This window comes from Streptomyces sp. 4F14 (genome assembly GCF_048159485.1).
Lineage (GTDB): Bacteria > Actinomycetota > Actinomycetes > Streptomycetales > Streptomycetaceae > Streptomyces.
Window position 1 is genome coordinate 56910 of sequence record NZ_JBLRVY010000018.1, and the last position, 56245, is coordinate 113154.

Genomic DNA, 56245 nt, shown 5'->3' on the forward strand with positions numbered 1-56245 from the left:
CCTCGGCGGCTTCGGCCTCCTGCTCCTCCTCGGCTACGCCTTCACCTGGATCGGCGCGCTCATCGGCCTCTCGGTGCGCACCCCCGAGGCGGCCACCTCCGGCGGCCTCATCTGGCTCTTCCCCGTCACCTTCATCTCCAACGCCTTCGTCGACTCCGGCCAGATGACCCCCTGGCTGCGGCACATCGCCGAATGGAACCCCTTCAGCGCGACCGTCCAAGCCTGCCGCCAGCTCTTCGGCGACCCCGGCCTCTCCCGCTCCGACGCCTGGCCCATGCAGCACCCCGTCTGGGCCTCGGTCCTCTACTCCCTGCTGATCATCGTCGTCTTCCGCACCCTCGCGGTCCGCAAGTACCGCTCGGCGACGGCATGATCTGATCCAGCTGGCTGCGCCTGACCGCCCCCGGAGCCCTGCCGCTGCCGCCGACGGCCCCGCACACGACGAAACCCCCGCCACCGGACGGGGCGGGGGTCTGCCGAGGGCGCGTGGCGGCTCAGCCGTTGTACGGGGCCGCCTTCAGGATGCGGACCATCGCCTTCCTGCCGTTGGGCAGCTCGTACTCCGCGTCCTCGCCGACCTTGTGGCCGATGACGCCGGAGCCCAGGGGCGACTGCGGCGAGTACGTCTCGATCTCCGTGCTCGCGTATTCACGGGAGGCCAGCAGGAACGTGAGGGTGTCGTCCTCGTCCCCGTCGAAGGCGATGGTGACGACCATGCCGGGGGCGACCGCGCCGTCCGCGGACTGCGGGGCCTCGCCGACCTTGGCGCTCTCCAGCAACTGCGTGAGCTGGCGCACGCGAAGCTCCTGCTTGCCCTGCTCCTCCTTGGCCGCGTGGTACCCGCCGTTCTCGCGCAGGTCACCTTCCTCGCGCGCCGCCGCGATCTTCGCGGTGATCTCCGAGCGCGCGGGACCAGTAAGGTGCGCAAGCTCGTCCTTGAGCTTGTTGTACGCCTCCTGGGTCAGCCAGGTGACGTTCTCGCTGGTCTGGGTCACAGGTGCTCCTCGTCGGTACTGGGAATACAAAGCATCGCCCTACCCCAAAGCATGTTCCTTCAGGGATGGGCGAAACCACGAGCCTAACAATTCGACGGCGGAAGGGGGAGGACATAAGACACCGGAAAACCGTCACCGCAGGTCAGAGCTACTCCGCAGGCGGGAAGGATCGAACGCGTGACCGTGGAAGGCCCCGCGCTCAGCTCGGGTGGCACCCCAGCAGCTCGGCCGTCGTCCCCCGGGACGTCGTACGGAGCGTGACGACCTTGTCGATGCGGGTCTGCGACCCGGTGAAGCGGAAGTCGGCGCGGCCCACCTCGGCGCCGTTCTCGGCCTGCGAGCGCACCGTGCAGTAGCCGCTGGTCCCGGAGTCCTTGCGCACTTCGAGGTGGACCTCGACGGAGGAGTCGGAGACCTGGAAGGCGATCAGCTCACCGCTGATCTCGTTCTGGCCGACGTAGTGCCAGCCGAACCAGCCGATGAGCCCGAGGAACAGCACGCCCAGGACCCCGCCGAGGATCTTCAGCCGGTGATCGGCCCGCGCGTCGGACGTACGGCCGTAGCGCCCCTCGGGCGCACCCGCACTTGCCGTACTCATGATGGTCCTCCGGGCCCCGGAACAATTCGCCCCCCGATTCGGTCACTATAGAAGCCCCCCGCGCGCGGGCGACCACCGCCCCTCGGCGACCTCTTCATGGGGCGGACCGACGTGATTGCACACCGGACGACCGGGTGCCGACTGACTGAGGATGAGTCTTGACTGACCAGCTGCGACTGATGGCCGTCCACGCCCACCCCGACGACGAGTCGAGCAAGGGCGCGGCCACCATGGCGAAGTATGTGGCCGAGGGGGTGGACGTCCTGGTGGTCACCTGCACCGGCGGGGAGCGCGGCTCCATCCTGAACCCGAAGCTCCAGGGTGACCGGTACATCGAGGAGCACATCCACGAGGTGCGCAAGAAGGAGATGGACGAGGCCCGCGAGATCCTCGGCATCAAGCAGGAGTGGCTCGGCTTCGTCGACTCCGGCCTGCCCGAGGGCGACCCGCTGCCCCCGCTCCCCGAGGGCTGCTTCGCCCTTGAGGACGAGGACAAGGCGGCCGGGGAACTCGTACGCAAGATCCGTTCGTTCCGTCCACAGGTGATCACCACCTACGACGAGAACGGCGGCTACCCCCACCCCGACCACATCATGACCCACACGATCTCGATGATCGCCTTCGAGGCGGCGGCGGACACCGAGAAGTACCCCGAGTCCGAGTACGGCCCGGCGTACCAGCCGAGCAAGCTCTACTACAACCAGGGCTTCAACCGGCAGCGCACCCAGGCCCTGCACGACGCGATGATCGCCCGCGGCATGGAGTCCCCCTACGAGGAGTGGCTCAAGCGCTGGGACGAGTTCGAGCGCGTCGAACGCGTCCTGACCACGCATGTCCCGTGCGCCGACTACTACGAGATCCGCGACAAGGCGCTCATCGCGCACGCCACCCAGATCGACCCCGACGGCGGCTGGTTCCGCGTCCCGATGGAGCTCCAGAAGGAGGTCTGGCCGACCGAGGAGTACGAGCTCGCGAAGTCCCTCGTCGATACGTCCATCCCCGAGGACGACCTCTTTGCGGGCATCCGCGACAATGCCTGACATGAGCGCAAGCGTGAGCCCGGCAATGACGCACTTCGTCCTTCTCGCCAAGGAGGTCGACGAGAACAAGGTCACCCCCGGCGTCCTCGGCTTCATCGTCTTCGCCGCCATGGCCTTGGCGGTGTGGGGGCTGATGAAGTCGATGAGCAAGCACATGAACCGGGTCGACTTCAAGGAACCGGGGGGTTCCGGCGCCGGGGAGGCAGCGGCGTCGGCGCCTTCGGCCTCTGCGGGATCTTCGGCTCCTTCGGCGTCCTCGGCTCCTTCGGCGCCTTCGGGTCCTGAGAAGCCCGCCAAGGGCTGATCGGGCCGCAGGGGGCCTTCTCGACATCGCCCGGTGTCCGGCGCGTATGCCGGAGGCCGGTGGCTCGGTCGTACTACGGGTACTACCCCCACGGGGTGACACCTGCGTGGTGACGACCGGGCCGCACCGTGTCAGGTCCCCGACGGGATCCGCTCCAGCCGCCGGTCCATCCCGCAGTGCAGCGCGTACGCGAACCCCAGCGGGCTGCGGAACGTGTCCGCGAAGTGCCGGGCCAGCGTGTGCGCGATCTCGCCGGCCGTGTCGGCGGCGCCCAGGTAGCGGGTGACGAACGCGTACGCGTACTCCGCCGCGAACACCTGCGGCATCTCGATCTGCGGGCCCAGCACACCGCCCGCGCCCGCCGCGATCAGCGCCCCGCCCAGATACGTGAGGTCCGCCCCGCCCGGCAGGCCCGCGTAGCACGCGTTGAACAGCACCAGCGGCCGGTGCGGCAGCAGGCCCTCCGTGTGCCGCGCCAACACCGTGTGCGCGTCGATGTCCTGACTGTCCGTCAGGCGCACGAGGAGCAGCGGCGCACCCGCGTCCTGCGCCGCCTCGAACCTGCCGTGGCACCAGAAGTACATCAACTGGTCGTCCATCCGGCCCGACTTGAGCGCCGCGAGCAGCTCGTCGCGGCGGGAGCGCTCCAGGAACACGGTGCCCTCCGCGAGGGCCGTCGCCACGTCCGCCGCCCTCGTGCGGCCGTACGGGTCGATGTTCTTGTCGTGGTTCAGGCTCACCACCGGGAGGGGCGGCGGGAGTTGGGACTCCGCCTCGTCCGCGAAGTCCGCGTATCTGCCGCCCGTCTGCTCCATCTGGTGCCGGTATCCCAGGAAGCGGTGCAGCGGGCTTTCCTCGACGCCCTTCGGCAGGGCCAGCATCGGCCACGGCAGGAACAGCGCCGAGTCCACCCTGATCCGCAGTGGCTTCTCCCCGTCCAGTGCGTCCCGTACGACGCCCCGCAGCCGGTCCGCGCCCCGGCCGCCCGCGCCCAGCAGCTCCCGCCACAGCAGGTACGCGCCCTGTTCCGCCAACTCGTCCAGGATGTCGTCGAGTTCGGGGGCGTCCGTGAGGTCCAGGCGGGTCGCGTACGGCTCGCCCGCCGGCATTCCGGTCATCGGGTCCACGGGCTCGTACGCCACCAACTCCCGCTTCCACAGGGCCCGTAGACGCGCCGCGCTCGTTCGGATCGTCGCCGGGGAGACGTCCAGGCGGGCCGTGTACTCGTGCGGGGACGGGGGGAGCGCCGTGCCGTACGCGCGGGCCCTGATGTGGTCGTCCGCGTACGTGTCCAGGGTCAGCACCAGGTCCGGGTGGCGGATCGTCGAGGCGGGGTGCCGGGTGAAGCCGTGGCTGGGGTCCTGGGTGATGCGCAGGGGGAGTTCCTTGGGCACCGGTCAGGTCCTTCTGAGGGAGGTGGGGGTGGTGCCGGTGAGGGGGCTCTCGGCCGGGCCTGTCACGTCGACATCGGCCTCCACCTCTTGCAGGACGGTGCCGGTGAGGTGGTCCTCCACGGTGAAGCGGATGCGGTGGCGTCCTGGACGGCGGGGTGTGAAGCGGAACTCCGCGCCGGCGTCCGTGTTGCCCACAGGGCCGGGGCGGACGGGGACCGCGTGCTCGGGGACGAGGTCGGCGGGGGTGAGGGGGATGGCCCGGACGGAGAGCCAGGGGAGAGCGGGGGCCTCGGCCCAGGGGTGGTGGGAGCCGGGGACCACCTGGAGGGTGAGGCGGGTGGGGTGACCTGGGGTAGGGGGGTCGTCGTCCTGGAGGGTGAGGCGGACCCGGGACTCGGTGGCGGGGAGACGGAAGACGGTCTCCCGGTAGCGGGGTTCGGGGATGAGGAGGCGGGCGGCGAAGGGGATGCGGAGACGGCCGTGCTTCCAGGGCCATTCGGTGCGGGCGAGAAGGGCGGGCGGGTAACGGCGGGAGAGTTCACGGAGGGCTTCTACGGGCGGGTCCTTGCGGCGGGCGAAGGCTTCGGCGACTTCTGTCCAGGCGAGCCCCGCCTCGTCGCCGATGGAGGCGAAGAGGCGCCGGGCGTGGGCGAAGGAGCGGTCTTCGGCGCCAATGCCGTGTTCGAGATGGGCCCAGGCTTCGCCGTGGGCGCAGCCGAGCCGGGCGAACGTGATGACGTTCTGCTCCAGGCTCTGAGGACGGGAGTAGTAGTACGACGGTCCGTCCTCGTGCCGGACGGCCCTGTGGTGTTCCGTCCAGGCCGACACCAACGGGTCCGTCCAGGTCCAGAAGCCGAGTTCCGGCCAGAGCCGTTCGTTCGCCAGGGCGGTCGCGGGAGAACTGCCGGTATGCGCGTCCTGGCCGGGCGGCAACTGCTCGGGCAGCGTGGTGAGGAGGCCAGAAGCGGCCAAGAGTGTTGTCAGCCGGGCCTGTTCCGTCTCCGCCCGGCGGACGCCCTCGGCCTCGTGAAGATCCAGGAACGCCACCCGCGCGGCGTCGAGCACCTTCTCCGCTTCGTCGAAGTCCCCGCTCAGCAGCCGCCACCGTCCGTAGTGCAACATCGCCCACACCTCGCCCGTACGGTCCCCGGCGACCTGGTGGGCTTCGATCGCCCGCCGCAGCAGCGGTCCCACGCCGCGTAGATCGCCCCGGTCGCAGGCGACGGCGGCGCGGGTGTGCAGAAGCCGGCCGTCGGCGTGACGGTGGTCGGGGAGCGTGGAGAGCAGCCGCGTGGCTGTGCGGAGGTCACAGGCTTCCCAGCTCTCCGAGGCGTGGGTGAGACGGGTGTCCGGTGGGGCGGTGGCGAAGGGGAGCGGACCTCCACAGCGCCACAGGGCGGCCAATTCGATTACCAGGCCCCGTCGTTCGAGCGTTCCGGCGAGGGAGCGGACGAGGCTCTCGGTCTCCCGGCTCCGCGAGAGCGAGAGGAGCCGGGTGGCCGCCAGGACGAACGTCCACGTGTGCCTTTCCACCAGCGCGGGCTTGTCGAGATGGTCCCGGAGCAGTGTCGTCAGCACGTCGACGGCCTGGTCCCGACGTCGGTCGGGAGACCATCGCCGGGTGACCTCGGCGGCCACCGCGCCGCGCAGCCGTATCCCGGGCCCGGTCGACTCGACCAGCTCATGGTGCCCCAACCGGTGCCGGGCGGGTCGGCCCTCCGCGGGTTCGTGGTAGCGGCCCAACAGGGAGTCGGGCACCAGGAGGGTGCCGGTGGAGGAGGTCAGTGCGGCCAGGTCTTCGCACAACCTGGCGGCTCGGGGGCTCAGTTGCCGCTTCGCCCGTCTGACGGACTTGCGCAGGTCGCTCGCGGAGACCGACTCGACGGTGTACGCGATGGGCGGCACCTCTTCGCGGGCGGCCACGGCCAGCACCAGGACCGGGGCATGGGCCGCTACCCGAACCAGGGAGTCGAGCAACGGACGCCGGGCGCCGTCGACGGCCACGATCACCCGTTGGCCGAACCTGTTCAACGCCCGGATGCAGAGTTCGACGGCCTGGTCGAGGAACTCCGGTGCAGCGCCCAGGAGTTCGGCCTCGTCGATGCGTTCCCGCGTGATGCTGTGCGACATTAGCCGCAGCAGCGTCACCTCCGCGGGTTCGGCCATGCCGATGTCCCCGACCCGGATCGCCGCCGGACCCCCGGCCGCGCCGAGGCGGTCGACGGCCCGCCGCATCAGCCACGTCCGCCCGCTGCCCGGCTCCCCGGTCACCACAACCAGCCGGTGAGGCCGAGCGAGGCTGAGCAACTCCTGGATCTGCCTCTCGCGCCTCTCGTCCGTCATCCCGTCCCCTCCTGCCTAAGCCGCCCCCGCCGACACCACCACCCCCATCACTTCCCGCGCATGCCTCCCCGGCACCATCCGCAGCCGCCAAGCCTGCCATCCCGCCTCAAGGTTCACCCCCCGTTCCAGGACCAGGCCGTACGCGTCGACGAAGTCGCCGAGCTTCTCGTCACGCAGATCGTGCGGCTCGCGGCCGAGTTGGAGCAGCTCCTCCTGGGCGACGGCGGTGCCGATCTCGACGCCGCCGGGGGAGGCGTAGGGGAGCAGGGTGCAGCGCAGGAAGCGGGCCCAGTCCTCGCCCCGGCGGTCGCCGTAGGAGGCGAAGAGGGAGATCGCCTCGTCACAGAGAGAAAGGGCTTGGGCCGTACGGGCGTTGCCCGCGTCGACCACGGCCAGTTCGAGGCAGGTCCATGCCTCGCCGTGGGCGACCCCGATCCGCTGGAAGTCGGCGCGCGCGTCCATGAGCAGCTGACGGGCGAACCCGGAGTTGCGCAAGGAACCCGTCTGCGCGGCCCGCTGGTCGCGGGTGACGCGGGCGGACTGATGGCGGGCGCAGGCGAGCCCGTAGACGTCGCGCATACGGGAGAACATGGTCCGGGAGCGCTCCAACTCGCGCACGGAGCGGTCCAGTTGGCCCGTCTCCTCCAGGGCGAGGCCCAGGTAGTAGACGGTCCACGCCTCCCCGCGGGCGTCCTCGTTCTCCCGGTGCCGGGCGGCCGCGGCCCGCAGCTCCTCCGCCGCGAGCGCCGCGTCCCCGGCGATGAGCCGGGCCCGCGCGAGCTGGGTGAACGCCCACGCCTCGCCCCGGGAGTCACGGGTACGCCCGTACAGTTCGAGCGCCCGGTTCAACTCCCCGACCGCCGCGTCGAGTTCACCGCGCCGCAGATTCAGCTGCCCCAACTGGTAGTGCGCCCACGCCTCCCCGTGCACGGACCCGCCCCGCCGGTGCAGGACCAGCGACTCGGTGAGCAGCGCCAGCGCCTCCGGCAACCGCGCCCGGTCCCGCTCGACGGCGGCCAGCGCGTGCATCGTCCACGCCCGGTCGGTCGCCAGCTCCGGTGCCTGCTGGATGTCGAGAGCCTCCCGCAGTTTTGTCGCCGCCTCCCCCAGGTTGCCCTGATGGTGCAGGGTGATCCCGAGCGAGCACAGCGCCCGCGCGGCCCCGGCGTCGTGATGCGACTGGAGGTACAGGTCGACGACGGACGTCAGGGTCGTCCGCGCCTTGTCCAGCTCACCGAGCTGCCGCGCGGCGATCCCGGTACGCCACTGCACGGACCGCACGAGCAGCCCCCGGTCGATGGACTGCGCCAACTCGCTGATCTCACCGAGCCGGTAGAGGTCGCCGCGCAGCAGGCAGTAGTCGCACAGCGCGCCCAGCAGACTCAGTACGGCGGCCTGGTCGACGCCCTCGGCGTGCCGCAGCGTCGCGGTGATGAAGCTGGACTCGTCGTCGAGCCAGCGCAACGCCTCGTCGAGGGAGGTGAATCCGTGCGGGCTGAACCGGTCGGACCGGGTGGACATGTTGCCGTCGACCAACCGGAGCACGGAGTCGGCGAGTTCGGAGTAGCTGACGATCAACCGCTCCTGCGCGGCGACGAGTTCACCGGCCTCCTCCTCGTCGTGCAGCCGGGCGGCGGCGAACGCGCGCACGGTGTCGTGCAGCCGGAACCGGTCCCCGCGCACCCGGTCGATCAGCCCGGCCCGCGCCAACTCGCCCAGCAGACGGGCCGCTTCGGACCGGTCCGTGGCGAGCAGCGCGGCAGCGGCGGCGGCCCCCAGCGAGGCCCGCCCGGCGAGCGCGAGCCGGCGCAGCAGCCGCCGGGTCTGCTCGGGCTGGTCGGTGTACCGCAGCCACAGGGCCCGGTCGGTGGGCTCCACGGGGCCGTACGCGCCGAGTTCCGTGGCGAGCCCGCGCGGCGAACGCGGGCCCAGCGCCGAACCGGCGATCCGCAGCGCCAGCGGGAGCCCGCCGCACAGGTCCAGGACCCGGTCGGTGGACTCCGCGTCGTACGGGCCCGTGCTGTCCTGTGCGACCGCCGCGAGGAGTTCCTCGGCGCCGGCCGCCTCCAGCGGGCGTACCGGCAACTCGTGGACCCACGCGCCGAGTTCGGCGGGCAGCGGGAGCGGGGTGCGGGACGTCACCAGGATCAGGCTGTCCGAGCGCTCCGGGATCAGGGTGCGGACCTGCGCGACGTCGGAGGCGTCGTCCAGGACGACCGTCACCGGCAGTTTCGTCAGGTGCTGGTAGTACAGCTCGCTCAGCCGCTTCACCTGCTGGTCCGCCGACGACCGCTCCCGGAACAGGAGTTGCTCGCGCGGCGCCCCCAGCCGGTTCAGCAGGTGCAGCAGCGCGTCCCGCGTCGGCAGCGGGCCCTCGTCCGAACCGCCGCGCAGGTCCACGACACACGCGCCCCGGAACTGGTCGCGCAGATCGTGCGCCGCGCGCACGGCGAGTGCCGTACGCCCGCTGCCCGGTTCACCGTGCAGGACCACCACCGTCGGCCGGGTCCGCGTGGACGCCCGGCCCGCCTGCACCCACTGCCGGATCCGCGCCAGCTCCTGCCGCCGCCCCGCGAACACCCCGGACGACTCCGGGAGTTGCGCGTACGACTGCTCCAGCAGCGTACGGCCGCGTGCCGCCGCGCTCTTGTCGGCGCCCTTCAGCTGGGGGCCCGTCGCCTTCGGGCCCGTCGACGCGCTCAGCACCCGCTGCTGGTCCAGGAACGGCCTGATGCCCCGCACCTCCAGCGCCGTCAGCCACTGGAGTCTCAACTGCTCGGCCCCGCCCGGCTGTCCGGCCGCGCCGGCCCGGCGGTGCGCGGCCGGCAGATGGGTGCCGGCCACCTTCACGACCGTCGCCGCCGCCCCCACGACGCCGACCGCGAGGCCCGCGCCGAACGCCGTGCCCGTGCCGGTGCCGAGCACCAGATCGGCCACCGTCGTCGTCACCGCGGCAACTCCCGCGATCAGCAGGGGAGTCCGGCCGCCCTCCTCGGCGTACCGCTTCCCGAAGCTCACATTCGCCGCCTCGGTCTCGCTCAACGCCCGTGTGTACGCCTCGTACTCGGCGCCGGCGGTCTGCGCCATGGCGTCCAGCGCCCCGCGCGCCCTGCCGAGCAGCACCTTCCCGTCCGTACGGCCCCCCGAGCGCCGTACCTCCTCCTCGACGGCCCGGACCACCAACCGCTCGGCCTCGACCCGATGACTGTCCCGCATGTCCCGTCCCCCTCCGGCGGCAACAGCTGTCCTTGGTCAAGTGTGCGGCGGGGGGCGCCCGGATGCGAAGGGGCGAACTGGCACCGTCCTGTCACAACTCGTTGCCGGGGGTCGGCAAGGAGGGGGCGCGGAGCGCGAGCGCGGCGACGAGGGCGTACTTGTGTCCGTCTTGTCTCCATGCCGGGGTCGAGAGAGGGGCCCGAACGGTTCGGCTCCTGGCGGACCGTCCGCGGATGATTCGCCCGCTGGGCCACCGACGGCACCTTCACGGATTCAGGGCACCGGCCCCCGGGCACCAGATGGGCGTGCGGTGGGCGGGTGGACGCCGGGCCCGGATCGGGGCCCGTGTCGCGTACTCCATCGGCACCGGGTCGGTGGACCTGCGCCGCACCGGCTTCGCCCCCGTCGGCCGGGACATCTACTGCACGGTGACCACCGACGCCCCGCCATCGGGGTGATGGGCATGAAACGGGGGTGGCTCCCCACGCGGCTCGTCCCCGGCGGGAACGTGCAGGTCGGCACTTGGGGCATGCCTTAGCCCACAGGCCGTCGGAGGCGCGGAGGGCGCGGACGATTCCTCGTTGCTCACAGGATCCCGAGGTCGACCGTGACAGGGAAGGGTGCGGTGGCCTTCACGGTGCCGGTGAACACCTCGCCGTTCCGGTAGGCCCCGTTGGCTGGGTCGAGGACGTAGGTGTAGACGATCGGAACGCCGGTGGCGGCCTGTTCGATCCGCCAGTAGAAGGGGATGCCGGCCTTGGCGTACTGGTCCACCTTCACGATCCGGTCGGTGGTCTCCGAGCCAGGGGAGACGACCTCGACGACCAGGAGGACGTGTTCCGGGCGGGTGGGCGTGAGGTCGATGGTCTCCGCCCGGTAGACGATGACGTCGGGACGGCGGTTGGTGAGTGGGACGTCCTGGAGCCGGACGTCGAAGCCAGTGTCGGCGTTCCAGTCCGGGCCCGCGGCGGCGTCCAGGGCATTGGCCAGGAGCCGGGCCGGCCGGTTGTGCCGCGTGGACGCGCTCGGGCTCACGACGACCATTCCGTCCACGATCTCGATGCCGGCGCACTGCTCCTCGGTCCAGGAGTCGTACTGTTCCGCGCTGATCTGGGTGTGCATCCACGCGGGCGCCACCATTTCGGCGGTCGTGGTGTGCCTCCTCCGAGGAGCTTCGGCAGTTCCGGTGCTTGGCTCAGCCTACTGGCCGGTGGTACGAGGCCGCCCGATTCGGCCGAGGCACTCTCTGGTTCGCCAGGCAGGCCGGAGCCCTGTGAGAGGCTGGACCGCATGAACCGGCTAGCGGGTGTGACCTCGCCGTATCTGCTCCAGCACGCTGACAACCCGGTCGACTGGTGGCCCTGGACACCGGAGGCTTTCGAGGAAGCGCGGCGGAGGGACGTACCCGTTCTGCTGTCCGTCGGCTACTCCGCGTGCCACTGGTGTCATGTGATGGCCCACGAATCCTTCGAGGACCAGCAGACAGCCGACTACCTCAACGAGCACTTCGTCAGCGTCAAGGTGGACCGCGAGGAGCGGCCCGACGTCGACGCCGTCTATATGGAAGCCGTGCAGGCCGCGACCGGGCAGGGCGGCTGGCCGATGACTGTCTTCCTCACCCCCGACGCCGAGCCCTTCTACTTCGGTACGTATTTCCCGCCCGAGCCGAGGCACGGTTCGCCCTCGTTCCGGCAGGTGCTGGAGGGGGTGCGGCAGGCGTGGAGCGGGCGTCGGGACGAGGTGGCCGAGGTCGCGGGGAAGATCGTACGGGACCTGGGCGAGCGGGAGTTGTCGTTCGGGGACGCTCAGCCGCCCGGCGAGGAGGAGCTGGCGGCGGCGCTGCTGGGGCTGACCCGGGAGTACGACCCGCAGCGCGGCGGGTTCGGGGGCGCCCCGAAGTTCCCGCCGTCGATGGTGGTGGAGTTCCTGCTGCGGCACCACGCGCGGACGGGCGCCGAGGGCGCCTTGCAGATGGCGGCGGACACCTGCGAGCGGATGGCGCGGGGCGGGATCTACGACCAGTTGGGCGGCGGCTTCGCCCGCTACTCGGTCGACCGCGACTGGATCGTGCCGCATTTCGAGAAGATGCTGTACGACAACGCCCTGTTGTGCCGCGTCTACGCCCACCTGTGGCGCTCGACCGGCTCCGAACTGGCCCGCCGGGTCGCCCTGGAGACGGCCGACTTCATGGTGCGGGAGCTGCGAACTCCTGAAGGCGGCTTCGCCTCCGCGCTGGACGCCGACAGCGACGACGGCACCGGGAAGCACGTGGAGGGCGCGTACTACGTCTGGACCATGGACGAACTCCGCGACACCCTCGGCGCGGACGCCGAACTCGCCGCCCACTACTTCGGCGTGACGCAGGACGGCACCTTCGAGGAGGGCGCCTCCGTCCTCCAACTCCCGCAGACGGAGGGCGTCTTCGACGCGGACAAGGTCGCCTCGATCCGCGCCCGCCTGCTCGCCCGGCGTGCCGAGCGCCCCGCTCCCGGCCGGGACGACAAGGTCGTGGCCGCCTGGAACGGCCTGGCGGTCGCGGCGCTCGCGGAGACGGGCGCGTACTTCGGCCGCCCGGACCTGACCGAGGCCGCGCTCGGCGCCGCCGACCTCCTGGTCCGCGTCCACCTCGACGACCACGCCCACCTCTCCCGCACCAGCAAGGACGGCCAGGCCGGCGCGAACGCGGGCGTGTTGGAGGACTACGGCGATGTCGCGGAGGGCTTCCTCGCGCTGGCCGCCGTGACCGGCGAGGGCGTCTGGCTGGACTTCGCGGGCCTGCTCCTGGACCACGTCCTGACGCGTTTCACTGACCCGGAGTCGGGCGCCCTGTACGACACGGCCTCGGACGCCGAGCAGTTGATCCGCCGCCCCCAGGACCCGACCGACAACGCGACGCCCTCCGGCTGGACGGCGGCGGCGTCGGCGCTGCTGTCGTACGCGGCCCACACCGGCTCCGCACCTCACCGCAGCGCCGCCGAAAAGGCACTCGGCGTCGTGAAGGCGCTCGGTCCCCGGGTGCCCCGGTTCATCGGCTGGGGGCTGGCCGCGGCGGAGGCCCTCCTCGACGGACCGCGTGAAGTCGCCGTCGTGGCAAGGGAGTTGGACGATCCGGCCGGAAAGAAACTACACCGACAGGCACTTCTGGCCACCGCCCCCGGGGCAGTTGTGGCCTACGGTGTGACCGACAGTGACGAGTTCCCCTTGATCGCCGATCGGCCGCTTTCGGGAAGTGAACCCACGGCCTATGTCTGCCGTAACTTCACCTGTGATCTTCCGACGACCGACCCCGATCGCCTGCGCACCGCACTGACCGGTGGAAACGTTCAGGCGGGTTGATCAATAGCGGTCAGAAGAGTGACCACGTGTCCGGATATGGGCAGCTAAGAGCAAGTCGGCTCTGAAACAAGCTATTTATCGGAAGACCTCCCCCCGTTCACAGTTTCCACTTAGCCTCAGCACATGACGCGACGCATGTGACGCGCCGTCGCGACAGGGGGCTCTGAGATCTGGGGGGATCTTTTCTTGTTCACGTCCATCTTCATATCCGCCGTCTCGCTGGCCCTTTTCGGGATGGCGGCCTTCACCCTCTGGTGGCAGATGCACGCCTGGCGCACGCCGGACGTCCTCGCCTCGACCAGTTTCGGCCAGCCCGACGGCGGTCAACACACCTCGTTCTCCCTGCTGTTGCCCGCCCGGCACGAGCAGGCCGTCCTCGACCACACCATCCGCCGGCTCCTGGAGTCGACCCACACCGACTTCGAGATCATCGTGATCGTCGGCCACGACGACCCCGAGACCACCGAGGTCGCCGAACGCGCCGCCGCCCGCGACCCACGCGTCCGCGTCGTCGTCGACACCCACGAGAAGAAGAACAAGCCGAAGGCGATGAACACGGCGCTCCCGCACTGCCGCGGCGACGTCGTCGGGGTCTTCGACGCCGAGGACCAGGTCCACCCCGAACTCCTCGCCCACGTCGACCACGCCTTCCGCACCACCGGCGCCGACGTCGTCCAGGGCGGCGTCCAGCTCATCAACTTCCACTCCAGCTGGTACAGCCTGCGCAACTGCCTGGAGTACTTCTTCTGGTTCCGCTCCCGGCTCCACCTGCACGCGCAGAAGGGGTTCATCCCGCTCGGCGGCAACACCGTCTTCGTCCGCACCCACGTGCTCAGGGAAGCCGGCGGCTGGGACTCCAACTGCCTCGCAGAGGACTGCGACCTGGGCGTACGGCTGTCGTCCGTCGGGAAGAAGGTCGTCGTCGCCTACGACTCCGACATGGTCACCCGCGAGGAGACCCCGGGCTCGCTGATGTCCCTGCTCAAACAGCGAACTCGCTGGAACCAGGGGTTCCTTCAGGTCTTCCGGAAGAAGGACTGGAAGCAACTCCCGGGCTTCGGGCAGCGGTTGCTGGCCCGCTACACCCTCATGACCCCGTTCCTCCAGGCGTACTCCGGCGTCGTCATCCCGCTGAACGTGGCGATCGCGCTCTTTCTCGACGTCCCCGTCGGCGTCGCCTTCATCACCTTCCTGCCGGCCGTCACCGCGCTCGTGACCTTCGTCTTCGAACTCGTCGGACTGCACGACTTCGGCAAGCAGTACGGCCTGCGCGTGCGCTTCGTCCACTACGTCAAGCTCGTCGTCGGCGGCCCCTTCTACCAGGTCCTCCTCGCGGGCGCCGCGATCCGTGCCGTCTGGCGCGAGCAACGCGGGCGCAACGAATGGGAGTTGACCGAGCACACCGGTGCGCACCTGACCACCCGAGAGGACGTTCACGCGTGACCTCCACGCTCCCCGAGGTGACCACCCCGAAGATCCCCGTACAGCGCACCGTCCCGCCGATACCCAGGCCCGCGCGACCTTCGAGGAAACCCGATCTCCTGCTGTGCGGCGCCCTGTTGACGGCGATCCTCGTCGTCCAGGGCTGGAACATCGCCGCCTACCCCACCTTCAGCGACGACGAGGGCACCTACCTTGCCCAGGCCTGGGCCGTCCAGGAGGGCAAGGGCCTCGCCCACTACACCTACTGGTACGACCATCCCCCGCTCGGCTGGCTCCAGTTGGCGCTGCTGACCTGGATCCCCAAGGCCCTCGACCCCGCCGCGATGACCGTCGGCTCGATGCGCGCGGCGATGCTCGTGGTCACCGCCGCGAGCACCGTCCTGCTGTACGTCCTCGGCCGCCGCCTCTCCCTGCCGCGCTGGGCCGCCGGGCTCGGCATGGCCCTCTTCGGGCTCTCCCCGCTGTCCGTCGTCCTCCAGCGGGAGATCTTCCTCGACAACCTCGCGGTCATGTGGACGCTCGCCGCGTTCGCGCTGGCCGCCTCCCCGAGCCGGCACCTGTGGCACCACTTCGGCGCCGGGATCGCCGCCGCGACCGCCGTCCTGACGAAGGAGACGATGCTCTTCGTCCTGCCCGCCGTGCTGCTCACGATGTGGCGCCACAGCCACCGCGACACCCGCAAGTTCGCGCTCACCGGCGCGATCACCGCATGCGTCCTGATCGGCGTCTCGTACCCCCTCTTCGCCCTGCTCAAGGGCGAGTTGTTCCCGGGCGGCGGGCACGTCTCGCTGTGGGACGGCATCAAGTACCAGATGACCAGGCCGGGTTCGGGCTTCATCCTCGACAACGGCTCCGGCGCGCACGGGGTGTTGCAGTCCTGGCTGTACTACGACAGCGTCCTGATCGTCGGCGGCCTCGGGGGCGCGCTGCTGCTCCTGCTCACCTGGCGCTGGTCGGTCACCGCCCGCGCCCTCGCCGGGCCCTCCCTCGCGGTCGCGATCCTCGCGGCCGTCGCGCTGCGCCCCGGCGGCTACCTGCCCGCGATGTACGTCATCCAGGCGCTGCCGTTCCTCTCTCTGGTCCTCGCCGGGGCCGTCGCCTCGCTCGCGCACACGATCCTGCACAAGCGGCGCGGCAGCGCCGAGCACCACTGGATCGGGTACGGGCGGTACGCGGTCGCGGCGGGCCTCGCGACCGCCGCCGCGCTGTACGTCGTACCCCGCTGGTACGACGGCGACCGCACCGCCGTCACCGCCGACGCGAACGGGCCCTACCGGTCGGCCGCGCAGTGGCTGGACCACGAGGTCGCCGACCCCTCGCGCACCCGCGTCCTCGTCGACGACGCGCTCTGGCTCGACCTCGTGCACGCCGGATACGAACCCGGGCTCGGCGCGATCTGGTTCTACAAGGCCGACCTCGACCCGGCGGTCAGCAAGACCCTCCCGAACGGGTGGAAGGACGTCGACTACGTGGTGGCATCGCCGACGGTACGGCGCGACGCGCGCGACCTGCCGACCGTGAAGGACGCGCTGGTGAACTCAACGCCCGTCGCCGTGTTCGGTGTCGGCGAGGACCGCATCGAGATCCGCAAGGTCGGGAGTGCGCTGTGACCCATGAGTACACCGCGCCGGTCCCCGACGTCCGGGAAGACGACCTCCCCGAACCCGGCGCCGTCACCATCGTCGTACCGACCTTCAACGAGTCCGCGAACGTCCGCCGACTCCTGCGCCAGATCCGGGAGTCCGTCCCCCGCAGCCTGCCCTGCGAGGTCGTCTTCGTGGACGACTCCACCGACGACACTCCCGAGGTGATCCGGGACGCGGCGAAGGACTGCCCGTTCCCGGTGACCGTGCTGCACCGCGAGGAGCCGGTGGGCGGGCTCGGCGGGGCGGTCGTCGAGGGGATCCGCGCGGCCGGCTCCGACTGGGTCGTCGTGATGGACGGCGACTGCCAGCATCCGCCGTCCCTGGTACCGGAGTTGGTGGCGACCGGCGAGCGCTCCGGGGCCGAACTCGTCGTCGCCTCCCGGTACATCGAGGGCGGCAGCCGCGCCGGGCTCGCCGGGGGCTACCGGGTCGCCGTGTCGAAGGGCGCGACCTGGCTCACCAAGTCCCTCTTCCCGCGCGGGCTGCGCGGGATCAGCGACCCGATGAGCGGGTTCTTCGCGATCCGGCGCAGCATGGTCAGCGCCGACGGCCTCAAGCCCCTCGGCTACAAGATCCTCCTCGAACTCGCCGTGCGCGGCAGGCCGCAGCGGGTCGCCGAGGTGCCGTTCGTGTTCCAGGAGCGGTACGCCGGGGAGTCCAAGTCCACGGCGAAGGAGGGCGTCCGCTTCCTGCGCCACCTCCTCGGCCTGCGCACCGCCTCGCCGCTCGCCCGCATGATCGGCTTCGGTCTGATCGGCCTGAGCGGCTTTCTGCCCAACCTGGTCGCCCTGTGGGTGTTCACCCGCACCGGCCTGCACTACCTCCCCGCCGAGATCCTCGCCAACCAGTTCGGCGTGGCCTGGAACTTCGTCCTCATCGAGCACCTGCTCTTCCGCGACCGGCGTGAACACCGCCGCTGGTGGGACCGGGTCAGCAGGTTCGCGCTCCTCGCCAACGCGGACCTTGTCCTGCGCATCCCGCTGATCGCCCTGTTCGTGCACCGGTTCGGCATGGGCGCGCTGTCCGCGACGGCGCTCGCGCTGGTGACGACGTTCGTGCTGCGGTTCGCGGGGACCGAAGCGCTGGTGTACCTGCCGAAGAAGAGGAAGAAGCGCGTCACCGCGTAAGCAGAAACAGCCGACGCCGGTCAAGAGCCGCCCGGCGTACGGCAGTTGCACATCCCCGAAGGGAGCCGCATGAAACTGCCCCTCAAGTACCGCAGAAAGACAGCCCTGTTGGCCGTCACCGGCCTCACCGGTGGCCTGCTCCTCACCTCCCCGCAGCCCGCCTCCGCCGCCAACCTCGTCCTCAACCCCGGCTTCGAGACGGCCGGTTCGGGTGACATGCCGTACTGCTGGGAGAAGTCGGGGTGGGGTGACAACGACTTCACGTTCACCGCGACCTCAGACGCGCACTCCGGGTCGAAGGCGATGAAGGTCGAGCTGACCCGCCGTGTGGACGGTGACCGCAAGGCCCTGATCACGGAGTCCGCGGCCTGCGCGCCGACGGTGACGCCGGGCAAGCAGTACGACCTGTCCCTCTGGTACAAGTCGACGACGCCCGACACCTCCGTCACCCTCTTCCGGCACGACGCGACCGCCGGCTGGCAGTACTGGACCGACCTCAAGACCCTGGACCTGGCGGCGACCTGGACGCAGGCGAGCGTCCGCACCCCGGAGATCCCGGCGGGCACCGACCGGATCACCTGGGGTGTCTCGGTGTACGGCACGGGCTCGGCGACGACCGACGACTACACGATGGAGCAGGTCCCGGACGTCACCCCGCCGCCGACCTGCACGGGCACGAACGCCCAGTGCGCGGACGGCAGTTGGAGCGTCCTGCCGACGCAGAACCCGGTCCGCTCGATGCACTCGGTCGTCCTCAACAACGGCAAGGTCCTGATGATCGCCGGGTCGGGGAACAGCGAGGAGCAGTTCCAGGCCGGCACGTTCACCTCCGCCGTGTACGACCCGGCGAACGGCACGTACAAGGTCATCCCCACGCCGAAGGACATGTTCTGCTCCGGGCACGTCCAGCTCCAGGACGGGCGCGTGCTGGTGATGAGCGGCAACAAGGCGTACCCGGTCGTCGGCGGCCACGGCTACGAGGGGTACAAGGACTCGTACGTCTTCGACCCGGTCACCGAGACGTACAGCAAGACCAACGACATGAACGACGGACACTGGTACCCGTCCGCGACCGTCCTCGGCGACGGCGACGTCCTCTCCTTCGGCGGGCTGCGCGAGGACTCCTCCGGCTCGGTGACCGCCGAGCGCTGGTCGGACGCGCAGCAGCAGTGGCTGCCGCTGTGGCAGGTCAACCAGACCTGGTCCTACTGGGGCCTGTACCCGGCGATGGTCCTCATGCAGGACGGCCGGCTCTTCTACACGGGCAGCCATGTCTTCGGGAACAACATCCCGGGGACAGGTTCGGCCGTCTACGACTACGACGCGAACACCGTCACCCAGATCCCCGGCCTCCAGAACAAGGACGAGCGCGACCAGTCGGCGAGCGTGCTGCTGCCCCCGGCGCAGGACCAGAAGGTCCTCACCCTCGGCGGCGGCAACATCGACTCCAACCCCGAGGGCAACCGCCTCACCGACGTCATCGACCTGAAGCAGCCCAACCCGTCGTACGTCGCCGGCCCGCCGATCCCGCAGGGCACCGTCGACCTCGGCGCCGGCCCGGTCCAACAGACCGGAAACCAGGGCAAGATGTACGTCTCCGCGGTCCTCCTGCCCGACGGCAAGGTCCTGGAGACGGGCGGCGCCCTGCACAACCGCGCGAACCCCGTGTACGAGTCGTCCCTGTACGACCCGGTGACGAACACGTTCGACCAGGTCGCCGCCGACCCGGAAGCACGGGGCTACCACTCCTCGGCCGTACTCCTCCCGGACGGGCGGGTGTTGACGACCGGCGACAACCCGGGCAACGGCACCTGGAACCACGACGTGTCCGTTTACTCGCCGCCCTATCTCTTCAAGGGCCCGCGCCCGGCGATCACTTCACTCATCGACAACGAGTGGCAGTACGGCGACACGCAGCGCATCACCGTCGACCGGCCCATCGCCAAGGCCGAGTTGATCCGCCCGGCGGCGGTCACGCACTCCTCCGACCCGAACCAGCGCTTCGTGGACCTGCCGCTGTCGGTGGACGGCAACAACGTCGACCTGAACGTCACGAGCAACCCGAACCTGGCGCCGCCCGGCTGGTACATGCTCTTCGCGGTCGACGCCAACGGCGTTCCCTCGGTGGCGAAGTGGGTGCACCTGACCGGCCCGCAGGCCCTCAGCAAGACCGAGGCCGCACCCCATGCCCATGTCCACGCCTTCGCCGACAAGTTGACCGGCAAGGTCACCGGGCCCGGCGCCAAGAGGCCGTCGCAGAAGGTCAGTCCGACGATCTCCGGCTGCGACCGGCACTACGGCTCGATCAACGTCTGCGTACCGACGGCCTTCCCGGCGAACGTGAAGAAGACGACGGCCGCGCGCTGCGAGTGGCTCGCGAAGAACGAGTACGGGCGCCTGACCGTCAACGGCGGTGACGATCCGCTGGGGCTGGACCCGAACCGCAACAAGGTGGCGTGCGACGCGAAGGACATCAAGCGCGGCTGACCACGCCGACGGCGACTGGAGCCCCGTACCCGGCACTTGACCGGGCACGGGGCTCCGCTCACTCCGCCTCGCTCGTCTCCGGATCCGGCTCTGACTCCGCCTTGCGCAGCGGGCAACTGACGGGCAGGACCCGCTCGGTGAGCTGCCCGGCGAGGTGCGTGTCGGTCAGCTCGGCGTCGGTCAGCCAGTCCGCCGCCGTCAACTGCTCGACCAGGTCCTTCAGTTCGGCGGTGTCGACCGGGACCCAGGCGGTCAGCCCGTCCAGGGCGATGCCGCCCCCGCCGGGGCCGAGGCGGCCCGACGCGTCGGTCTGCGCGGCCAGGGCGAGGGCGAGCAGCCGGGTGGTGGCGGGGGCCTTCTTCTTGCGGAGCTTCTTGTCCGAGACGACCTTCTGGGCCCAGCCGGACAGCTTGGGCCGCATCTTCTTGCCGAACGTGAACGGGCCCGTGCCGTCCTCGCCGGGCATCAGCGAGGGGACGGTGATCGGGGTGGGGTTCTCCGGCCGGGAGGCGAGCAGCTCCTCGACGGTGCCGGGGATACCCAGCCAGCCGCTGCCGGTCAGCGCCTCGACGAGGCCCTCCGCGTCGGTGAGGCCCAGGCCGGCGAGGTCCTGGCCGACGAGGTTGCCGGTGCCCGTGTGCGCCGTACGCAGGGTCAGCATGATGACCGCGAGCCGTGCCTCCGGTCCCGGCAGCGGGGCGTGTTCGGCGACGTGCGCGAGGACGGAGCGGGCGTGCTCCCACTGCGTCAGCCCGGTCAGCACCCGGGCCACGGCCGGTCCCACGCCGTCGATGGCGCCGTCGACCTTGCCGCCCAGGATGGCGCCGGTGCCGGCGCCCGTGCGCTGGAGGTGCTGGAGGCGGATGGTGGCGGCGGCCTGCGCGGCGCGCTGCGCCTCGTACCGCAGGACGCCCTCGGAGGTGGCGTCGGCCCACGCGGTGAAGGCGCTCGCCTTGCGTTCCTGGAGGTCGGCGAGGATCGACAGGTCGGGCTGTTCGCGCTTCTGGTAGGCGCGGAACTGCTCGCCGAGCTCGATGAGTTCGTCCCGCAGGGACTCGGGGCGCAGGTCGTGCGGGATGATGCGGCGGGAGATCGTCGCCGGCGGGGGGCGGCGGCGGGCGGCGGGCGGGCGGGGGGCCTGACGGGGGGCCGGGTCGGAAGTTTGGCGGGGGCCTTGGCCGGGTAGCGCGCCGACCGCCCGGCCGGAAGCCGGGAACGCGCCCGCGACGGGCTGCTGGTCGGAGAACTGCGGCACGCCCGCGCCGGGAACCGCTGCCGTGGGGGCGGGCCGTCCGGCCGTCCGCGACCCGGCGGCCTCGGCCGCCTGCGAGGCGCCCGCCTGCGGGGCGGCCCCCTGGGAAGTGGCCACCGTCCTGGCCCCCGGCGTCGCGGCCGCGCACCGCGAGCAGCACTCCATGGCCTGCCACCAGCGCCCCTCCCGGTCGGTGAGCACGGCCAGCACGACCGGGCCGCCGCACCGCCACGGTTCGGAACGCGTGTTCCGGCCGGTGCTGGGCTGATGCGTACCGCACCCGTCGGCCCGGCACGCGCAGTACGCGTCCGCCTTCAGCGGCGGCGCCGCCCGCAGATGGGCCTTGAGATGGGCGACGGCCGCCGCACGGCCCTCGGCGGCGGACGCGAGGCGCTGCTCGGCGCAGGCGGGCCGGCTGCACGAGACGCGCACCGCCCCGCTGCCCCGGCCGACGGGGTCCAGCCGCACCGTCCAACGGCGCCCCGGCACCCGTTCGTCCACCTCACCCACCGCGCCCTGCGTCATCCTGGTCTTCCTCCCGTGCCGTGCCTGCTCCGCGACCACCGTATGGGGGCTCGGTGGCCGTGGAATACATGGTGTCGTACGCGGGGACCTGTCCGTGACCGTGTTATGCCACTGGCTTCCGGATGCCTACGGGGTTGCTCGCCCCGCCCCGAACCCCAACGCCTCCGTCACGATCGCCTCCAACTGCTCGTGATGCGCCCCTTTCCAGTACGCCTTCCCGCACTCCCCGCACTGCGCGAACACGTCGTACGAGGCATGGGTGCCCTCGCGGAGCCGGTCCGCGACCTCCGCTTTCGTCGCCGGGCGGAGGAGGCCGTTGCAGGAGGTGCAGCGGGTCCAGGGGGAGAGGGTGGGGGCGAAGCGGGTGAGGGTCTCGCGGAGCTGGGTGTCGGGGGAGGTGTCGTAGACGTACGCGCCCGCCCAGAGTTCGCGGCGGCGCAGGAGGCCCCGGTCGCGGCTGAGGAGGACGCGTTTCTCCGCCGCCGAGCGCGCGGCGAGCGCGGGATCGCCGATGTCCGTGGACTCGTACGCGGTGTCGACGCCCAGCAGGCGCAGGCGGCGGGCGAGGGTGCCGAGGTGGACGTCCAGGAGGAAACGCAGGGGGGCGCCGGGCACCCGCTGGGGGTGGACGTGCGCGCGCACCTCCAGCGATTCGCCGGCCGAGGGGACGTACGACGGCGGGACCTCGCGGCCGTCCACCAGCAGCGCGCCCACCTCCGTGAGCGGCACCCCGGCGGACTCCACGACGTGGCCCAGCGTCGAGACGCCGTCGATCCTGAGGGCCGTGGTGGCGCGGCGGACGAAGAGGGAGAGTTCGGGGGCGACTCGGAAGCGGATCTGCGGTGCGGTCGTCACCCGGCCAGCATGGAGGGGGCGCGCGGGTGGACTCAAGGGGTTTGCGTACGCGTCCCGCACGCCCCCGGCGGCCCCTGCTCCAGTACATCCAGCGCCCGGTCCAGCAGGTCCATCAAGTCGTCCCGGAAGTCGTTCTCCGCCCAGTACAGGGTGATCTCCGACAGACCCCCCATCAGCGACATCGTGTAGACCCGCGCCTCCAGCCCGTCCTTCTCCTGCCCGGTCCGGGACGCGACCGCCTCCGCGAGGAGCCGTCCCGTCACCGACATGCTCTCCATCATCCGCGAGCGCACCGCCGGGACGTTGGCGAGGAGGTGGGACCGCAGCCGGGTGCTGTGCTCCTCGTCCCCCTGGAGCGCCGCGTGGACGGCGAGCCGCATGACGTGCCGCAGCGACACCGTCAACGGCTCGTCCACCGGCCGCTTGGCCAGCTCCGCCATCATCAGCGGGTCGAACTCGTCCGTGAGGACGATGTCCTCCTTGGTCGGGAAGTACCGGAAGACCGTGGACGGCGACACCTCGGCCCGCTCGGCGATCTGCTCGATCGTGGTGGCGTCGTACCCCTGCTCCTCCACGAGCGCGTACGTCGCGGTGCGGATCGCCTGCCGGGTCCTGATCTTCTTCCGTTCACGGAGCCCGAGGGGGGAACCGGCGTCCAGGGAGAGGTGACTTGGGGGTGCCATGTACGTCATTGTCGTGCATCGGCCTGGTCAGGGGCCATGACCGGAGCCGCAGGTTCCGCAGGCTTGCCCCCGGGCAGGAACGCCGCCGCCAGCAGCGCCGCGACCAGCGCGCAGACGCCGCACACCAGCAGGGCGAGGCCCATGCCATGGACGTACGCACTGTCCGCGGAGGCCGACAGCGCCGCCGAACCGGTCCGCTCGGCCACCAGGTGCGCGGCGACGACGGACTCCCCGGCCGTGTGCCCGAGCCCGGACGGCAGGTCCGTCACGTCGAGGCGGTCGCGGAAGTCGCTCGCGATGAGGCTGCCGAGCAGGGCGATGCCGATCGCGGCGCCGACCTGGCGCAGCGTCATCAACAGGCCCGAGCCGCTGCCCGCCCGGTCACGCGGGAGCGCCCCGAGCGCGCCGTCCATCGCCGGGACCACGGAGAAGCCGAAACCGAGGCCGGTGACGGACAGCCACAGCGCGGTGAACCCGTACCCGGACTCCACCGTCGTACGACTGCCCAGGAACGCGGCGAAGGCGAGGACCACCAGGCCCGCGGTCACCACCGAGCGCGCGCCGAACCGTTCCACGACGGGCTGCGCGGCGCGCGCGGCGACGATCAGGCCGCCCATCATCGGCAGCAGCCGTACGCCCGTGCCGAGCGCGTCGTTGCCGAGGACGGCCTGGAGGTACTGGGGCAGGACGAACATCAGGCCGGACAGCACGAACATCACCAGCGTCGCGGCGAGCGTGTTGAAGAGGAAGCCGCGCTGGGCGAGCAGGGACATGTCCAGCATGGGGCGGGCCATGCCGCGTTCGCGCAGGACCAGGCCCGCGAGGAACACGGCGGACAGCGCGAACATCGCCACGATCAGCGGGTCGCCCCAGCCGCGCGCCGGCGCCTCGATGATCGCGAAGATCAGCGCGCCGAGGCCGGTCGCGGTGAGCGCCGTGGACACGGTGTCGACCTTGGGGGAGGAGGGGTCCCTCGTCTCCGGGAGCAGGAAGACGCAGGCGGCGATGCCGATCGCGGCCATCGGTACGTTCACCAGGAAGACCGAGCCCCACCAGAAGTGGTTCAGCAGCCAGCCGCCGATGATCGGGCCGAGTGGCAGGCCCAGCGAACTCGCCGCCGAGATGATGCCGACGGCCTTCGTCCGCTCGTCCGCGCCGAACAGGGACGGCAGCACGGACAGCGCGAGCGGGGTGACCAGTGCGCCGCCGATCCCCATGAACGCGCGGGCCGCGATGACCCAGTTCACGTCGCTCGCCAGCGCGCCGACCAGCGAACCGGCGAGGAAGACCACCAGCCCGACGACCAGCATCCGCCGCCGCCCGAACCGGTCGCCCAGCAGCCCTGCGGGGAGCATCAGCGCCGCGAACACCACGACGTACGCGTCCGCCATCCACTGCTGCTGTCCGGTGGACGCGCCCAGATCACCCGCCATCGTGGGCAGCGCGACGTTCAGGATCGTCATGTCGAAGCCGAGGGTGAGCATGCTCGCGACGAGCGCGGCCAGGGCCCACCAGCGGCGGGGGTCTGGAGTGACAGTGTCCATGAAATGAGAGTAACTCTCAAAAGGTGGTTACGGTCAATCGGGTTTGGCTGTCTCTTTGCTCGGGACGCGAAAAAGGCCACGACGATGAGCCGTGGCCTTGAGAGTCGTACCGCCCCGCGACCTACCCGTGCTGGTAAGCCACCAGCGAGATCCCCACGTAATGCACGACGAACGCCGCGAGCGTGAGCGAGTGGAACACCTCGTGGAAGCCGAACCAGCGCGGTGAGGGGTTCGGCTTCTTCATGCCGTAGATCACGCCGCCCGCGCTGTAGAGGAGGCCGCCGATGATCACCAGGACCATGACCGCGATGCCTCCCGCGCGCATGAAGTCCGGCAGGAAGAAGACGGCCGCCCAGCCCATCGCGATGTAGCAGGGGGTGTAGAGCCAGCGCGGGGCGCCGACCCAGAAGACCCGGAAGAGGATGCCGGCCGCCGCCGCGCCCCAGATTCCCCACAGCAGCCACTGCCCTTTGGAGCCCGGCAGCAGCAGCATCGTCAGCGGGGTGTAGGTGCCCGCGATGATCAGGAAGATGTTGGCGTGGTCGAGGCGGCGCAGGATGCCGTCCATGCGGGGGCTCCAGTTCCCCCGGTGGTACACCGCGCTCACGCCGAACAGCAGGCAGGCCGTGAGGACGTAGATCGCGCAGGCGATCCGGGCCTTCGGCGAGTCCGCGAGGGCGGTCAGGAAGAGGCCCGCGATCAGGACGGTGGGGAACATGCCCAGATGCAGCCAGCCGCGCAGCTTCGGTTTGATCGGCTCGGCGAGGTGCTGGGCCTGCTGCTTGAGCTGGTGTGGCAGGGAGGGCGCAGTCATACGCGAAATCGTACCTACGTAACCGTAAGTTACGCGTCAGTACGACGAGACGATCAGCGCCGAGTGGCCATCGTCTCACGGGTGTTGCGATCCATGTAAGCCCGCCGGACGGCCCGGGAACCCCCGCGATGTTCCGCCGTTCGCCCCGTCCGCGTCGCCCCCTGTTCCCCTCCGTGGTCAGGTGAACACGTGGCGAGCCTCACTCCGCTCATATGTGACGCCCTCTGGACAGATGCGCTGACCCAGCGGATGATCAAATGAGTGCGGTCGGCACCGGATGAGCGCCCTTCAGTGAAGCGTCCGGGTCGTGGCCCCCACGGGGCACACAACAGAAACCCTCGTCCAGTAGGAGCAAATCGTGGCGCGCGACATCGCGGCTCCCCCCACCGATCACCAGGACCTCGTCTCCTGGGTGAACGAGATCGCCGAACTGACCCAGCCGGACAACGTCGTCTGGTGTGACGGATCCGAAGCCGAGTACGACCGACTTTGTGCGGAGTTGGTCGACAAGGGCACGTTCAAGCGGCTCGACCCGATCAAGCGGCCGAACTCCTACTACGCCGCCTCCGACCCGACCGATGTCGCGCGGGTCGAGGACCGGACGTTCATCTGCTCCGAGCAGGAGGAGGACGCCGGTCCCACCAACCACTGGAAGGCCCCCGCCGAGATGCGGGCCATCTTTACCGGCGAGCAGGGCGTGTTCCGGGGTTCCATGCGCGGGCGCACCATGTACGTCGTCCCCTTCTGCATGGGCCCGCTGGGCTCCAAGCTCTCCGCGATCGGCGTCGAGATCACGGACTCGGCGTACGTCGCCGTATCCATGCGGACGATGACGCGCATGGGCCAGGCCGTCCTGGACGAGCTGGGGACCGACGGCCGTTTCGTGCGTGCGGTGCACACGCTCGGGGCGCCGCTGGAGCCGGGGCAGGCCGACGTCCCCTGGCCCTGCAACTCCACCAAGTACATCTCCCACTTCCCCGAGTCCCGTGAGATCTGGTCGTACGGCTCCGGGTACGGCGGCAACGCGCTCCTCGGCAAGAAGTGCTACGCCCTGCGCATCGCCTCCGTCATGGCCCGCGACGAGGGCTGGCTCGCCGAGCACATGCTCATCCTCAAGCTGACGCCGCCGCAGGGCGAGGCGAAGTACGTCGCCGCCGCGTTCCCGTCGGCCTGCGGGAAGACGAACCTCGCGATGCTGGAGCCCACCGTCTCCGGGTGGACCGTCGAGACCATCGGCGACGACATCGCCTGGATGCGGTTCGGGGAGGACGGGCGGCTGTACGCCATCAACCCCGAGGCCGGCTTCTTCGGCGTCGCGCCCGGCACGGGTGAGCACACCAACGCGAACGCGATGAAGACGCTGTGGGGCAACTCGGTCTTCACGAACGTCGCGCTCACCGACGACGGCGACATCTGGTGGGAGGGGATGACCGAGGAGACGCCCGGCCACCTCACCGACTGGAAGGGCAACGACTGGACGCCGTCCTCCGATGTGCCCGCCGCCCACCCCAACGCCCGGTTCACCGTCCCGGCCGCGCAGTGCCCCATCATCGCGCCCGAGTGGGAGGACCCCCGAGGCGTCCCGATCTCCGCGATCCTCTTCGGCGGGCGGCGCGCGTCCGCCGTACCGCTGGTGACCGAGTCCTTCGACTGGAACCACGGCGTCTTCCTCGGCGCGAACGTCGCCTCCGAGAAGACCGCCGCCGCCGAGGGCAAGGTCGGCGAGCTGCGCCGCGACCCCTTCGCGATGCTGCCGTTCTGCGGCTACAACATGGGCGACTACATGGCCCACTGGATCGACGTCGCCAAGGACAAGGACGCGGCCAAGCTGCCCAAGATCTACTACGTCAACTGGTTCCGCAAGGACGACTCCGGGCGCTTCGTGTGGCCCGGCTTCGGCGAGAACTCCCGTGTCCTGAAGTGGATCGTGGAACGCCTCGACGGCAAGGCGGAGGGGGTGTCCACCCCCATCGGCGTCCTCCCGACGAAGGCGTCCCTCGACACGAAGGGCCTCGAACTCGCCGACGCCGACCTGGAGTTCTTGTTGACGGTCGACAAGGAGATCTGGCGCGAGGAGGCTTCGCTGGTCCCCGCCCACCTCAACACCTTCGGCGACCACACCCCGAAGGAACTCTGGGACGAGTACGAGGCGTTGGTGTCCCGCCTGTCCTGACCCCCTGTACCCCGCAGCCGGTTCACCGATCAGTCCCTGACCAGACGCGTCGTCACGAACCGGCTGCGGTACTACCGGCGAGGCCCTGTACAACGGCGTACGGGGCCGGGCCCACCGTCCTTCCCGTCAGCCCCGACGGGGTGGGGGTGGTGGGCCTTCGCCTTGTCCGGGGCGCCGGTTCAGGTCGTCACCCCGGCGACGATCCATGCGACGGTCACGATCCACATCAGCGCGGCGAGGACGACCACGACGGTGCACACGGCCCTCATGCGGGCCTCAGCTCGGACGGCGGTGCGTCCCATTCGATGCCGCCGCCCTCGGGGCGGACGTAGGCCATGAGCTGTGCGCGGGGAGCGGACGGGAGTCGGTCGGGGCTCTCCCAGCGGAGTACGTCCATGAGGACGCCGGTGCGTTCGCCGTCCGTGACCAGCTTGCCGATGTGTTCAGCGGTGACCATGGGCCGCCTCGTGCGTGCAGTCGGGGCAGTTCTCGCAGGGGCAGGGGGTGTAGGTGGGGGTGGGGAGTTCGACCTTGCCCGTCGTGGGGTCGAGGGTGCCGCCGTACTCGGTTCGCCAGTCGGGGTCTTCCGTGCCGTCGAGGAGTTGGACGAGGTGGGGTACGCCCAGTGCGCTCACGCGGGCGTTCGCGGGGGTCACTTCGCCCTCTCGGGGTGCGTGTTGGTGACGTGCATCTTCCAGAGGACGGCGGCGTCGCTGGCGGCCGAGGGGTCGTAGTTCTTGTTCGGGGCGCCGTCCTTCGTCTTCGTGGCCATGTGCCGGAACCACTTGTTGACGAAGACCGTGCAGTCGGCGCAGTCGTCGATGATTTCGGGCTTGATGAAGTCCTGGGGGTACGGCGTGCTGTTGTTCATCGCCGTCGGCCTCCTGGCGGTCGGGGTTTCTCCTCTTCAGGGAACGACCCGTTCCGTACGCCTCGCTACTGGCATCCTCGTTACAACGGCACTGGAACAAGGGGGAGTTAGGCTGTGGCCACGACTTACGGCGAGTGGTTGAAGGAAGCGCGGACCGCCAAGGGGTGGACGCAGCAGCAGTTGGCGGATGCCGCGATCATGTCCCGCTCGCACATCGCGGCGATCGAGAACGGGACTCGCCATCCCGGCGAAGAGGATGCCAAGAGGCTTGACCAGGCGCTGGGTACGGGGAATGTGCTGGCCACTTTTCGGCCGGGGCGGAAGGGGGAGGTACCCGATTGGTTCGAGCGTGCGCGTGAGTTGGAGCAACAGGCAACGCACCTTCGTGTATTCGGACTGTCGTTTGTCCCCGGACTTCTGCAAACCGAGGAGTACGCAACGGCGGTCATCGATGCCGGGTACCCCCGAACGAGCGAGGAGGAGCGTCACAAGGCTGTTGTGACACGGCTTGAGCGGGCCAAGGTTCTGAAGGACCCGATGACCCCGGAACTGTGGGCGCTGCTGGATGAGGCGGTCATCAGGCGTCCCACCGGAGGGCCTAGAGTCATGGCGGACCAACTGGCTCACATCGTGGCGCTTGCCGAGTCCGGGCGGATCAGGGTCAACGTGCTGCCGTTCAGCGCGACTCCGCACCCGTTGCTGGACGGCATGACAATGCTGATGTGGTTCGCGGATCAGCCACCCGTTGCGTACTCCGAGGCCATGCGTACGGGTGAGCTGCATGACTCCCCCGCCCTGGTTGAGGAGATCCAGGGAGCCTACGATCTTGCTTTGAGCGAGGCCCAACCCCTCCGGGAGTCTGTAGCCTTGTTGAGGACGGCAGAGAAGGAATACAGACACCATGGCTGAGCAGCGCATCAAGGACGCGTCCACTCTGAGGGGTTGGCGCAAGTCCTCGTACAGCGGGCCGCAGGGCGGCGAGTGCGTCGAGGTCCTGGATGGCTACGCGTCCGGCGTGCCGGTCCGGGACAGCAAGAACCTCACCGGCCCGGCCATCGTCGTCCCGGCGGGCGGCTGGACCTCGTTCCTGGCGGCCGTCAAGCGCGGACAGCTCTGACCAGCCCCGAAGAGCGCGTGCCCGCCGAGGACCTGCCCGCACTGCTGGAGAGCCAGCGCGTGTGCGCCCGTCCTGCGGTGTCCGGGCCCCGTTCGCTGGGCATGGGGCGCTCCGGGCACAGTGACTCGTCCGAGCGTGTGGGCGAGACCCTGTGAAGGATCGGGTTCGACGAGTGATGGGGCATGCCGTGAGTGGTACGCCGAGGTGAACCCGCGCAACCTCGCGGTGCCCGCCCCGGTCATTGCCGACGCCGAAGCGGTCTTCCTCTCAGACAAGGACGCCGCTGCGCTCGGCCAGGCCGCGTAGCTCTGTCGAAGTCGGCCCGGAGACCAGCAGACCGGAGATCAAGGACTTCGTCGCCGGACGGGCGTGGGTCTCCTGAGGAGCACATATTTCCGCAGCCAGAAGGGTTCGAACACACTCGCTGCGGCGGCCGAGGCGGTCGTAGGTGACGGCGATGTCGCCGAGAGCGCGGGAGCGGCGCTCGACACTGGGCAGTGCCTCCAACGAGATCGTGCGGGCAGCAGCCAGTGCGGCCAGAGGGTCCCCTGCGTGGTTCTCGGCGCTGATCTTGTGGAGTTGCACGGTGAGGGGGCTGAAGCCTCCGCCGTGGTCGCGTAGCAGGGTGGCGCCGCCGAGTTCCTTCGCGATCGCCGCGGCCTGGTCGGTCAGTTCTCGCATACCGTCCCGGTCACCCCGGCGCGCAAGGGTATAGGACGCACTCTGAACCAGGAGCCCTTTGAGAGCCAGGCCCGCGCGGCCGGCGCTGCGCAGGTCCGGGTGGTCGGCTGCTGTCAGGGCGATCGACAAGGCTTCGTGGTGCCAACCGGCTTTTCGTGCCAGAACGGCGAGTTGCCGGGAGGACTCGGCGACCGCGAGGGCATCGTCGCCGGCTTCGGCGAGTTGGCGGGCGCGGTCGGCGGCCATCCAGCCGAGCTGCTGCTCGTCCATTTTGACGAGCATGCGGGTCGCCAGGAGGTAGCTCTTGGCGAGGAGTACGTGGTCCTGTGCTTCGCCGGTGCCGGCGGTGAGGGCATGCCCGGCCCGGATGAGGCGGGGCAGGCGGACGGCGAGACTGGCGTAGCGGCAGGCGTCGAAGTCGGCGAGCGCACGGGTGAAGTCCGTCGCGAGCGTCACGGCCGGAACAGCCGCGGGGGCGTGGCCGATGCCGAGCATGGCATCGCGCAGACGCGCGACGAGCAGCTCGCCGAGCAGGGCCTCGTCCGCCTGGGCGGCTGTGCCGGGCCCAAGGAACGGGGAGGTGGCGGCCGTGCCGGCTGTTGCCGCCAAACCCGCGATCAACTTCCTGCGCCGCAAAGGGGCCTCACCGTCCTCCCACCCTGAACTACCCAGCCTAGGGGCGGGCATCCGAGGGAAGGCGGCAGTTGTCCCGATCGGCTGACCGTGTCGTACCTCGGGCCGGGGCGGGGGCGGCACGAGCCCGAGCGCCTGGTGGGGAAGTTCGAGAGCGTCAGCGAACCGGCGGCGCACGCCGACATCGTTCATCGAGGAGACGCCTCGCTCGTATCGGGAGACCTGGGCGCCGGAGTATCCGGTCATCTCGCCCAACTGCGCGAGAGTGAGGCCCTTGGCCTGCCGGGTCTGCCGTACCAGTTCCCCGGGCGTCACACCGGACCCACAAGTCGCTCGTGTCCTGATGACCGCATCGGTACCCCGTTCCCGCCGATGGCCGAGGCTACGCCGCTCACACCATAGTCCTGGGACTGCAGCCCGGACATGGGCTTTGCACCTCATGCAAACGGCTTTGCAGGCCAGGACAGCGCCCCTCCCCCCAACAGGACGACGACGGAGACCGTCGACGGCAGACGGCTCACCTCCCTGGGCCGTCCCGGTCGGACTCTGGAGGTCCTGATGCAGTCCGCGTCTTCCGTCCCGTCCCCGGCGCTCGCCGCCGACCCCCGGCTCGCTCCCTCCTACTACGTTCAGCCCGACGGACTTGGGCTGTATGTCACCGCCCTGCTGAAGCGGTGCCACAGCGTCTTCGACATCAAGGCCGCCATGACCGCTGACCTCGACGACGGGGTGCTTCTGCGCTGCGACGACGGCATTGTCGAGGCCGGCGCCCTGATCCAGGGTGAGGTCATGGTCCAGGCCGGTGCTCGCATCGAGGCGGGTGCGCAGGTGATCGGTCCGGTTCTGGTATGCGCCGGATCCGTCGTCTCGGCCGGTGCGCTGGTCCGCGACCACAGCGTGATCGGTCCCGGCTGCCGGATCGGCTTCGGCGCGGAGATCACCCGCAGTCTGATCGCCGGGCACGTCTTCATGAAGCATCCCGGCTTCATCGGCGACTCGGTGATAGGACGGCGCGTCAACATCGGGGCGTTCTGCTCCACCACCGGACTGCGGTGCGACCGCGGTCCGGTCGCCGAACCGGCGATCGAGGAGATCACCGTCAACCTGGACGGTCGGCGCATCGCCACCGGGCAGACGAAGTTCGGCGCCGTCATCGGCGACGAGGTGGCGCTGCCCGCCGGCACTGTGCTGTCGCCCGGCACGCTGATCGGACCCCGCACCGTGCTCTACCCCCGCGACCACGTCGGCGGCTTCCTGCCCTCCGGCTCCCGGGTCCGGTGAGCGCCGTGACCACCACCCCCGCCCGCACCGCCGTCGTCCAGGTCACCGGCGGGCGCCCGCTGTCCGGCCGGATCACGGTGCAGGGCAGCAAGAACATCGCCCTGCACCTGTATGCAGCCTCCCTCCTGACCGACACCCCGCTCGACCTGAACGGGGCACCGGACATCATCGACACCGGCATCTGCCTGGAGATCCTGCGCCGTGCCGGAGCTGAAGCCGCTTACAGGGACGGTCATTTCACGGTGTCACCGGCCCACCGCATCCGCCCGGTCATCGACGCGGGGCTCGGCGGCCAGGTCCGTACGACCGCGGTGCTGGCCGCGGCGCTACTGGCGTGCGCCGGACAGGTCACCTTCCCCTATCCCGGAGGCGACGCGTTCTGTCCCCGGCTGATCGACCGGCACCTCGCGGCGATGCAGGCCGCCGGCGCAGAGGTCACCACGAGCGACGGCAGCATCCGGGCCGAGTGCGGACCCCGCGGGGTGCGGGCGTTCACCGTGGACGTGAACACCCCGTACGGGCCAAGCCTGGGAGCGACGGTGACCGCGCTGCTGCTCGCCGCTCGCGCCCGCGGCACCAGCCTGATCACCCACCCGTCGATCGAGCCGGAGGTCGCCGAGACCGCGCGTTTCCTCGCCGACCGTGGTGTCGTCGTGCACGTCGACCAGGAGGGGCTGCACGTCGGCGGCAGCGACTGGATCGCCGGCGGCAGCTTCCCGGTGGCCGGCGACCGCATCGAAGCGGCCACCATGGTCATGGCCGCCGCCGCGACCGGCGGTAGCGTCCACCTCGACAACATCACCGCAGCCGACTTCCCCGACTGCCTTTCGCACGTCCTCGCCCAAACGGGCCTCGTGCTGTCCGACGCACCGGACGGCGGTGTGCGAGCCCGGGCACATGGGCCGCTCCAGGCGGTCGAGGCAGTGACCGGCCCGCACCCGGGCCTGCCGACCGATACCGCTCCGCAGCTGGCCGCGATGCTCACCCAGGCCAACGGCGCCTCGGTGATCGCCGAGCGCGTCTATCCGCGCCGCGACACCCACGTGAAGGGCCTGCGGGCGTTCGGCGCCGATGTCACCACGACCGGCTCGGTGATCGGCGTACGCGGGCCCCGACGGCTGCACGGCGCCGTAGCGCAGGCCCAGGACATCCGTGCGGTGACTGCCCTGTTGATCGCCGCTCTGGCCGCCGACGGCACCTCTACGATCCGGGGGATGTTCCATCTCCGGCGCGGCTACGGCCGCCTGTTGCCGAACCTCGCCACGCTGGGAGCCGAGATCACCGCCATCCCCGGAGGCCCTTGATGCCCGTCCCGTTCACCCCCGACGACCACGCCCGTCTCGCCGAGACCTTCGAGGCGGTCGTGGCCGACAGCGCCACCCCGGGGGGCGTCCTCGCCTGCGGCACCCTCGGTTCCGACCCGCAGTACATCAGCGCAGGTGTGGTCGCACCTGAGTGCGGCGACGAGGCCCCCACGCTCTCCACGGCGTACGACATCGCCTCGCTCACGAAGGTCGTCGCCACCTGGCCCCTGGCCGGGCAGGCCCTCAGCAACGGCCTGCTCGACCTGGACGCGCCCATCCGTGACTTCCTGCCGGCAATGACCGGCGAGATGCCCAGCGCGGAGGCGACGGTGCGCCAACTCCTCACCCACACCTCGGGACTTCGCGCCTCCACCCGTCTCGACCACTACCGCGGATCAGACCTGCCGTTGCACGAACTGCTGTGCCGTGAGCCGTTGGAGGACGCTCCTGGCACCCACCGGTACATCAACCGCGGCTACATCCTCCTCGGACTGGCGCTCGCCCACGTCAACGATCTCCCGCTCGACGAACTGGGCAGCGTTCTGTGGAGCAGGCTCGGCATGACCGAGACGAAGTACGGGCCACTGGCCCGCTCCCACCGCGTCGCACCGACCGAGCAGCGCATCGTGGGCGCACCGCGCATCTGGGGCACGGCCCACGACGACAACGCCGCCCTGGTCGGCGGAATCGCCGGGCACGCCGGCGTGTTCTCCACCCCCGCCGACCTCGCGCTGTACGCCGACCGGCTGCTGACCGCGTACGCCAACGACGCTGATGCCGCCCTGGGCGAATGGCTGCGTGCCAGCCTCGTCCCGCAGGCTGCGATCGACCTGGGCCTGGAACGCGGGCTCTCCTGGATCCTGGCCACCGGCGGACGCGTCGCGTACCACCACGGCTTCACCGGCACGAGCCTCTACCTCGCCCCGGACACCGGCCGCTACCTGGTGATCTGCACCAACGCCGTCTACCACGGCAACGCCCGCACCAAGATCGCCCCGCTCCGCGCCATCGCACTGAAGACGATCTCCGCCACCTGACGAACCGGAGGCACCCCATGGGTGAGCTGCTGGCCGACCACACCACCTTGCGCCTCGGCGGCCCCGCCGACCAGTTCCTCACCCATACCGACCCCGCCACCTGGCCCGACCTCGCCCGCAGCGTGCCGGGCACCAAGGTTCCGTTCGTCCTCGGCGGTGGCAGCAACACCCTGGCCGATGACGCCGGGTATCCCGGCACCGTGATCCGCATGGCCACCCGCGGCATCACCCAGCACCCGTTGGACGACGGCCTCGTGGAGGTCATCGTCCAAGCGGGCGAGCCGCTCGCCGAGGTTGTCGAGTTCACCGCCGCCCAGGGCTTGTCCGGCATCGAATACCTCGGCGGCATCCCGGGCACCATCGGCGCCGCTCCGGTGCAGAACACGGGCGCGTACGGACAGCAGATATCCGACACCTTGAGCCGCATCACCGCCTACGACTGGCAGTTGCGGCGCACGGTCGAACTGCGGCCGGACAACTGCGACTTCGGCTATCGCACGAGTGCCTTCAAGAACTCGCCCGGCCGGTGGACGATCCTCGCGATCGCCCTGCGCCTGATACGGAGTCCGCTCGCGTCCCCCGTCAGCTACCCGCACCTGGCCGACGCGCTCGCGGTACCACTCGGCGCCCGACCACCGCTCGCCGAAGCCGCCCAGGCCGTCCTCGCCGACCGCCACCACCGCGGACTCACCCTTCCCGCCGAAGGACCGGACTGCCGCCAGGCGGGATCGGTGTTCCTCAACCCGGCCGTCACTCCGGCACAGGCGACCGCGATCCACCACGCCGGCGGGCCCGTTCACCGCACCTCGGACGGCTCCCTGCGCGCGAGCGCCGGCTGGCTGCTCGAACAAGCGGGGTTTCACCCGGGCCGCCGGATCGGGACCGGGGTGTACTGCTCTGATAGCCGCACCCTCACCCTCGCCGCCCGCGAGTCGGCCACAGCTGCTTCCTTCGCCCACGCACTGCGCGTTCTTGCCGATGCCGTCGTCGCGACCCACAGCATCCGGCTGCGGCCCGAGCCAGGAGGAATGCTCAAGACCTAAGACCTCGCACGGTGACCGCGATCATGCCTCAGGACCACGAAGGTGTGCACGGTGGACCGTCGTCGCTTCACCGCTGTACGCCCACCGCGCGCTCTGGCGTTCGAGCTGTACCCGGTCAAGCTGTAGCGGGTGGAGAACGCTCCGCATCCCGACCCTCACCCGGCGCCCAGAAAAGTGGCACCCGGCCCGCGCGTCGCTGCGGGTGCGCGCGGGCCGGGGCCGTTCGGGGGTGGACCCCGTGGGGGGAATCAGTGGGCGGCGAGGGCCGCCGTGTGCGCGTCCATGCGCTGCGCCGCGAGGATGGCCGAGGTGGTGTCCGCGCGGGACGCGGCGACGACCAGGGCGCGGCCGGCGAGGGCGTGGGCGCGGCGGTGCAGGGTGGTGGGGGAGTGGCTCGCGGCGTCGGTGTGGGAGCGCAGCGGGGTACGGCCGCCGCGCAGGCGTGTGACCTGGTGGGCGAGGCTGTTCGCCGCCCGTTCGAGGTCCGGCGTCGACGCGTGGGCCCGGAGTTCGTCGGTCACGGCCAGCAACGCGGACAGGTGGCCCGCGAGCTGGATGTCCAGTTCCTCTTCGCGTGTGCGGTGCGGGACGTCGGAGGCGTGCACGGGCGTGCTGTGGACCGACTTCGTGCGGATCGGCTCGTACATGAGGATGGCCTCCTGTGCTCTGACAGGAAACCATCCTAGCTTAGATTCTGTCTAAAGTTGGCAGGACTACAGAACTAACGCCCTTCGTCACCGACGGTCAGTGCTGGGCGTACCCGTCCAGGAAGCGCCCGATCCGGGTGACCGCGTCCTTGAGGTCGGCGGCCGTCGGGAGGGTCACCACGCGGAAGTGGTCCGGCTCGGGCCAGTTGAAGCCGCTGCCCTGGACGACCATGATTTTTTCCTGGCGCAGGAGGTCGAGGACCATCCGCCGGTCGTCCTTGATCTTGTAGACCTGCGGATCGAGGCGGGGGAAGAGGTAGAGCGCCCCCTTGGGGCGGACGCAGCTGACGCCGGGGATCTGCGTGAGCAGCTCGTACGCGGTGTCCATCTGTTCCTTGAGGCGCCCGCCCGGCAGGACGAGGTCGTTGATGGACTGGCGTCCGCTGAGCGCGGCGACGACACCGTGCTGGCCCGGCATGTTCGCGCACAGGCGCATGTTCGCGAGGATCGTGAGGCCCTCGATGTAGGAGTCCGCGTGGGCGCGGGGGCCGGAGATCGACATCCAGCCGACGCGGTACCCGGCGACGCGGTACGCCTTCGACATGCCGTTGAAGGTGAGCGTGAGGAGGTCGGGGGCGACGGACGCGGTCGCCCTGTGCGTGGCGCCGTCGTACAGGATCTTGTCGTAGATCTCGTCGGAGCAGACGAGGAGGTTGTGGCGGCGGGCGATGTCGGTGAGGCCGCGCAGCATCGCCTCGTCGTACACCGCGCCCGTCGGGTTGTTCGGGTTGATGATGACGAGCGCCTTGGTGCGGTCGGTGACCTTGCGCTCGATGTCGGCGAGGTCGGGCATCCAGTCGGACTGCTCGTCGCAGCGGTAGTGGACGGCGGTGCCGCCGGAGAGGGATACGGCCGCCGTCCACAGGGGGTAGTCCGGGGCGGGGACCAGGACCTCGTCGCCGTCGTCCAGCAGGCCCTGCATCGCCATGACGATCAGCTCGGAGACGCCGTTGCCGATGAAGACGTGCTCCACGTCCGTCTCGATGCCGAGGGTCTGGTTGTGCATGACGACCGCGCGGCGGGCGGCGAGGAGGCCCTTCGCGTCGCCGTAGCCGTGGGCCGTGGAGACGTTGCGGAGGATGTCCTCCAGGATCTCCGGCGGGCACTCGAAGCCGAAGGCGGCCGGGTTGCCGGTGTTGAGCTTGAGGATGCGGTGACCTGCCGCCTCCAGCCGCATTGCCTCTTCGAGGACCGGGCCCCGGATCTCGTAACAGACATTGGCGAGCTTTGTGGACTGGATCACCTGCATGTCAGGGAGCTTACGGCGCGGTTACCGGGGTAGGGACGTGTTTTGCGCCACGTGGGGGTCAAAGGTGCCCGGCTGAAAACGACCGCTTGTTCCCGGCGGTACGGATGTTGATGATGTGCATGACAAATCCCGTCACCGGCACCAGTCACCAGCACCAGTCATCAGCACCAGTCACCAGCATTCAGTCACCAGAGGGGACCCCCACATGAGAAAGCCTCTCGTCGCCGCGTTCTTCGCCCTGGCCCTGGCCGCGGTGGGCGCCGCACCCGCCGTCGCCGCGCCGGACGCGCAGCCTGCGACCGTAGGGAAGATAGCGACGGCGCCCGCCACGCAGGCCAAGGCGGAGACGCCCACGCTGAAGGCCGTCACCCTCGCCGGGACCGTCGCGCTCAGCAACTGTTCCGGTTCGGTGATCCGCTTCCCGAACTCGCTCGACACGGACCCGGCGCTGGTCATGTCCAACGGCCACTGCCTCACCGCCGGGTTCCCGGCCCCGGGCCAGGTCATCGTCAACCAGGCGAACAGCCGGACGTTCGGCCTGCTCAACTCCGCCGGTACGCAGGTCGCCACGCTGCGCGCCAGCAAGATCGCGTACGCGACGATGACCGACACGGACGTGTCGATCTACCAGCTGACCAGCACCTACGCGACGATCCGCAACAACTACGGGATCTCGCCGCTGACCGTCCAGAACACCCACCCGACCGCCGGCACCGCGATCACGGTGGCCTCCGGGTACTGGAAGCGGCTCTACAGCTGCAACATCGACGGCTTCGCCTACCGGCTGAAGGAGGGCGACTGGACCTGGAAGGACTCGATCCGCTACACCTCCGCCTGCCAGACCATCGGCGGCACCTCGGGCTCCCCGATCGTCGACCAGGCCACCGGCAACGTCGTCGGCGTCAACAACACCGGCAACGAGGACGGCGCTCGGTGCACCGTCAACAACCCGTGCGAGGTCAGCGAGTCCGGGACCGTGACCGTCCGCCAGGGCATCAACTACGGCCAGGAGACGTACCAGATCCCGGCCTGCTTCACGACCGGCAACCAGCTCAACCTGAACGCGAGCGGCTGCATCCTGCCGAAGCCGTGACGCGGTAACTCCGGCTGCCTGCGGGGGTGTTCCGTCCCACGGGACTGAGACGGACCGCCCCCGGCCGGGCTCGCTTTTTCAAAAAGCGGTCAGAAGAACGTGCGTACGTATTCGGCCACCGTGCCGTCCGCCTCCACCACCGGGATCAGCGGCCACTTCTCGAACGTCGTGCACGGATGCGACAGCCCGAGCCCCACCCAGTCACCGACCTCCAGATCGACGCCGGCCTCCGTACCCAGCCAGGCGTGCTGATCGGAGAGCGCGGTCACCGAAACGCCGTCAGCCGTACGCTCGTTGCCGCCCCGCCGGATCACCTCGACGACCGGCAGCCCCAGGTCGTACGCCACGTCCCGCTTGCCCGCGTTGATGAACGCCTGGTGCGCGGTGGGCCTCGACACGACCTGCGCCCACAGTCTGAACGCCGGTTCCAGCGCGCCCTCTTCGGGGACCCGGTTGAAGGGCGTGCGGTCGCGGTAGTGCAGGTGGTCGTGCGTGACGTACGCCCCCGAGCGCAGCAACTTCAGTACCGGCGCCGACAGTTCGGGCACCTCCGCGAGGACGTCGCTCACCGCGTCGAACCACTCGCTGCCGCCCGCGCTGACGACGATCTCGTCGAGCCCGGCGAACCTGTCCGAGCGGTCGAACTCCACGGCCAGCGCGACGAGTTCACGCGTCCAGGCACGGACGGTGTCCGCCGAGGCGTCCGGGACCTGTGCCTCGTACCCCGCCACGCCCACGAGCCTCAGCGTGGCCGTCTCCGCGACGGCGTCGGCCACCGCGTGCGCCTCCGGGGCCGTACGCGCGCCCGTGCGGCCCTCGGGGCCCGCGGCGAGTTCGACGACGACCTCCAACGGGCGGACCGCGCCCGCCTCCTGGAGCGCCGCGTCCATCAGCTCGACGCCGCGTACGGAGTCGACGTAGCAGATGTGGCGGAAAGCGGGGTCGGCGTCCTGTTCCGCGGCGAGCCAGCGGAGGGCCGCCGGGTCCACCAGTTCGTTGGCGAGGAGGATGTGCGAGATGCCGAACCGCCGTGCCACGCGGACCTGGTGGGGCATGGCGAGGGTGATGCCCCAGGCGCCGTGGTCGAGTTGGCGGTGGAAGAGGGCCGGGGCCATCGTCGTCTTGCCGTGCGGGGCGAAGGTGAGGCCGTGGCGGGCCGTGTACGACTCCAGGAGCGCGAGGTTGTGGGCCAGGCGCTCGGCGGAGAGGGTGAGGACCGGGGTGGGGAAGCCGTCCGCGAAGAGGTTGCGGCGCTCGGCCGTCAGCTCGGCGACCGTACGGCCGTCGGCGTCCGGCGGGAGGCCCTTGAAGCGGTGGTCGAGGCGTTCCCGGTCGAGGTCGGCCAGGGCGGCGGGGCGGGGCACGGGCACTCCCGGTCGTAGCTCTGTCGTATAACGAAGTCGGGGTCGACTGTGTGCGGCACAGGATCTTCGACCATACTGCCCGCTGTGGAGCAGCGCATAGGACCGAGCAGCAAGCCCCTGGAAGGCGCCGGGTTCGACCCGGCCTTCATCCCCGGGCTCACCTCGCCCATGGCGGCGGAGCCCGACGGGACGAAGGCCGAGGGGGAACCCGAGGACGCGAAGCCCGCGGAGGAGAGCGCCGCCGAGGAGTCTCTCGTCGAGGCGGACGAGGAGGAGGCGCCGGCCGACGGCCCCGTCTTCGAGGCGTCCGACCGGCGTGCCTCCTTCACCGCCGACCACAAGGGCGTCCGCCTCGCTCTCGACGACCAGAACTGCGAGTTCCGGTGGGACGAGATCGGCGCGGTCGAGACGGAGACGACCCGCTTCGGCAAGCGGTTCACGATCACCGTCCACACGCCCGACCGCCGCTGGTACCCGATAGAGATCGAGGCCAAGTCCCGGTCCGTGTTCCCCGAGTGGGAGCGCGAACTGGACGCCGTCCTCGACGCGTACTTCGAGGACGACGCCCAGAAAGAGCAGCCGGAGCAGCCGGAAGAGGCAGGGTCAGAGGACTAGCAGTACTGCGCCTGCTTCCCGATCGACCGGTACATGCAGTCGGAGTTCTCCAGGAGTTGCAGCACCGCGTCCCGGTTGCGTGACGTCTCCCGCTCGATCACCTCGTCGGGCGGGTAGAAGCCGCCGCCGGACGCGGAGGCCGGGTACATCTCGAAGGTGTACGCGAAGATCTTCTGCGAGCCCCAGAGGTAGTCGTCGATCGACCCGTCGGTGATGTACAGGTCGCTCGACTGCTCCGGCGTGTACCCGTTGCTCGTGGCCATCTTCTGCCCGACGGCCTTGAACGCCGCGTTGTCGTCGACGGTCATGCCGGTCGCGGTGTCGGCGGTCGTGTAGCCGTACGGCCACAGCACGAGCTGGCTGTACGTGTGGAAGTCGATGCCCGTCTTGATCTGCTGGACGCCGCCCACGACCCGGCTGCGCACGAAGTCGGCGACGACCTTCACCTCGGGCGCGGACTCGGCGGCCGGACCCCGGTAGGTCTCGGAGGACGTCGAGCCCGAGGAGCCGCCGCAGCAGCCCCAGCGGTAGTTCCAGTTCCGGTTGAGGTCCGTACCGACCGCGCTGGAACCGGAGTTGGGCTGCCGGTTCTTGCGCCAGGAGCGGTAGGAGCCGGTGGCGATGTCGTACTCGCCGCCGTCCGGGTTGAGGTCGGGGACGATCCAGATCTCGCGTCCGTTGACCATGCTGGTGACCCGGGAGTCGCTGCCGTACCCGGCGCCGAGTTCGCGGATCAGGTAGAGCGCCATCTCGACGGTGAGGTGCTCGCGGGCGTGCTGGTGGTGCGTGAACAGCACCTCCGGCTCGGCCTCGTCGGTGGCGACGTTGTCGCTGATCTTGATCGCGTAGATGTCGCGTCCGCCGTACGACTTGCCGATGACGCGCTTGCTCATGATGCCCGGGTAGGCCGCGAGGCGCTGGTCGATCTCCGCGTTCATCTCGGCGTAGTTGTGGTACCGCGAGTCCGCCGAGGGGAAGTCGAAGAGCCGCAGCTCGTCCTCGGCGAGCCGGTCGGGGGCCGCGCCGAGCGGGGTCACCTCGTACCCGGCCGCCTTGAGCTGCTTGATCTGCTCGGTACGGCCCGACACGACGACCGTCTCCGAGTCCACCTCGTCGATGCTGACCCCGGCCCGCATGATCGCGGTGCGGACGGGCGAGGTGTTGTTGTGGACGTGGATCTCGTACTGGCGGATGTCGTCCGACGCCGGGGCCGCCTTGGTGGCGCTGTCGGCGGTGGCGCTGGTCACCGAGGCCGAGACGGGGGCGGCGAGCGCGAGGGCGAGGAGGGCGGCGAGGGCGGCGGAACGTCTGCCGCCTCGGGGGCTTGAGCCGCGGATGCGAAGGCGCATGAGGTCTCCTTGTGTCTCCAGGTCCGTCCGGATTGTCCGGAGGGGTGGGGGTGGAGCAGGGGAGCTTTGCTGTGTACGGGCTGTGCGGCGTGTCGCTCATGGTCGGGGTTGTGGCATGAGCAGGTCAAGAGTGCAAAGACGTCACCACTTCGTGTGGATCTCGTGCGGGCCCTCTTGTCACACCCGCGACTTTGCGCATCCTTGACGTTCATGGCGGACACCACGGGAAACCCCACGACCGAGGCCCCCTTCAACCCGGCGCAACGCAAGTCCAGTTGGCGTCACATCGGCCCCGGCATCGTCGTCGCGGCGACCGGTGTCGGCGCCGGCGACCTGGTCGCGACCCTCATCGCGGGCAGCAACTTCGGCTACACCCTGCTCTGGGCGGCCGTCCTCGGCTGCCTCGTCAAGATCTCCCTCGCCGAGGCCGCCGGCCGCTGGCACCTCTCCACCGGCCGCACCCTCTTCGACGGCTGGGCGAGCATCGGCCGCTGGACCTTCTGGTTCTTCGGCGTGTACGCCGTGGTCTGGGGGTTCGTGTACGGCGCGGCGGCCATGTCGTCCAGCGCGCTGCCCCTCCAGGCGCTGTTCCCGGACGTCATGGACCTCAAGTGGTGGGGCGTCCTGTGCGGCCTCTCCGGTCTCGTCTTCGTCTGGTTCAACAAGTACGCCGTCTTCGAGAAGGTCATGACCGTCCTGGTCGGCGTGATGTTCGTCGTCACCGTCTACCTGGCGATCCGGGTCACCCCCAACCTCCCCGACGCCCTCGCCGGGTTGCTCCCCGTCCTGCCCGACGAGAAGGACTCCGTCCTCAACACGCTCGGCCTCGTCGGCGGCGTCGGCGGCACCATCACCCTTGCGGCGTACGGGTATTGGGTCAACGCGAAGGGGTGGACCGACTCCGGGTGGATGAAGGTGATGCGGTTCGACAACCGGGTCGCGTACGCCACCACGGGCGTCTTCGTCGTCGCGATGCTCTTCGTCGGCGCGGAGCTCCTCCACTCCGCGAACATCGCGATCGCCAGTGGGGACAAGGGACTTGTCCAGCTGAGCGGCATCCTGGAGGACGAGTACGGCTCCGCCACCGCGAAGTTCTTCCTCATCGGCTTCTTCGCGACGTCGTACACCTCGCTGATCGGGGTGTGGCACGGGGTGAGCCTGATGTTCGCGGACTTCGTCTCCCGGATCAGGGGGGCCGGTGACTCCAAGGGGGAGGACATCGCGTCCGGCGCGCGCGAGCGGTCGTGGCCGTTCCGGGCGTACCTGCTCTGGCTGACGTTCCCGCCGATCGTGCTGCTGTTCCAGGGGCAGCCGTTCCGGCTGATCATCCTGTACGGGGTGCTGGGCGCCGCGTTCCTGCCGTTCCTGGCGCTGACGCTGATCTGGCTGCTCAACTCGCGGCGTACGCCCGTGGAGTGGCGCAACGGGTGGGTCAGCAACGGGATGCTGGCGGTGGCGGGGGTGCTGTTCGTAGTGCTGTGCGCGAAGCAGGTGTGGGATCAGCCGTGGTCGGAGTTCTTCTGAGGCTGCCGGGGCTGAGGCTGCCGGGCCTTTGCTTGCCGACCGGCCAGTAGAAGGTTGAGTTTCGCAAGCACCTCTCCTAGGGTGAAGGTCCGTCCAGGAGAGGTGCCGCACCATGGCCGTGACCGTGCTCGACGACCGCACCGCGCTCGTCCTCATCGACCTCCAGGCGGGCACGCTCGCCGCGCCCACGGTTCCCCACCCGGCCGCCGACGTCGTCGCGCGCGCCGCCGAACTCGCCGCCGCCTTCCGGGAGTCGGGACTGCCCGTAGTCCTCGTACGGATGACGAACTCGCCCGACGGTGCCGACGCCACCCCCGGCCGCAGCGAGGCCGCGCGGCTCGCGGGCGGGGCGCGGCGGCCCTACGACCTCGGGCCGATCGCCGAACCGCTGGCCGGGTACGAGGGTGACGTGCTCGTCGTCAAGCGGGCCTGGGGCGCCTTCCACGGCACCGACCTCGACCTCCAGCTCCGGCGCCGGGGGATCACCCAGATCGTGCTGGGCGGCATCGCGACGAGCCTCGGCGTCGAGTCGACGGCTCGGGCGGCCCACGAGCACGGGTACCACGTCTCCTTCGCCGTCGACGCGATGACCGACATCCGTGAGGAGGCGCACCGGCACAGCGTGTCGTACCTCTTCCCGCTGATCGGCGAGCCGGGGACGGTGGAGGAGATCGTGGGCCTGCTCAAGTCCCGCCCTACTGGAGCCACTTCGGGCTGAGGGCGATCGTCCGCAGCTCCTTGATGCTCAGCGCCGGGGTGGTGCGGGTCGCCGGGGTCTGCTGGGTCGCCGCGTTGAAGGCGCTGATGACGACGCGGAATCCGTCCGTGCGCATCGTGTCGACCGTCCACATGACGACGCCCGCGCCGCCCTTCTCGCCGGGGCCCTGGTGGACGGCCACGAGGGTGCCGTCGGGGAGGGTCTCGGCGCCGGAGCCGAACAACTGGTCCTTCACGTCGGACATGTCGGGCTGGACGTTGATCTGGACGTAGCTCTCGCCCTTGCCGTCGTTCACGACGGCGTACGCGAACTCGGGGTCGGCCCCGGGGCTCCTGGTGACGACCTTGAGGTTCTTGGGCAGCAGGCCGGTGAGGGTCTTGCCGATGTTCGCGGCCGGCTTGGCGGGAGTCGAGGGCGAGGCCGACTTGCTCGCCGTCAGGGCGTGCAGGGCCGGCGCCGACACCACCTTCGTCAACTGGTCCGGGGAGAGCGGGGGATAGGCCCGGGTGACGTCCTCGCCCTTCCGTGCCGGGGCGTTCCACTCCATCAGGGTCACGTACTTGCCGTCCGGCGTGACGAGGTCCGCGTACCAGAGCCGCTTCTCCTTGAGGCGGTCCGGGGACTCGAAGCCCTGGAAGACGGTGACCCGGGAGCCGTCCGCGAGCTGCCGTGTCGTGCAGGTGTCGTCCAGGGCCGGGGTCGGGTCCGGGCAGCCGTCGGTGGCACGCCGGGAGGCGGGGCCCAGGGAGAGGGAGAGGGCGGCGGCGCCCTTGCCGTCGTCGAAGACGCCGAAGACGCTGGAGCTGTCGCTCCGGCCCACCGTGAAGGTGCCTTTCGGGAGCAGCTTCCTGAGGGTCTCCGCGGCGGCCGAGGAGGCGGGGGCCGTCGCGGTGCCCGTGCCGGCGTCCCGGGGTGTGTCGCCGGGGGCGGTCAGCAGGGTTCCGCCGACGCCCAGCGCCGCCACCCCGGCCACGCTGCCGCCGATCACCGCGAGGCGGCGGCGCAGACGCCGGGCGCGGCCCTTGCGGACGCCGCCCTCGACGAGGCCGGTGCGGTCGGGGGTGAAGGTGTCGCCGGTCGCGCGGAGGGTCTCGGCGAGGTGCTGCTCGAAGGGATCGGGCATGGTGAACCGCCGTTTCTGGTCAGGTCGGTTGATTCAGGGGCGTGCGTACTCGTCGATGCCCTCGCCCAGCAGCTCCCGCAGCCGGCGCAGGGCCCGGCTGCTGCGGCTGCGGACGGCGGACGACGTGGTGTGCAGCGCGTGCGCGGTCTCCTCGACGGAGCGGTCCTCCCAGTAGCGCAGGACGACGACCGCGCGGTCCTTGGGGGAGAGGCGGGCCAGCGCCTGGAGCAGGGTCAGCCGCAGGGGCGCGTCCGGCTGGTCGGTGGCCGGCAGGTCGGGGAACGCGTCCGTGGCCCGCTCACCGCTGCTGCGGCGGCGCCGGTGCGCGAGGAAGACGCGGGTCAGGACGGTCTGCGCGTACGCCGCCGGGTTGTCGGCACGCGAGACCCGCCCCCAGCGGACGTAGATCCGGCCGAGGGCCTCCTGGACCAGGTCCTCGGCGAGGTACGTGTCCCCGGCCGTCATCAGGCACGCCGACCGGTACAACTGCCCGGCGCGCGCCGCGGCGAACTCCGCGTACCCGTCCGCCCGCGCCTGTCTCATCCGTTCCCCCTGTGCGTCGCCGCCTTCTGTACCTGTCGATGCGACGGGACCCCGGAAATGTCGCAGAGAACGCGCCCCCTCCGCTTGTGCGGATCCCGTGGAGCCGACTTGGCCCGCTTTGCGGCGAGTTGGCCGGTGGCGGATCGGAGAAGAGTTCGTTACCGGCTCACGAAAGCTGTTCTCCCGGTGGTGAGGCGTGGTTACAGTGCTGAGGTAGTCACGCAATGAAGTCAGCCCGGTGCACCGGAGTAACGCCGATGTGCCGGGTCGCGGGAATCGGGGAGCTGCGCGTGCCAACTGCCATTGCGGTGACCGGCGCGGGCCTCGCGCTGCCGGCGCAGGACGAGCGGACGGTGCCGGCTGTCGTGCTGGAGGGCATCGAACGCCAGCCGCTGGAGCAGGCCGTGGCCACGGTGCAGGGTGCCGTGGAGAGTTACGGCCACCTGGTCGTCGTCTGCGCGAAGGCGGCCCCCGCCGCCGTGGTCCAACGCCTGCACACGGTCCGCTCGTTGCTGGAGAGTGACCGGATCGCCCTGCTCCAGCCCGATCTGCCGCCCCTCGGACTCGCCGTGCTGGCCCGCCAGTTGAGGCAGCTCGCCTCCTGCGACCTGGGCCCCGGCGTCCTCGCCTCCGCGGGCAGACTCCTCACCCACTACATCCACGCCGGCGCCCTGCTCGGCTCGGTCGCCCGCCTCGATCACGTCCCGGTCACCCTCACCTCGCACGCCCGCTCCTGGGTCCCCGGCAGCCAGTTCGCCGTACTCGCCCACCCCCAGCCGACGTTGGTGAAGGCCGGCCCCGGAGTCACCGTCCCCGGGCCCGAGTTCGGTACGTGGCTGCTGTTCGCCAAGGGACAGCTCCCCGCCGAGTGGGTGACCGAGACCCTCGCCCCGGCCTGGCGTACCCAGGGCCTGCGCGAGACCCCGCTGCCCGCCGAGTCCGCTGCCTGGTGGGGCACCGGCAAGGTCGTCGAGTTCTGCGCCTACCTGCCCGACCTGTCGGTGCTGTACCAACTCGTCACCTCGGTACGGCAGTCCGTGTGCCACTGGTGCGGCATCGACGTCATCGGCGACCGCTGCGTCTTCTGCTCCGCCACCCCGCCCCCCGTCCCCGCCGAACCGGTCCGCGCGCTCACCACGGGCGGCCCCCGCCACGCGCTCCCGGCAGGCTAGCCCGCCCGTCCGCTGGACCCGATCCCCCAACGAGGTTGCACGGCTCATGAACTCCCGTCAGCGCCGCGGCGTGATCCTTCTGCTCCTGTCGGTCCTCGCCGCCCTCGGCGCGTTCGCCGGCGTGCTGTCCGTCGTCGACGACGTGAAGTCGAAGGTCGGGCCCGAGGTCGCCGCCTACCAGGTCAAGAGCGACGTGGCGCCCTACACCGCCCTGTCCGCCGGGCAGTTCGAGAAGATCTCGATGCCGAAGCGGTGGCTGTCGGACAACGCCGTCACCGACCTCGCCGCGATCCGCGGCAAGATCGCCGTCACCACCCTCAAGGCCGGCTCCCTCCTCCAGAGCGACATGGTCGTCGACCAGCCCGCCCTGCGCCCCGGCGAGCAGGAGGTCGCCATCATGATCGACGCGGCGACCGGCGTCGCCGGGAAGATCACGGCGGGCGCCTCCGTCAACGTGTACGCCACCTTCGAGGGCGCCCGCGACGCCGACCCGGACGTCTCGAAGATCATCGTCACCAACGCGCGCGTCCTGGACGTCGGCAAGCTCACGGCCCTCGAACCCGACCGCGACGACCGCGCCACCGGCCCCACCCAGGCCGTGCCGATCACCTTCGCCCTCTCCACGCTGGACGCCCAGCGCATCACGTACGCCGAGTCGTTCGCGAAGCGGGTACGGCTCGCGCTGGTCGCGCCCGGCACCGGCACGGCGGTCCCGGAGAAGGACCGCACCTACCAGCTCGCCACGGACAAGTGAGAGGCCGACCATGCCCACGAGGATCCTCCCGGCCGTCGGCGACGCGGACGCGGTCCGCTCCCTCGTCTCCCTGCTGAGCCAGCTCCCCGACGCCGAGCCCGTCCCGCCGGTCACCGACTCCACCCAACTCGTCGACACGCTCGCCCGGTTGGCCGCCGAGTCCGTCGACGAACTCCCCGAGGTCGTCGTCGTCCACGAACGCATCGGCCCCGTCCCGGCGTTGGAGCTGGTCCGTGAAGTCGCCCTGCGTTTCCCGGCGGTGGGCGTCATCCTCGTCACCACCGACGCGTCCCCCGGCCTCTTCTCCGCCGCCATGGACTCCGGCGCGCGCGGCCTGATCACCTTCCCCCTCGCCTACGACGACCTCGCCACCCGCGTCCAGGCCGTCGCCCAGTGGTCCACCGGCGTCCGGCGCCATCTCGGCGGCTCCACGGACGTGTTCACGGGACCCGGCGGCACGGTCGTCACGGTGAGCGGCGCGAAGGGGGGCGTCGGCACCACCCTCACGGCGATCCAACTCGCCCTCGCCGCGCAGGCGTCGGGCCGGACGACCGCCCTGTGCGACCTCGACCTCCAGACCGGCGACGTCGCCTCCTACCTCGACGTCCAGTTCCGCCGCTCCGTCGTCGACCTCGCCGCGATCACCGACATCTCGCCCCGCATCCTCGCCGAGGCCGTCTTCCGCCACGACACAGGTGTCGACCTCCTGCTGGCCCCCGGCGACGGGGAGCGCGGCGAGGAGGTCACCGACCGGGCGGCCCGGCACATCGTCGGCGCGCTGCGCGCCCGCTACGAGGTGGTGATCGTCGACTGCGGCGCCCACCTCAGCGGCGCGAGCGCGGCGGCGGTCGAAACAGCCGACACGGCCCTGCTGGTCACCACCCCCGACGTCGTCGCCGTCCGGGGCGCCAAACGCACCGTCCGCATGTGGGACCGCCTCCAGATCCGCAAGGCGGAGGAGACGACGGTGGTGGTCAACCGCCACTCCCGCGCCACGGAGATCCAGCCGGCCCTGATCCAGAAGATCACCGGAACAGCCCTCGCCACGACGGCGGTTCCGGCCCACTTCAAGGAACTCCAAGCGGCCGTCGACTCCGGCCGCCTGCACGCCCTCGACCCCAAGGGCTCGGTACGCCAGGCCCTTTGGTCCCTCGCCGGCGAACTCGGCCTGGCCAAGGCTCCGGAGGCGGCCCAGGGACGCCGGGCGCGCGGCGGGGACCGGGGGTCGGCGGGCTTGAGGCGGCGGAAGGAGTGAGCGCGATGAGACACCGGGTGATCGGCGTGACGGACCGTGAACCCTCCGCCGGAGGGCGGCGCGGGTTCGCCGGTGAGGCGGGCCGTGGGCTTCTCGGCGTGGTGGAACGCGGGCTCACCGGGGCGGCGGCGTGTGGGTCTGTCGACGGGGCGGAGCGCGAGCGTGCCCGCGTGGTGGGGTGCGGGGGCGCCGACGCCGTGCGACGCGGGCGCGGCGGCGCGGTCGGGTCCGGGCTCGCCGGACGGATCAGGCACAGGTTCGCCGGTGCGACGGGCGCCGTGGGGCGCCGCCCCTACGGGTTGCCGGGTCGTGTGCTCGCCGGCGTGGTGGGACGCCGCCCCACCCACCCGCCGGACGACCCCGGCACCGCCCCTCCGCCGCGCCGCCTCACCGGCGACCGCGGCCAGGTCGCCGTCGAGTTCACCGGCATGCTGCCCGTCATCCTCGTCACGCTCATCGCCATCTGGCAGTGCGTGCTGGTCGGTTACACGTTCACACTCGCCGGGAACGCCGCCGACGCGGCCGTCCGTGCCGGTGCGGTCGCGGACCCGGGTGCGCGGTCGGGGGCGTGCGAGCAGGCCGGGACCGAGGATCTGCCGGGGGCCTGGCAGGGGGACGCGGAGGTGAGTTGTGGCGGGTCCGGGTTCGTGACCGCGACCGTGCGGCTCCAAGTGCCCGTGCTCTTCCCCGGAGTTCTCTCCCTGCCCTTCGAAGTGCGGGGGCACGCTGGGGCCGTCGAGGAATGGAACGGGCCCTGACATGAGGAAGCGTCGTGGAGACCGCGGCCAAGTCGCCATCGAGTACGTGGGGTTCCTGCCGATCCTGCTCATCGTCGGCATGGCCGTCGTGCAGCTGGGGATCATCGCGTACGCCGGACAGCAGGCCGGTACGGCGGCCCGGGCCGGTGCCCGCAGCGAGGCCCGCGCGGCCGGGACGGCCCAGCAGGCGTGCGGGAACGCCGTCAGCAGTTGGATCGACGTCAGCTGTGTCGCCGCGGACCTCGGCGACGACGTCCGGGTCACCTCCTCCGTCGCCATCCCGTCCGTCTTCTTCGGCTGGGGCGACTTCGGCCCCGCCCAGCGGACCGCGACCATGCCGAACGACCAGCGAACGGAGTCCCCATGAGCCTCAGGGCACGGATCAGCACGCCCGAGGAGAACGGCAGCCGGGGCGAGGACGGTCACCTGGTCGCGACGTACCGCGCGAAGCTCCTGGAGGAGATCGACCTCGCCGAGATGACGGCGCTCGCGGCGGCCGAACGCCGGGCGCGGCTGGAGCGGGTCCTCGGGCACATCATCAGCCGTGAGGGCCCGGTCCTGTCGACGTCCGAACGGGCCAGGCTGATCAGGCGAGTTGTCGACGAGGCGCTGGGGCTCGGCATCCTGGAGCCGCTCCTCGAAGACGCCTCGGTCACCGAGATCATGGTCAACGGACCGGACGCGATCTTCGTCGAACGCGGCGGCAGGGTCGAGCAGTTGCCGCTCCGGTTCGCCTCCGCCGACCAGCTCATGCAGACCATCGAACGCATCGTCTCGACGGTCAACCGCCGGGTGGACGAGTCGAACCCGATGGTCGACGCCCGCCTGCCGTCCGGCGAGCGCGTCAACGTCATCATCCCCCCGCTCTCCCTGACCGGCCCGATCCTCACCATCCGCCGCTTCCCCCGCTCCTTCACCCTGCACGAACTCGTCGGCTTCAACTCCCTCGACGAACACATGCTGTTCCTGCTCGCGGGCCTCGTGCAGGCCAAGTTCAACGTGATCGTCTCCGGCGCCACCGGCACCGGCAAGACGACCCTCCTCAACGCCCTGTCCGGACTGATCCCGGAGGGCGAACGCATCATCACCATCGAGGACTCCGCGGAACTCCAGCTCCAGCAACAGCACGTCGTACGGCTGGAGTCGAGGCCCCCGAACGTCGAGGGCAAGGGCCACATCACGATCCGCGACCTGGTCCGCAACTCCCTGCGCATGCGCCCCGACCGGATCGTCGTCGGTGAGGTCCGCGGCGGCGAGTCCCTGGACATGCTCCAGGCGATGTCGACGGGCCACGACGGCTCGCTGGCCACCGTCCACGCCAACAGCGCGGAGGACGCCCTCACCCGGCTCCAGACGCTCGCCTCGATGTCCGACGTCGAGGTCCCCTTCGTCGCCCTGCACGACCAGATCAACAGCGCCGTGGACGTCCTCATCCAGCTCACCCGGTTCGCCGACGGCGCCCGCCGCATCACCGAGATAGCGCTCCTCGACAGCCACGGCGGCGAACCGTACCGGCTCGCGACCGTCGCCCGCTTCGACGCCCTCCCGATGTCCTCCGACGGCCGCATCCACGGCAGCTTCCGCTACTTCCCCCTCCCGCGCCGCACCGCCGACCGCCTCTACATGGCCAGCCAGCCCATCCCCCAGGCGTTCGGCGTGGCCCAGAGCCCGGCCGAACTCGCGATCCGAGAAGCCCGCTAGGCAGGACGACCCCATGGACCTCGACCAACTCACCACGCTCACCACGGGGCTGACCGTCCTGTGCCTCACCCTCGCCGTCGCGGGCCTGCACGCGTACGCCACCGGCCGCGCCCAGCGCGCCGCCCTCGTCGACCGGCTCTCCTACACCGGCCAGTTGCCGCCCGCCGGACGCCGCCGCCGCTTCCGCGACCTCGACCGCCGTATCCGCCGCACCGGCCTGGGCCGTTCGCTGGAGCGGCGCCTCGCGACGACCGGACTCGACGTCACCCCGGGGGAGTTCACCGCGTACATGCTCGGCGCGGTCGCCGGGCTCTGGCTCGTCAGCCAAGCCGTCCTCGCCCCCTTCTTCGGACCGATCGCCGGACTGATCGCGATCGGCTCCGCGTTCCAGTTCCTCAACTGGCAGCGCCAGAAACGCATCGAGCGGTTCATCAACCAACTCCCCGAACTGGCCCGCATCCTGGCCAACGCGACCCAGGCGGGCCTCGCCCTGCGCACCGCGATAGGGATGGCCGCCGAGGAGCTGGAGGCGCCCGCCGGGGAGGAACTCGCCAAGGTCGCCAACCAGTTGGCGGTCGGCCAGTCCATGGACGACGCCCTCGGCGAACTCGCCGACCGGCTGCCGTCCCGCGAACTCGTCGTCCTCGTCACCACGTTGGTCCTCTCCAACAAGGCCGGTGGCCAAGTCGTGGGCGCCCTGCGGAACCTGACCGAGACGCTGGAGGAACGCAAGGAGACCCGACGGGAGATCCGCACCCAGCTCTCCCAGGTGAACCTGACCGCGTACGCCGTACCCCTCCTGGGCGTCGGCTCGTTGTTCCTCATGGACGGTGTCAAGGAGGGGGCCCTGGACCGGATGACCGGCTCGCCGCTCGGCCAGGCCGCCGTCCTCATCGCCTTCGGCCTGTACGCCGTCGGGTTCGTCCTCATCCGGCGCATGTCCCGGATCGACGTCTGAGCGGGGGGAGTTGGACATGGCTCTGCTGCTCGCGTTCCTGATGGCGGCCTCCGTGTGGGGCGCCTTCACCGGCATCCGCATGTACCGCGCGGACGTCAAACTGCCCCCCGACCTCGCGCTGGCCCTGGAGGTCGGCGCGACCCGAACAGGCGCGGTGGACTCGCTGGTCGACCGCATGGGCATGCGGTACGCGCCCGCCGTCCTGCGCCTCATGGGCCCCCGCCTGGTCGCCAAGTACCGCCGCCGCATCGACCTCGCCGGCAACCCCGGCGGCCTCACCATCGACCGCTACGCCGCCCGCCGCGCCGTCTACGGCACCCTGGGCGCCGTAGGGGCGCTGATCTTCTTCCTCCGCGGGAACCCCCTCATCGCGCTGCTGATGCTCGCCTTCGGCGCCGTGTGGACCGAGGTCGGCATCTGGTCCGCGATCCGTGTCCGCAAGGACGTCATCGAACGCACCCTGCCCGACTTCCTCGACGTCCTCGCCGTCGTCGTCAGCGCGGGCCTCGGCTTCCGGCAGGCCCTCGACCGCGTCGCCAGCCGCTACGAGGGTCCCTGGGCCGACGAGATCCGCATCACCCTGCGCCAGATGGACCTGGGCATGAGCCGCCGCGAAGCCTTCGCGGAACTGCGCCGCCGCAACGACTCCGAGCAGGTCGCCATGTTCGTCACGGCGTTGCAGCAGGGCGAGGAGCTCGGCGCCCCCATCGTCGACACGCTGGTCGCCATCGCCAAGGACATGCGCCGCACGGACGCCCAGAACGCCCGCCGCAAGGCCGCCCGCGCGGTCCCCCGGGCGACGCTGATGATCACCACGTTCATGGTCCCGGCGACGATGCTGCTGCTCGGCGCCGGCCTGCTGCTGGGGTCGGGCACCGACTTCGGCACGATCACGGGGAAGTAGGGGGCGGCATGGGGGTGTCGAGGCGGAAGGGGGTGCCGCGTCCGGTGGCGCCCCTCGCCCTCCAGGTCAACGCCCTCCAGGCCCTGTCCCGGCAGGTCTTCGGCTTCCGGCTCGCGATGATCGCCCTGGCCGCCCCCTCCGCCCTCCTCAACGCCTCACCCGGCGTGGGCGTCCGCCTCGTCGGCACCGCCGTCGTCGTCACCTTCATGGTGTCGTACGCCCTCCTGCGCGACTGGGAACGCTTCGGCCCGCTGCTCCTGAGGCACCCCAGCCTCCTCGCGGCCGACACCCTCCTCGGCTCGCTCCTCCTCGTCTCCGCCGGCCCCGACACGACCCTCGCCTACGTCAGCGTCTGCACCCCCCTGCTCGCCGGAATCGCCTACGGCTGGCGCGGCGCCGCCTGCTTCGCCTCCCTGCAAGGGGTCATCCTGCTCATCGTCCACACGACGCTGGAGGCGCGCTCCGGCGCATCGGTCGCCGAACGGCTCCTGCTCCCCGGCTTCTGCGTCATCACCGGCGCCCTCGGATCCGCCCTGCGCGGACTGATGCTGAGGTTCGGCGAGGCCACCGAGGCCCTCGCCGAGACCCGCGCCCGCCTCGCCGCCGCCGAGGCCGTCACCGCCGAACGCGACCGACTGGCCCGGGAGATGCACGACTCGCTCGCCAAGTCCCTGTACGGCATGGCCCTCGCCGCCGAGGCGCTCGCGGCCGGCGCCGACCAACGCGTCCGCGAACAGGCCGAGTCGATCGCCGGGGCGGCCCGGCGCGCGGCGGGCGAGTCACGGGAACTGCTGACCGACCTGCGGGGCGGGGAGAGCGAGGACGGCGATGAGATGGACGTACTCGACGAACTGGCCGTGCGGACGACGGACTTCGCGTCCCGCACCGGGCTGCCGACGACCTACCGCGCGACCGGTGAGCGCAGCGCCGTACCCGTACCGCCCTTCGTGGCACGGGAGTTGCTGACCATCGCCGCCGAGGCCCTCGACAACGCGCACCGGCACGCCCGGGCGAGCCGGGTCGAGGTCAGTGCCGGGGTGCACGGGGACGTCCTGCGTGTCACCGTCCACGACGACGGCACGGGGCTGCCGCCCGGCACCAGCCTCGACGCGCTGCGCCGGGCCGGGCACTTCGGGCTGCTCGGGATGAGCGAGCGGGCCTCGGCCCTCGGGGCGCGGCTGCGGATCGGGCGGGGCGGGCGCGGCACCGAGGTCAGCGTGGAGCTTCAACTCCCGCCCAGGGTGGGACAGTCCGAGAAGAGGGCGGCGTGACGGAAAGGGAGCGGCGGATGAAGGTTCTCGTGGCCGACGACAATCCCGTGGTCCGCGCGGGCCTCGCCGCGCTGCTCGGCGGGCCCGGCGGCATGGACGTCGTCGCGCAGGCCGTGAACGGGCGCGAGGCGTACGAACTCGCCGAGCGCCACCGGCCCGACGTCGTCCTCCTCGACGTCCGGATGCCCGAGGTCGACGGGCTCGCCGCGCTGCCCCGGCTGGTGCGGCTCTGCGCCGTCCTCATGCTGACGTACAGCGGGGAGTCGGCGACCGTGCGGGAAGCGCTGCGGCTCGGGGCGCGGGGGTATCTCGTGCACGGGGAGTTCGGGGTCGAGGAGTTGGTGCGGGCCGTGCGGGACGTCGTGCGGGGGCGGGCGCACTTGACGCCCACCGCGGCCACCGCGGTGCTGGAGGGGCTCTGGGGGACCTCCCGTGAAGATGCGACTGCACACAGCATCGATCTCCCAACTGCCCATTATCCAGGCACTTTCAGCAAAGTGCTTTCGCGAGTGCAACCACTTGTGGGACAGTCTGCTTCAGGCCGGGAGCGGCATCGTCTGAGTGCGAGGGAGGCGGAGATCATGGACCTCATCGCGTCCGGCATGTCGAACCAGCAGATCGCCGTGTCCTGCTTCATCAGCGAGAAGACCGTCAAGAACCACATCAACCGGATCTTCGCGAAGCTGCACAGCACGAGCCGGGCCGAGGCCACGGCGAAGTGGCTCGGCACGGCGCCGCCGCCGGTGCGGGGGGTGAGCTGAGCGATGCGTTCCCTTTCTTGGGCCCACATTTGGGCCCCCGGACCCTCCCCCTCCTCTTGCCCCGTCGCCTACGCTTCCGCCGAACGCGGAGAGAGCGGCGCGGCTACCGGAGGACAGGGCGATGAACAGACTGCGGAGACTGCGGTACGACGTGGGCCAGACCGCGGTGGAGTATCTCGGGATCATCGCGGTGGTCGTGGCGATCGTGCTCGCGATCACCGGCACGGACATCGGGCAGACGATCCTCACCGCCATCAAGAACCAGATCACCAAGGTCACGGGAGCCTGACACCGGCCCGTAGACGAGGTGACGCGGGGCAGGCTTTCCCCATCTACATCACGGTGGTGGCGGGCCTGCTCTTTCTGGCGTTCGCGTATCTCGCGGTCGGCCAGGCCGGGGTGAACAGAGGCGACGCGCAGGCCGCCGCCGACGCCGCAGCGCTGGCCGCGGCGCAGGAGACACGGGACCAGCTCGCCGGTGACTGGGTGGCCGATGTCCTCGACCCCACGAAGTGGGACGACATCTTCGACGGCGTCGGCGCGGGCAACGACTGCTGGCGCGCGTACCAGCTCGCGGAGGCGAACGAGGCCACGGCGACCTGCAACCCCGGCATCATGCGGTACACGGTCGAGGCGAGGACGAAGGAGTCCGTCGGTGACTCGATCGTCCCCGGTACGGAGGAT

Annotated in this window: 54 protein-coding genes (2 of these 54 only partly in view); 33 read left to right on the top strand and 21 right to left on the bottom strand. The window is 70.7% G+C overall.

All coding sequences use genetic code 11. The features are described from left to right. Positions 1-373, top strand: the end of a protein-coding gene (locus ACLZOT_RS28545) for an ABC transporter permease (RefSeq protein WP_416971970.1). 482 nt of this gene lie to the left of the window's left edge; the window shows 373 of its 855 coding nt (coding positions 483-855); the start codon falls outside the window, past its left edge; its stop codon occupies positions 371-373. Positions 374-494: 121 nt separating this feature from the next. Here the strand turns inward: ACLZOT_RS28545 and greA are convergent, their stop codons facing one another. Beyond that, positions 495-995: a transcription elongation factor GreA gene (gene greA / locus ACLZOT_RS28550; RefSeq protein WP_416971971.1), complete on the bottom strand. Its 501-nt coding sequence runs from the start codon at positions 993-995 to the stop codon at positions 495-497. 199 nt (positions 996-1194) lie between these two features. Further along, positions 1195-1593, bottom strand: a complete 399-nt coding sequence (locus tag ACLZOT_RS28555) for a DUF4307 domain-containing protein (RefSeq protein WP_416971972.1) — start codon at positions 1591-1593, stop codon at positions 1195-1197. Positions 1594-1751: 158 nt separating this feature from the next. Between ACLZOT_RS28555 and mca the strand changes: the two genes are divergently transcribed. After that, positions 1752-2633, top strand: a complete 882-nt coding sequence (mca, locus tag ACLZOT_RS28560) for a mycothiol conjugate amidase Mca (protein WP_416971973.1) — start codon at positions 1752-1754, stop codon at positions 2631-2633. Next, positions 2626-2937: a hypothetical protein gene (locus tag ACLZOT_RS28565; RefSeq protein WP_416971974.1), complete on the top strand. Its 312-nt coding sequence runs from the start codon at positions 2626-2628 to the stop codon at positions 2935-2937. The genes mca and ACLZOT_RS28565 overlap by 8 nt, the downstream gene beginning before the upstream one ends. Before the next feature lie 131 nt (positions 2938-3068). On the opposite strand, the gene ACLZOT_RS28570 is transcribed toward ACLZOT_RS28565, so the two are convergent. Genes ACLZOT_RS28570 through ACLZOT_RS28580 form a run of 3 tightly spaced genes read right to left on the bottom strand, consistent with a single transcriptional unit; the run spans position 3069 to position 9890 of the window. After that, a complete protein-coding gene (locus ACLZOT_RS28570; protein ID WP_416971975.1) occupies positions 3069-4331 on the bottom strand; it encodes a CHAT domain-containing protein in 1263 nt (420 codons plus the stop codon). Positions 4332-4334: 3 nt separating this feature from the next. After that, positions 4335-6674 (bottom strand): hypothetical protein, encoded by a 2340-nt coding sequence (locus ACLZOT_RS28575; RefSeq protein WP_416971976.1) that lies wholly within the window; start codon positions 6672-6674, stop codon positions 4335-4337. Between the two features lie 15 nt (positions 6675-6689). Then, the gene (locus ACLZOT_RS28580) at positions 6690-9890 is read right to left on the bottom strand and encodes a tetratricopeptide repeat protein (RefSeq protein ID WP_416971977.1); all 3201 of its coding nucleotides are present in this window, start codon (positions 9888-9890) and stop codon (positions 6690-6692) included. A gap of 305 nt (positions 9891-10195) precedes the next feature. Here ACLZOT_RS28580 and ACLZOT_RS28585 point away from each other — a divergent pair, with 305 nt between their 5' ends. Beyond that, positions 10196-10348 carry a hypothetical protein gene (locus tag ACLZOT_RS28585; protein ID WP_416971978.1) on the top strand — a complete coding sequence of 51 codons (153 nt, stop codon included), beginning with the start codon at positions 10196-10198 and terminating at the stop codon, positions 10346-10348. Between the two features lie 127 nt (positions 10349-10475). Here the strand turns inward: ACLZOT_RS28585 and ACLZOT_RS28590 are convergent, their stop codons facing one another. Beyond that, the gene (locus ACLZOT_RS28590) at positions 10476-11030 is read right to left on the bottom strand and encodes a Uma2 family endonuclease (protein ID WP_416971979.1); all 555 of its coding nucleotides are present in this window, start codon (positions 11028-11030) and stop codon (positions 10476-10478) included. Between the two features lie 150 nt (positions 11031-11180). On the opposite strand from ACLZOT_RS28590, the gene ACLZOT_RS28595 reads away from it, so the two are divergent. The 5 genes from ACLZOT_RS28595 (at position 11181) to ACLZOT_RS28615 (ending at position 19929) form a co-directional block, all read left to right on the top strand. Further along, positions 11181-13226: a thioredoxin domain-containing protein gene (locus ACLZOT_RS28595; protein ID WP_416971980.1), complete on the top strand. Its 2046-nt coding sequence runs from the start codon at positions 11181-11183 to the stop codon at positions 13224-13226. A 186-nt stretch (positions 13227-13412) separates the two neighbouring features. Continuing rightward, positions 13413-14669, top strand: a complete 1257-nt coding sequence (locus tag ACLZOT_RS28600; RefSeq protein WP_416971981.1) for a glycosyltransferase — start codon at positions 13413-13415, stop codon at positions 14667-14669. Continuing rightward, positions 14666-16279, top strand: coding sequence for an ArnT family glycosyltransferase (locus ACLZOT_RS28605; RefSeq protein WP_416971982.1), 1614 nt, complete (start codon positions 14666-14668; stop codon positions 16277-16279). The genes ACLZOT_RS28600 and ACLZOT_RS28605 overlap by 4 nt, the downstream gene beginning before the upstream one ends. Next, entirely contained in the window at positions 16276-17442 is a 1167-nt protein-coding gene (locus ACLZOT_RS28610) for a glycosyltransferase (protein ID WP_416971983.1), read from the top strand. The genes ACLZOT_RS28605 and ACLZOT_RS28610 overlap by 4 nt, the downstream gene beginning before the upstream one ends. A gap of 69 nt (positions 17443-17511) precedes the next feature. Then, a complete protein-coding gene (locus ACLZOT_RS28615) occupies positions 17512-19929 on the top strand; it encodes a galactose oxidase-like domain-containing protein (protein WP_416971984.1) in 2418 nt (805 codons plus the stop codon). A 58-nt stretch (positions 19930-19987) separates the two neighbouring features. Here the strand turns inward: ACLZOT_RS28615 and ACLZOT_RS28620 are convergent, their stop codons facing one another. The 5 genes from ACLZOT_RS28620 to trhA all read right to left on the bottom strand — a co-directional run bounded on the left by ACLZOT_RS28620 (position 19988) and on the right by trhA (position 25602). Then, complete coding sequence (locus ACLZOT_RS28620; RefSeq protein WP_416971985.1) at positions 19988-21706, bottom strand: hypothetical protein; 1719 nt, start codon at positions 21704-21706, stop codon at positions 19988-19990. 126 nt (positions 21707-21832) lie between these two features. Continuing rightward, complete coding sequence (locus tag ACLZOT_RS28625; protein ID WP_416971986.1) at positions 21833-22561, bottom strand: Mut7-C RNAse domain-containing protein; 729 nt, start codon at positions 22559-22561, stop codon at positions 21833-21835. A 32-nt stretch (positions 22562-22593) separates the two neighbouring features. Then, the gene (locus ACLZOT_RS28630; protein ID WP_416971987.1) at positions 22594-23253 is read right to left on the bottom strand and encodes a TetR/AcrR family transcriptional regulator; all 660 of its coding nucleotides are present in this window, start codon (positions 23251-23253) and stop codon (positions 22594-22596) included. Beyond that, positions 23250-24788, bottom strand: a complete 1539-nt coding sequence (locus ACLZOT_RS28635) for a DHA2 family efflux MFS transporter permease subunit (protein ID WP_416971988.1) — start codon at positions 24786-24788, stop codon at positions 23250-23252. Before ACLZOT_RS28635 ends, ACLZOT_RS28630 begins: the two co-directional genes overlap by 4 nt. A gap of 121 nt (positions 24789-24909) precedes the next feature. Then, positions 24910-25602, bottom strand: coding sequence for a PAQR family membrane homeostasis protein TrhA (trhA, locus tag ACLZOT_RS28640; RefSeq protein ID WP_416971989.1), 693 nt, complete (start codon positions 25600-25602; stop codon positions 24910-24912). Between the two features lie 358 nt (positions 25603-25960). Here trhA and ACLZOT_RS28645 point away from each other — a divergent pair, with 358 nt between their 5' ends. Beyond that, on the top strand, positions 25961-27775 hold the full coding sequence (locus ACLZOT_RS28645; protein WP_416971990.1) for a phosphoenolpyruvate carboxykinase (GTP): 1815 nt from the start codon (positions 25961-25963) through the stop codon (positions 27773-27775). Positions 27776-28040: 265 nt separating this feature from the next. Here the strand turns inward: ACLZOT_RS28645 and ACLZOT_RS28650 are convergent, their stop codons facing one another. From ACLZOT_RS28650 to ACLZOT_RS28660, 3 genes are read right to left on the bottom strand one after another with little or no spacing between them, the layout of a single operon-like run. After that, a complete protein-coding gene (locus tag ACLZOT_RS28650; protein WP_416971991.1) occupies positions 28041-28232 on the bottom strand; it encodes a hypothetical protein in 192 nt (63 codons plus the stop codon). Next, complete coding sequence (locus ACLZOT_RS28655) at positions 28219-28431, bottom strand: hypothetical protein (protein ID WP_416971992.1); 213 nt, start codon at positions 28429-28431, stop codon at positions 28219-28221. The genes ACLZOT_RS28650 and ACLZOT_RS28655 overlap by 14 nt, the downstream gene beginning before the upstream one ends. Beyond that, entirely contained in the window at positions 28428-28646 is a 219-nt protein-coding gene (locus ACLZOT_RS28660; RefSeq protein ID WP_416971993.1) for a hypothetical protein, read from the bottom strand. The genes ACLZOT_RS28655 and ACLZOT_RS28660 overlap by 4 nt, the downstream gene beginning before the upstream one ends. 114 nt (positions 28647-28760) lie before the next feature. Here ACLZOT_RS28660 and ACLZOT_RS28665 point away from each other — a divergent pair, with 114 nt between their 5' ends. The 3 genes from ACLZOT_RS28665 to ACLZOT_RS28675 are packed head-to-tail and all read left to right on the top strand — an operon-like array spanning position 28761 to position 29918. Further along, a complete protein-coding gene (locus ACLZOT_RS28665) occupies positions 28761-29555 on the top strand; it encodes a helix-turn-helix domain-containing protein (protein ID WP_416971994.1) in 795 nt (264 codons plus the stop codon). Further along, on the top strand, positions 29548-29763 hold the full coding sequence (locus tag ACLZOT_RS28670) for a DUF397 domain-containing protein (RefSeq protein ID WP_416971995.1): 216 nt from the start codon (positions 29548-29550) through the stop codon (positions 29761-29763). Before ACLZOT_RS28665 ends, ACLZOT_RS28670 begins: the two co-directional genes overlap by 8 nt. Positions 29764-29780: 17 nt before the next feature. Then, entirely contained in the window at positions 29781-29918 is a 138-nt protein-coding gene (locus tag ACLZOT_RS28675; protein ID WP_416971996.1) for a hypothetical protein, read from the top strand. Positions 29919-30030: 112 nt separating this feature from the next. Here ACLZOT_RS28675 and ACLZOT_RS28680 read toward each other — a convergent pair whose 3' ends face one another. After that, positions 30031-31392, bottom strand: coding sequence for a helix-turn-helix domain-containing protein (locus ACLZOT_RS28680; RefSeq protein ID WP_416971997.1), 1362 nt, complete (start codon positions 31390-31392; stop codon positions 30031-30033). Positions 31393-31635: 243 nt separating this feature from the next. On the opposite strand from ACLZOT_RS28680, the gene ACLZOT_RS28685 reads away from it, so the two are divergent. Genes ACLZOT_RS28685 through ACLZOT_RS28700 form a run of 4 tightly spaced genes read left to right on the top strand, consistent with a single transcriptional unit; the run spans position 31636 to position 35742 of the window. Further along, complete coding sequence (locus ACLZOT_RS28685; RefSeq protein WP_416971998.1) at positions 31636-32358, top strand: hypothetical protein; 723 nt, start codon at positions 31636-31638, stop codon at positions 32356-32358. A gap of 5 nt (positions 32359-32363) precedes the next feature. Then, complete coding sequence (locus ACLZOT_RS28690; protein ID WP_416971999.1) at positions 32364-33662, top strand: UDP-N-acetylglucosamine 1-carboxyvinyltransferase; 1299 nt, start codon at positions 32364-32366, stop codon at positions 33660-33662. Next, positions 33662-34699: a serine hydrolase domain-containing protein gene (locus ACLZOT_RS28695; RefSeq protein WP_416972000.1), complete on the top strand. Its 1038-nt coding sequence runs from the start codon at positions 33662-33664 to the stop codon at positions 34697-34699. The genes ACLZOT_RS28690 and ACLZOT_RS28695 overlap by 1 nt, the downstream gene beginning before the upstream one ends. Before the next feature lie 17 nt (positions 34700-34716). Continuing rightward, positions 34717-35742, top strand: coding sequence for a UDP-N-acetylmuramate dehydrogenase (locus tag ACLZOT_RS28700; protein ID WP_416972001.1), 1026 nt, complete (start codon positions 34717-34719; stop codon positions 35740-35742). Between the two features lie 248 nt (positions 35743-35990). Here ACLZOT_RS28700 and ACLZOT_RS28705 read toward each other — a convergent pair whose 3' ends face one another. Next, the gene (locus ACLZOT_RS28705; protein ID WP_416972002.1) at positions 35991-36389 is read right to left on the bottom strand and encodes a hypothetical protein; all 399 of its coding nucleotides are present in this window, start codon (positions 36387-36389) and stop codon (positions 35991-35993) included. Between the two features lie 97 nt (positions 36390-36486). Next, positions 36487-37698, bottom strand: a complete 1212-nt coding sequence (locus tag ACLZOT_RS28710) for a pyridoxal phosphate-dependent aminotransferase (RefSeq protein ID WP_416972003.1) — start codon at positions 37696-37698, stop codon at positions 36487-36489. 205 nt (positions 37699-37903) lie between these two features. Between ACLZOT_RS28710 and ACLZOT_RS28715 the strand changes: the two genes are divergently transcribed. Then, complete coding sequence (locus tag ACLZOT_RS28715; RefSeq protein ID WP_416972004.1) at positions 37904-38791, top strand: S1 family peptidase; 888 nt, start codon at positions 37904-37906, stop codon at positions 38789-38791. 89 nt (positions 38792-38880) lie between these two features. Here ACLZOT_RS28715 and ACLZOT_RS28720 read toward each other — a convergent pair whose 3' ends face one another. Next, the gene (locus tag ACLZOT_RS28720; RefSeq protein WP_416972005.1) at positions 38881-40155 is read right to left on the bottom strand and encodes an alanine racemase; all 1275 of its coding nucleotides are present in this window, start codon (positions 40153-40155) and stop codon (positions 38881-38883) included. An 84-nt stretch (positions 40156-40239) separates the two neighbouring features. Here ACLZOT_RS28720 and ACLZOT_RS28725 point away from each other — a divergent pair, with 84 nt between their 5' ends. Beyond that, complete coding sequence (locus ACLZOT_RS28725) at positions 40240-40770, top strand: hypothetical protein (RefSeq protein ID WP_416972006.1); 531 nt, start codon at positions 40240-40242, stop codon at positions 40768-40770. Here the strand turns inward: ACLZOT_RS28725 and ACLZOT_RS28730 are convergent. Next, positions 40767-42119 (bottom strand): M14 family metallopeptidase, encoded by a 1353-nt coding sequence (locus tag ACLZOT_RS28730; RefSeq protein WP_416972007.1) that lies wholly within the window; start codon positions 42117-42119, stop codon positions 40767-40769. The two genes, ACLZOT_RS28725 and ACLZOT_RS28730, sit on opposite strands and share 4 nt — an antisense overlap. Positions 42120-42329: 210 nt before the next feature. On the opposite strand from ACLZOT_RS28730, the gene ACLZOT_RS28735 reads away from it, so the two are divergent. After that, positions 42330-43643 carry an Nramp family divalent metal transporter gene (locus ACLZOT_RS28735; RefSeq protein WP_416972008.1) on the top strand — a complete coding sequence of 438 codons (1314 nt, stop codon included), beginning with the start codon at positions 42330-42332 and terminating at the stop codon, positions 43641-43643. Positions 43644-43755: 112 nt separating this feature from the next. Next, positions 43756-44361 carry an isochorismatase family protein gene (locus ACLZOT_RS28740; RefSeq protein ID WP_416972009.1) on the top strand — a complete coding sequence of 202 codons (606 nt, stop codon included), beginning with the start codon at positions 43756-43758 and terminating at the stop codon, positions 44359-44361. Here the strand turns inward: ACLZOT_RS28740 and ACLZOT_RS28745 are convergent. Both ACLZOT_RS28745 and ACLZOT_RS28750 read right to left on the bottom strand, forming a co-directional pair. Then, positions 44339-45484, bottom strand: a complete 1146-nt coding sequence (locus ACLZOT_RS28745; RefSeq protein ID WP_416972010.1) for a hypothetical protein — start codon at positions 45482-45484, stop codon at positions 44339-44341. The two genes, ACLZOT_RS28740 and ACLZOT_RS28745, sit on opposite strands and share 23 nt — an antisense overlap. Positions 45485-45517: 33 nt before the next feature. Continuing rightward, a complete protein-coding gene (locus tag ACLZOT_RS28750) occupies positions 45518-46027 on the bottom strand; it encodes a SigE family RNA polymerase sigma factor (protein ID WP_416972011.1) in 510 nt (169 codons plus the stop codon). A gap of 257 nt (positions 46028-46284) precedes the next feature. Between ACLZOT_RS28750 and ACLZOT_RS28755 the strand changes: the two genes are divergently transcribed. From ACLZOT_RS28755 to ACLZOT_RS28810, 12 genes are all read left to right on the top strand, one after another. Continuing rightward, a complete protein-coding gene (locus ACLZOT_RS28755; RefSeq protein ID WP_416972115.1) occupies positions 46285-47199 on the top strand; it encodes a hypothetical protein in 915 nt (304 codons plus the stop codon). 46 nt (positions 47200-47245) lie between these two features. Next, positions 47246-47953, top strand: a complete 708-nt coding sequence (gene cpaB / locus ACLZOT_RS28760) for a Flp pilus assembly protein CpaB (protein ID WP_416972012.1) — start codon at positions 47246-47248, stop codon at positions 47951-47953. A 10-nt stretch (positions 47954-47963) separates the two neighbouring features. Next, positions 47964-49208, top strand: coding sequence for an AAA family ATPase (locus tag ACLZOT_RS28765; RefSeq protein WP_416972013.1), 1245 nt, complete (start codon positions 47964-47966; stop codon positions 49206-49208). 428 nt (positions 49209-49636) lie between these two features. Beyond that, a complete protein-coding gene (locus ACLZOT_RS28770; protein WP_416972116.1) occupies positions 49637-49966 on the top strand; it encodes a pilus assembly protein in 330 nt (109 codons plus the stop codon). A 1-nt stretch (position 49967) separates the two neighbouring features. Then, a complete protein-coding gene (locus ACLZOT_RS28775; protein ID WP_416972014.1) occupies positions 49968-50333 on the top strand; it encodes a TadE/TadG family type IV pilus assembly protein in 366 nt (121 codons plus the stop codon). Beyond that, entirely contained in the window at positions 50330-51667 is a 1338-nt protein-coding gene (locus ACLZOT_RS28780) for a CpaF family protein (RefSeq protein ID WP_416972015.1), read from the top strand. Before ACLZOT_RS28775 ends, ACLZOT_RS28780 begins: the two co-directional genes overlap by 4 nt. A 13-nt stretch (positions 51668-51680) precedes the next feature. Then, positions 51681-52625, top strand: a complete 945-nt coding sequence (locus ACLZOT_RS28785; RefSeq protein ID WP_416972016.1) for a type II secretion system F family protein — start codon at positions 51681-51683, stop codon at positions 52623-52625. A gap of 16 nt (positions 52626-52641) precedes the next feature. Continuing rightward, positions 52642-53529, top strand: a complete 888-nt coding sequence (locus ACLZOT_RS28790) for a DUF5936 domain-containing protein (protein WP_416972017.1) — start codon at positions 52642-52644, stop codon at positions 53527-53529. Positions 53530-53537: 8 nt separating this feature from the next. Further along, on the top strand, positions 53538-54800 hold the full coding sequence (locus ACLZOT_RS28795) for a sensor histidine kinase (protein WP_416972018.1): 1263 nt from the start codon (positions 53538-53540) through the stop codon (positions 54798-54800). Positions 54801-54817: 17 nt separating this feature from the next. Next, positions 54818-55561 carry a response regulator gene (locus ACLZOT_RS28800; RefSeq protein ID WP_416972019.1) on the top strand — a complete coding sequence of 248 codons (744 nt, stop codon included), beginning with the start codon at positions 54818-54820 and terminating at the stop codon, positions 55559-55561. A gap of 121 nt (positions 55562-55682) precedes the next feature. After that, positions 55683-55850, top strand: coding sequence for a Flp family type IVb pilin (locus ACLZOT_RS28805; RefSeq protein ID WP_416972020.1), 168 nt, complete (start codon positions 55683-55685; stop codon positions 55848-55850). Next, positions 55847-56245 carry the 5' portion of a pilus assembly protein TadG-related protein gene (locus ACLZOT_RS28810; RefSeq protein WP_416972117.1) on the top strand. Its footprint extends 249 nt past the window's final position, so only the first 399 of its 648 coding nucleotides appear in the window; the start codon lies at positions 55847-55849; the stop codon falls past the right edge of the window. The genes ACLZOT_RS28805 and ACLZOT_RS28810 overlap by 4 nt, the downstream gene beginning before the upstream one ends.

Excerpts from the sequence above, each read along its gene's own strand:
- ACLZOT_RS28695 (WP_416972000.1), top strand. The coding sequence starts at position 33,662 with ATGCCCGTCCCGTTCACCCCCGACGACCACGCCCGTCTCGCCGAGACC.
- ACLZOT_RS28740 (WP_416972009.1), top strand. The coding sequence starts at position 43,756 with ATGGCCGTGACCGTGCTCGACGACCGCACCGCGCTCGTCCTCATCGAC.
- ACLZOT_RS28685 (WP_416971998.1), top strand. The coding sequence starts at position 31,636 with ATGCAGTCCGCGTCTTCCGTCCCGTCCCCGGCGCTCGCCGCCGACCCC.
- ACLZOT_RS28630 (WP_416971987.1), bottom strand. The coding sequence starts at position 23,253 with ATGACGTACATGGCACCCCCAAGTCACCTCTCCCTGGACGCCGGTTCC.
- ACLZOT_RS28735 (WP_416972008.1), top strand. The coding sequence starts at position 42,330 with ATGGCGGACACCACGGGAAACCCCACGACCGAGGCCCCCTTCAACCCG.
- ACLZOT_RS28590 (WP_416971979.1), bottom strand. The coding sequence starts at position 11,030 with ATGGTGGCGCCCGCGTGGATGCACACCCAGATCAGCGCGGAACAGTAC.
- ACLZOT_RS28750 (WP_416972011.1), bottom strand. The coding sequence starts at position 46,027 with ATGAGACAGGCGCGGGCGGACGGGTACGCGGAGTTCGCCGCGGCGCGC.
- ACLZOT_RS28700 (WP_416972001.1), top strand. The coding sequence starts at position 34,717 with ATGGGTGAGCTGCTGGCCGACCACACCACCTTGCGCCTCGGCGGCCCC.
- ACLZOT_RS28790 (WP_416972017.1), top strand. The coding sequence starts at position 52,642 with ATGGCTCTGCTGCTCGCGTTCCTGATGGCGGCCTCCGTGTGGGGCGCC.
- ACLZOT_RS28660 (WP_416971993.1), bottom strand. The coding sequence starts at position 28,646 with ATGAACAACAGCACGCCGTACCCCCAGGACTTCATCAAGCCCGAAATC.
- ACLZOT_RS28595 (WP_416971980.1), top strand. The coding sequence starts at position 11,181 with ATGAACCGGCTAGCGGGTGTGACCTCGCCGTATCTGCTCCAGCACGCT.
- ACLZOT_RS28800 (WP_416972019.1), top strand. The coding sequence starts at position 54,818 with ATGAAGGTTCTCGTGGCCGACGACAATCCCGTGGTCCGCGCGGGCCTC.
- ACLZOT_RS28650 (WP_416971991.1), bottom strand. The coding sequence starts at position 28,232 with ATGGTCACCGCTGAACACATCGGCAAGCTGGTCACGGACGGCGAACGC.
- ACLZOT_RS28555 (WP_416971972.1), bottom strand. The coding sequence starts at position 1,593 with ATGAGTACGGCAAGTGCGGGTGCGCCCGAGGGGCGCTACGGCCGTACG.
- ACLZOT_RS28710 (WP_416972003.1), bottom strand. The coding sequence starts at position 37,698 with ATGCAGGTGATCCAGTCCACAAAGCTCGCCAATGTCTGTTACGAGATC.
- ACLZOT_RS28805 (WP_416972020.1), top strand. The coding sequence starts at position 55,683 with ATGAACAGACTGCGGAGACTGCGGTACGACGTGGGCCAGACCGCGGTG.
- ACLZOT_RS28780 (WP_416972015.1), top strand. The coding sequence starts at position 50,330 with ATGAGCCTCAGGGCACGGATCAGCACGCCCGAGGAGAACGGCAGCCGG.
- cpaB (WP_416972012.1), top strand. The coding sequence starts at position 47,246 with ATGAACTCCCGTCAGCGCCGCGGCGTGATCCTTCTGCTCCTGTCGGTC.
- ACLZOT_RS28755 (WP_416972115.1), top strand. The coding sequence starts at position 46,285 with ATGTGCCGGGTCGCGGGAATCGGGGAGCTGCGCGTGCCAACTGCCATT.
- ACLZOT_RS28620 (WP_416971985.1), bottom strand. The coding sequence starts at position 21,706 with ATGACGCAGGGCGCGGTGGGTGAGGTGGACGAACGGGTGCCGGGGCGC.
- ACLZOT_RS28635 (WP_416971988.1), bottom strand. The coding sequence starts at position 24,788 with ATGGACACTGTCACTCCAGACCCCCGCCGCTGGTGGGCCCTGGCCGCG.
- trhA (WP_416971989.1), bottom strand. The coding sequence starts at position 25,602 with ATGACTGCGCCCTCCCTGCCACACCAGCTCAAGCAGCAGGCCCAGCAC.
- ACLZOT_RS28765 (WP_416972013.1), top strand. The coding sequence starts at position 47,964 with ATGCCCACGAGGATCCTCCCGGCCGTCGGCGACGCGGACGCGGTCCGC.
- ACLZOT_RS28770 (WP_416972116.1), top strand. The coding sequence starts at position 49,637 with ATGCTGCCCGTCATCCTCGTCACGCTCATCGCCATCTGGCAGTGCGTG.
- ACLZOT_RS28580 (WP_416971977.1), bottom strand. The coding sequence starts at position 9,890 with ATGCGGGACAGTCATCGGGTCGAGGCCGAGCGGTTGGTGGTCCGGGCC.
- ACLZOT_RS28670 (WP_416971995.1), top strand. The coding sequence starts at position 29,548 with ATGGCTGAGCAGCGCATCAAGGACGCGTCCACTCTGAGGGGTTGGCGC.
- ACLZOT_RS28705 (WP_416972002.1), bottom strand. The coding sequence starts at position 36,389 with ATGTACGAGCCGATCCGCACGAAGTCGGTCCACAGCACGCCCGTGCAC.
- ACLZOT_RS28785 (WP_416972016.1), top strand. The coding sequence starts at position 51,681 with ATGGACCTCGACCAACTCACCACGCTCACCACGGGGCTGACCGTCCTG.
- ACLZOT_RS28775 (WP_416972014.1), top strand. The coding sequence starts at position 49,968 with ATGAGGAAGCGTCGTGGAGACCGCGGCCAAGTCGCCATCGAGTACGTG.
- ACLZOT_RS28615 (WP_416971984.1), top strand. The coding sequence starts at position 17,512 with ATGAAACTGCCCCTCAAGTACCGCAGAAAGACAGCCCTGTTGGCCGTC.
- ACLZOT_RS28565 (WP_416971974.1), top strand. The coding sequence starts at position 2,626 with ATGCCTGACATGAGCGCAAGCGTGAGCCCGGCAATGACGCACTTCGTC.
- ACLZOT_RS28575 (WP_416971976.1), bottom strand. The coding sequence starts at position 6,674 with ATGACGGACGAGAGGCGCGAGAGGCAGATCCAGGAGTTGCTCAGCCTC.
- ACLZOT_RS28730 (WP_416972007.1), bottom strand. The coding sequence starts at position 42,119 with ATGCGCCTTCGCATCCGCGGCTCAAGCCCCCGAGGCGGCAGACGTTCC.
- ACLZOT_RS28745 (WP_416972010.1), bottom strand. The coding sequence starts at position 45,484 with ATGCCCGATCCCTTCGAGCAGCACCTCGCCGAGACCCTCCGCGCGACC.
- ACLZOT_RS28795 (WP_416972018.1), top strand. The coding sequence starts at position 53,538 with ATGGGGGTGTCGAGGCGGAAGGGGGTGCCGCGTCCGGTGGCGCCCCTC.
- ACLZOT_RS28715 (WP_416972004.1), top strand. The coding sequence starts at position 37,904 with ATGAGAAAGCCTCTCGTCGCCGCGTTCTTCGCCCTGGCCCTGGCCGCG.